The organism is Novosphingobium indicum (assembly GCF_014645195.1).
Classification (GTDB): domain Bacteria; phylum Pseudomonadota; class Alphaproteobacteria; order Sphingomonadales; family Sphingomonadaceae; genus Novosphingobium; species Novosphingobium indicum.
Map to the genome: position 1 here is coordinate 57,672 of NZ_BMLK01000001.1, position 57,671 is coordinate 115,342.

A 57,671-nucleotide genomic window follows, 5' to 3' on the forward strand; every position below is an offset into this window, starting at 1 on the left:
TGCTGACGCAGCCGGCGACGCCGCTGACAGCGCAGCCGATGCCGCTGGCGATGCCGCCACTGCCGCCGAGAAGGCCGCCAACGACGCCGCCAACGAAATGGCCGATCACACCGACGGTAATCCGGGCACCAACTGAGGAAGATAGCGCCGGGGCCCTGACGGCCCCGGCCCTTCCCGCCCTCTCATCGAGGGCAAAAAGAAAAGCGCCCCGAACCGACGTTCGGGGCGCTTTTCTTATGATCTGCCCGACGCTGCCGGAACAGGTCGCGTCAGATCAACGCGCCGCGGTGTGGTGATACGTCGGCCCTTCGGCCAGATAGCCGTGGTAGATGGTGCGGGCGATGCTGGCGATCCGCGCTTCGCGGGCGGGGCGGCTGCCCTGCCCGGTTACGTAGATGGCAACGGCAAAGACACGCCCATCGGGGGTCTCCACAATGCCGATGTCGCTCGACGTGTTGTGCAGCGAACCGGTCTTGTGCAGAAGCTGCACATCTTCGGGAAGCCCGGCGCGAATGCGGCGCTTGCCGGTAACGCAGCGGCTCATGGTATCGAGCAGGATCTTGCGGCTCGACGGCGTCAGCCACTTGCCCTGGTAGAGACCGCTCAGCAGCTTGACCATGGCCAGCGGCGTGGCGCTGTCGCGCTTGTCTATCACTTCGGCCGGATCGAGCGCGCCGTCATCGCGCACCAGCGTAGCGATGTCGCGATCGATATGCCAGCCTTCGATACCGGCGCGGCGCACCCAGTCGTTCACGGCGCCGGGACCGCCAACGACCTTGAGCAAGGCGTCTGTGGCATAGTTATTCGAGCGGGTAAGCATCAGCTCCATCAGGCGGCCCGCCGTCATGTAGGCGCCGGGGCGCACCGGAGCGACAGGCGTCGAGAACGGCGCCGAGCTGACCGGAATCAGCAACGGAAATTCGCTGGTCAGGCTCCACTTGCCCTGATCCACGCCTTCGAGAAAGGTTGCGGCAATGGCCACCTTGCTGGTGCTTGCCATGGGAAAGCGCTGATCACCCAGCACATCGATTTCCCGACCCGTGGCCAGATCGACTGCGGCGACACCGATGCGGCCCTGCGATGCCTCCGCGACGCTGGCAAGCCGCTGCCCCATCGGCGTGGAATAAGTGCGCGGCCCGCGCATCTCGGTACCGAACAGCGAGTCGAAGGTGCTCTGGACCTCGACAACCTGCTGCGTCGGCTGTGCTACGGGTGTGACTTGTTCGGCCTGGGCCTGGACGGGCGTCAGTGACGCAGCAGCCGTCATGGCCATCAGTCCGATGAAGCGCCTGGTGCCCGCACGGCACCGCGTAAAGAGGTTACCTGCCCCGGTCATGCAGTTCCATTTATAGATTCGTCCCTATTCCCGCGAGGTTAACGCGGCAGTCGTAAAACGCCAGTGGTGCGCGACGAATTGCAGGCGGCTTGCGGTAATTGCCGGGAACCGAACAATCCTGTCGCTTCGGGGACCGATTCTTAAAGTCCACTACTACACGATATAAGCCGAATCGCCGCGAATCGGCTCGCTGCCGCCGCCACGCAAAAGGGCCGGGGATCGCTCCCCGGCCCTTCGCATGTTCGTCGGATAGACGGTGCGGTCGGCTTAGAAGCCGCCCATGCCGCCCATACCACCCATGCCGCCCATGTCGGGCATTGCCGGCATGGAAGGCTTGTCGTCCGGGCTCTCGCTGATCGCCGCTTCGGTGGTGATCAGCAGGCCGGCGACCGAAGCCGCGTCCTGCAGGGCAGTGCGCACGACCTTGGTCGGGTCGATCACGCCGGCGGCGACGAGGTTCTCGTAGACGTCGGTCGCGGCGTTGAAGCCCTGCGTTTCGTCGTCTTCACGCAGCAGGTTGCCGGTGACGACAGCGCCGTCGAAGCCGGCGTTCTGTGCGATCTGGCGCGCCGGAGCCATGATCGACTGACGCACGATGTCGACACCGCGGGTCTGGTCGTCGTTCTCGCCCTTGAGGCCTTCGAGAGCCTTGGTGGCATAGAGCAGCGCGGTACCGCCGCCCGGAACGATGCCTTCTTCGACGGCAGCGCGGGTCGCGTGGAGAGCGTCGTCGACGCGGTCCTTGCGCTCCTTCACTTCGACTTCCGAAGCGCCGCCGACCTTGATCACGGCAACACCGCCAGCCAGCTTGGCCAGACGTTCCTGCAGCTTCTCGCGGTCGTAGTCGCTGGTGGTCTGCTCGATCTGCGAACGGATCTGCTCGACACGGGCCTTGATCTCGTCAGCCGAACCCGCGCCATCGACGATGGTCGTGTTGTCCTTGTCGATGGTGACCTTCTTGGCTTCGCCAAGCATGGTGAGCGTAACGCTCTCGAGCTTGATGCCGAGGTCTTCGGAGATCATTTCGCCAGCGGTCAGCGTCGCGATGTCACCCAGCATGGCCTTGCGGCGATCGCCGAAGCCCGGAGCCTTGACGGCCGCAACCTTCAGGCCGCCGCGCAGCTTGTTGACGACGAGCGTGGCCAGAGCCTCGCCCTCGATGTCCTCGGCGATGATGAGCAGCGGACGGCCCGACTGCACCACGGCTTCGAGGATCGGCAGCATCGACTGCAGGTTCGAGAGCTTCTTCTCGTGGATGAGAATGTAGGGGTTCTCGAGCTCGACCGTCATCTTGTCCGGGTTGGTGACGAAGTAGGGCGACAGATAGCCGCGGTCGAACTGCATGCCTTCAACGACATCGAGTTCGAATTCGAGGCCCTTGGCCTCTTCCACGGTGATCACGCCTTCCTTGCCGACCTTTTCCATGGCTTCGGCGATCTTCTCGCCGACTTCCTTGTCGCCATTGGCCGAGATCACGCCGACCTGGGCGATTTCGGAAGTGCCGGAAACGTCCTTCGAACGGCTCTTGAGGTTCTCGACGACCTTGGTGACGGCGAGGTCGATGCCGCGCTTGAGGTCCATCGGGTTCATGCCGGCCGCAACCGACTTCATGCCTTCGCGCACGATCGCCTGGGCCAGAACGGTGGCGGTGGTGGTGCCGTCACCGGCCGCGTCGTTGGCCTTGCTGGCCACTTCGCGGATCATCTGCGCGCCCATGTTCTCGAACTTGTCCTTGAGTTCGATTTCCTTGGCGACGGTAACGCCGTCCTTGGTGATGCGCGGAGCGCCGAAGCTCTTCTCGATCACAACGTTGCGGCCCTTGGGGCCCAGCGTGACCTTCACGGCATTGGCGAGGGTATCGACACCGGCGAGAATGCGCTCACGAGCGTCGCGCGAGAACTTTACGTCCTTGGCTGCCATTGGGTAATTCCTCTCAAAAATTCAGATGGATGGATGCGGAAAGCACGCTCAGGCGATAACGCCGAGGATGTCCGATTCCTTCATGATCAGCAGGTCTTCGCCGTCGACCTTTACTTCGGTGCCGGACCACTTGCCGAACAGCACGCGGTCACCCACCTTGACGTCGAGTGCCTGAACCTTGCCGTCGACGACGGCACCGTTACCGGCAGCGACGATCTCGCCCTCGGCGGGCTTTTCCTTGGCGCTGTCGGGGATGATGATGCCGCCGGCCGTCTTTTCTTCGGCCTCAACGCGGCGCACGAGTACACGGTCGTGCAGCGGACGGAATGCCATGGGATTCTCCCTAATATCCTACGAACACAAAAACTGGATTGGCACTCTTAGGTCGCGAGTGCCAACGGCCGCGGATATGGTCCCGCCCCCGATGGCCGTCAAGCACCGCGCCTATAAAAATTTAGCTGAGGTTCAGGTCCGCGACGAGGCGGTCCCGATGCGGGACAGTCAGGGTCACGCTCGGCTGGTAGAACCGTTCGCGGCGATGCCAGCGGGCCACCAGCAGCGCGGCCGCGACGGTGAGGCCCACGGCGAGTCCGATCCACACGCCGACACCGCCTGCAGGGGTATAGAGCCCCAGCACGACCGAGGTACCGAAGCCCGCCAGCCAGTAGCCGAACAGCGCGATCATCATCGGCACCCGCGTGTCCTGAATGCCGCGCAGCACCCCTGCGGCGACCGCCTGCAAGCCGTCGGAAAGCTGGAAGATCGCGCAGACGAACAGGTAGCTCAGCGCATAGCCGACCATGGCGGCATTGGCCGGTGCCGAGACGTCTATATAGGCGGACAGGATCAGCCGCGGCGCCACCAGCAGGGCCACCGCCGAGACGCTCATGAACATCATGCCGATCAGTATCGCCGCCCAGCCCGCATGCCCCACGCCCTCGCGATTGCCGCTGCCGTAGTGATAGCCCACGCGGATCGTCGCCGCCTGGCCGATTCCGAAAGGCACCTGAAAGGCGAAAGCACCGATCTGCAGCGCGATGGTATGCGCAGCCAGCTGCGCCTCGCCCACCCGGCCCATGACGAACGCCGCGCCGGAAAACAGCCCGCCCTCGGCAATCAGCGTTCCGGAAATCGGCAGGCCGAGCATGAGCATCTGGTTCATGCGCTGCCATTCGGTGCGCCACCAGCGGCCGAAAATGTGGAACCGGCGCAAGTTTCGGTCCCAGGCAATCGCCGCGACATAGGCGACGACCGTGCTCGATGCGGTGATGATGCTCGCCAGCGCAGCGCCGGTCAGGCCCAGCGCAGGCATACCGAAATGACCGAAAACGAGCGCATAGTCGCCGACGATGTTGACGAGGATCGAGGCCGCCGTGATCGCGGTTGCAAAGACCGGACGGCCAAGCGCCGACACGAAAGTCCGCAGCACGTTCGCCACGGCCATCGGCACCATCGCGACCGACAGCAGGGCCAGGAACGACCCGCCTTGCCGCGCCAGCTGCGGTTCCTGCCCGGTCGCGAGCATGAACTCGGTCGAGAACTGGCACAGGACGACGCCGGCGACCCCGAGCCCGACCGCCAGCCACAGCGCCATGCGCGTCGTCCGGCGCACTTCGCGCACCGAATTGCTGCGCCGGCCCAGCTCGGCCGCGATCAGCGGCGCGCAGGCGCTCGTGACGCCATTGAGGCCCATCATCAGCACGGCAATGATCGCCACGGCCAGGCTGGACGCGGCCAGCGCCTGCTGCCCGAGCCGCGCCACGAACATCACATCGGTCGCGAACACCGCCATCTGCAGCAGGTTGGCAAGCGCCAGCGGCCCCGCGAGACGCAGGGTGGCGGCCAGTTCCAGCCGGAAGGGAGAAGATTCGGACGCGGGCGTCATGGCGCGCGAGCCCTAGGCTGAACGGTAGCGACACGGAAGAGATTTCGCCCGGATCGCCGCGCATTTTCGCTGCGTGCAAGCATCTGTCCATTTTTCGTAACCGGCAATTTGCGCAGGATCAGCCGCTTTCCTTTGCCGCCCGCATATAATACGCACCGCCCTCTCTAGGAGGAAGACGCATGAATTTCAGGAATATCGTTGCCATCCTGCCCTTCACGCTGCTGGCTGCCTGCGGCGGATCGAGTTCCAGCCAGGAAGCGCCGACATCGGCCATCGAGACGGCAAGCCCTGAAGCCGCATCTTCCACCGAGGCCGCCCTGCCCGTCGAAGCGACGGAAACCGCCACCGAAGCTGCCGCCCCGGCCGCCGAGGAAACCCCGGCCCCCGTCGCCGCGGCAAGCCCCACGGCAAGCCCTGCGCCGGCTGCGGAAACGACGACGGCAGCCACGCCGGTTGCCGCCGCCAAGCCGCCGGTGGCTTTCGCCGTATGCCGCGCCTGCCACTCGGTGGAGCCCGGCAAGAACGGAGTCGGCCCGACGCTTCACGGCATTTACGGCAGCAAGGCGGGCGAAGTGCCGGGTTACAACTTCAGCCCGGCGCTGGCGAAGTCCGGCATTGTCTGGGATCGCGCCGCGCTCGACAAATGGCTGCAGGGCCCGATGAAGATGGTGCCGGGCACGAAGATGGTCATCGCCGTTCCCGATGCCGCCAAGCGCGAGGCGATCATCGACTACCTCGAAACGCTCAAGTGACCGATGCCGAAGTCAAGGCGCTGGCGGAGATCCACCAGCGCCTCGCTGCCTGCACGCAGGCCGGGGACGCGCGCAAGGCCGAGGCCTATGCGGCATGTTTCACGCAGGCCGGCGTGCTTGAATTGGTGAACGAGACGATTTCGGGGCGCGACGCCATTCTGGCATGGATGACGGCGCCCTCGGTGATCCCCGCCCCTGCCGGCGGCACCCCCGGCTTCATCAGTCACCACCTCACCACCTGCAGCGTCGATTTCACCGGCCCGGACAGCGCCACCGTGCGCACCTACTGGCTGGTGACCAGTGCGGCAGGGCTCGATCACAACGGCTTCTACGTCGACAAGCTGGAACGCCAGCATGGGCAATGGCTGATCGCCCACCGCCGCCCGCGTACCTTGTGGATCAGCCCCGCCAGCGTCCTGCACGGGAAAGGCTGACAGGAGCAGCCGACCAGGCATGAAAAAGGGGCGGCACCGGCATCGGCACCGCCCCCTTGTCCGGCGTCCCCAAGGGGCACAAGGACGCGCGGCAAAAACCTCAGACCGTTATACCGGGCGCCGGCGCGCGATGCTCGGGCTTCGCGGCAGGCTGTTCCGCCTTGGCCGGCACGACCCCGGTTTGCGGCTGAACCGCATCGCAGCCATCGGACGCCGCCTGCGTCAGCTTCGGCGCCTCACCCGACCCATCGGAGCTGTAGGACACCGTGCGGGTGCAGCCGTTGGTGTCGGTGGTCGAAGAATAGTAGGTCACGTGCATGCGCTGCGGCATGTCGCCGACCAGGGTGAGACCCGGCGCGGCCTGCGCATTTCCGTGCGCGACCGCTTGCCGCTGCATCTGCGCCGCGTGCTGGCGGAGCACGGCGGCGCGCTGCATCATCGCCTGCATATGCGCATCCATGATCGCCGAGATTCGCGCCATCCGCGCGAAGGGATCGGCCGCAACCCGCACAGCGGCGGGCAGCGCCACCGCCTCTACCGGGACGACATGCACGCGCGGCGCAACGTCACCGGTGTACTGCACCTCGACCACGGAGCCGTCGGGCGCATCGACCTGCATGCTGTGCAGTTTCGCCGAGGCGGCCTGCGCCACGCCGGCACCAAGCGCCGTCAGGGCGGCGGCGCCAATCAGATACTTGGGAGCTATACGCATTGGGGTAATCCTCCTTGTGACTCGTCCCATTGCGATCCCGGATGCTGCCCTATCGAAGCTGAACGCGCGATTACAGATCAGGCCGTTCCGGCAACCCTTCGCACGTCCTGGCCCACATACTCGTCCGCGAAGACGAGGCCCCGGTTCTCGAGCAGGTCGCGCGCCACGGCGTAGCTGCGGTCGTCGTCGACATCGATGGCCTGGCTGCCATCGGAAAGGACGACCGCCGAAAGCCGCAGTTTCAACCGGCGCGAGGCGAATTCCGCGGCGGCTGCCAGCGTGAGCATACGGCAGCGCATGAGCAGCAGGCCGAGGATGCCCGCCGCGCGCCATATCCGCGATCCGCTGCGATCGAACCCCCGATTGCCCCGGAAGACCTCGACTGCATCGATACCCGCAGGGCCGGCAATGCCGTAGATGTCGCAGGCGGCATATTCGCCATCGCGCAGCGCCAGGAAGCGGTCCGGCGCGCAGCGGTGCGCGGCCTCCACGCAGTCGCGCGGCGCGAGCGTGATCGCCGCATCGGCGCGGCCAAGAGCATCGGCAACGGCATCGATCGCCTCGATCGTGAGCAGCGCGTGGTCGGCAGTGGTGACGATCAGCGGCCCGTCCCAGCCGCTCGCGGCATCGCGCACGCTGTCGGCCAGATGTTCGCGCGCTTCGACCAGCGCGACGATGCCGCGTCCCGGCATACGCGTGAGCACGTCCCATACGGGCGCGAACGCCTCACGCTCGATGCAGATGGCGAGGCTCTCGATGCGCGGATGCGCCATGGCCGTGCGCAGGACATGCGCGATCATCGGCTGACCGGCCAGCGGTATCAGGCTGCGATGGCTTTCACCGAACCGTTCGGCCAGCGGATCGACGGCCCGCTTGGGTTGACCCGCAAGCACGATCAGGCGCAGGGCGGGCTCTTCGGCCGAGGATGAAAGACGCTGTCCCATCCCGCCTCGATTGCGTAATTTTGTGACAGCCGCGTGAAACAGACACTCGTTTCGGCGACAGGACCCCTCATCCTATGGATAACGCCAGCCCCCGCCTTGCACCGCCCGGCCCCCAACTGGCAGGTAGCGCCCCGTGAGCGCATCCATCATCATCGGCGAAACACCCCGCGGGGAGCCGATAGAGATCGACATCAAGGAACTTCTGGCGACCCGCCTGCTGGTGCAGGGCAATTCCGGGTCCGGAAAGTCGCACCTGCTTCGCCGCCTGCTCGAAGAGAGCGCCGGTATCGTCCAGCAGGTGGTGATCGATCCCGAAGGCGACTTCGTTTCGCTGGCCGAGGAATTCGGCCATGTCGTGATCGACGGCGCCGCCTATGGCGAGGCCGAGATCGTCCGCCTCGGCGCGCGCATCCGCCAGCACCGCGCCTCGGTCGTGCTCGCGCTCGACGAGCTGGAAATCGACCAGCAGATGAAGTGCGCCGCGCAGTTCCTCAACGCCCTGTTCGATGCCCCGCGCGAACAGTGGTATCCCGCGCTCGTCGTCGTCGACGAGGCGCAGATGTTCGCGCCCGCCGCTGCCGGTGAGGTCTCCGAGGAAGCCCGGCGCGTCTCGCTGGGCGCGATGACCAACCTCATGTGCCGCGGCCGCAAGCGCGGCCTTGCCGGCGTGATCGCCACGCAGCGCCTCGCCAAGCTGGCCAAGAACGTCGCCGCCGAGGCCAGCAACTTCCTGATGGGCCGCACGTTCCTCGACATCGACATGGTGCGCGCAGCGGACCTGCTGGGCATGGAGCGCCGGCAGGCCGAGCAGATCCGCGATCTGGCGCGCGGCCAGTTCCTCGGCCTCGGCCCCGCCATCGCGCGCCGCCCGGTCGCGGTGAACATCGGCGAAGTGCGCACCGGCGCCAAGTCGGTGACGCCCGGTCTCGTCCCGCTGCCCACCGCCAGCACCGAGGACATGCGCGAGCTGCTCCACGACAATCTCCACGTCGAACCCGAACGGCCCGAATTCCCGCGCCCGGCACCGCGCACCGAGGATGCCGAGACGGTCGCCCGCCGCATCGCCGCCAACGAGATGCTCGAACCGACCGGTGCGCAAGCCCGCGACCGCGAGGCCGAACGCCAGCGCGCCGAAGCTGACCCGGAAGAAAACCGCGCCGCCATGGTCGAGATCATGAACGAAATGGCGAAGGAAGAAGACTGCACCTTCCAGTCCTCGACCACGCTGTTTCAGGACTTCACCATCCGCTGCCGGATGAAGGGCATTTCGGTGCGCGGGCTCGACGCGACGATGTTCCGCCGGGGCTTTGCCGCCGCCATCGCCGGCATCGAGGACCCCGACGAGGAGCGCTGGCTGGACCTGCAGAACCTCGCCAAGCATGTGCCCGACGATGCCCTCGCGCCGTTCTACGTGATCGCTCGCGCCGCGATGGACGGCAAGCCCTGCCCCGACGACACCGAGCTTGCCCGCATCTACGGCACCAGTTCGCCGCGCCGCATCCAGCGTCTGCTCGACTATCTCGAAAAGGACGGTCTGCTTGTCGTGCGCACCGACTTTTCCGGCAAGCGCTCGGTCGGCGTACCCGATCTCGGCGTGACAACGACCGCGATCGAAGCGTAAGAAAAGCCGGTTATGGCTGACATCGTCAATCTGCGCATGGCCCGCAAGGCCAAGGCCCGCGATGCCGACAAGGCGCAGGCGCAGGCCAATCGCGCGCTGCACGGACGCACCCGGGAAGAACGCAAGGCCAGCGACGCCGAGATCGCGCGGATTGCCCGCAATGTCGACGGCGCGAAGCGGGAAGACTGATGCGCACGACCTATCTGGAAGCGACGGTGCGGCTCTATCACCTCGACTCGGGGCCCGAGGGCGGCGCGGCCAATACGCTGTTCTATGGGTCGCTTGCCGACGCGATGCAGATCGCGGCCCAGCAGAGCGAAGACGTGCAGGACGGCCTGTTCATCGCGACCGACAACGACGTGGTCGCCTATCTGGATCTGCTGGAAAGCTGAAATACGCTCGCCAACTGTAGAGTTTGACCGCGCGCGAATGTCGGGCGACAATGCGCTAGCGGTCTTTCTCCAACAGGGGGCAAGGTGATGGCGAATTCCACTGACCCAGAACTCTACCGGTTCGTACTGGAACTGGCCTTTTACCTGCTGATAGCCTTCGGTGTTCTCGTCATTGCCGTTGCGGCGGTTTACGTCGCGATGTTCATGAAGGGCAATTTTTCGGGGCAGAGTATCGCGCGCATCCTGCAGCAGACAGACGGCCCCAAGCTGGTGACCATCGTGCTGATCATTCTGTCCTCGTCGCTTCTCGGCATGCTCGGAATCATCAAGGGCGAAGCCGTCATCGCGCTGCTGAGCGGTATTGCCGGGTACGTTCTTGGCAACCAGCACGGCCGGCGGGAAACCGAAGACAAGACCCGGTCGGACTGACGCAGGCGGCTGTCGCCCATTGTGCCCGGGCGCGCCATGCCATACCGGCAGCGGCGATGAGCCGGCTCGATTCCCCTCTGCAAGCTGCCCTCGCCCGGATCGACAAGGCCGGGCAGCGCCGGACGCTGCGCGCGGCCGCGCTGGCGCCGGGCGGCCGCGTGATCCGGGACGGGCGCGAGCTGGTCGACTTCTCGAGCAACGACTACCTCTGCCTCGCGCGGCATCCGCTGCTGACAGAGCGTGCGCGCGAATGGGCGGCGCGCCACGGCACCGGCTCGGGCGCCTCGCGGCTGGTGACCGGCACAAGCGATGCGCACCTCGCGCTCGAAGCGAAGATCGCCGCGTTCAAGGGCACCGAGGCTGCGCTGATCTTCGCCACTGGCTGGCAGGCCAATGCGGCGGTGATCCCCGCCCTGCTCGCGGCCATACCCGGCGTAGCGGTCTTCACCGACCGGCTGATCCACGCGAGCATGCATGCCGGCATCGCCATGGCCGGCGTGCGCCAGCACCGCTTCCGCCACAACGACCTCGACCATCTCGAAGCGCTGCTGGCGAGCAAGGGCGCCGATGCCCCGGCGCGGCTGATCCTGACCGAAAGCGTCTTCTCGATGGACGGCGACCGCGCCGACCTGCAGCGCCTGACCGCCATCGCCGAAGCCCACGATGCCGCGCTGTTCGTCGACGAGGCGCATGCGACCGGCGTCCTCGGCCCCGAAGGCCGCGGACTGAGCGCCGAAGTACCGGGCAGGATCGATCTCGTGATGGGCACCTTCAGCAAGGCGATGGGCGGGTTCGGGGCCTATGTCGCGGGATCGCAGGTGCTCATCGACTACTTCGTCAACACCGCGAGCGGTTTCATCTTTACAACCGCGCCCCCGCCCGCCGTGCTGGGCGCCATCGACGCCGCGCTCGACCTCGTGCCGGGCATGGACGCCGAACGCGCGCACCTCGCCGCGCTGGGCGACCGGTTGCGGGAAGGGCTGGATGCTCTGGGCCTCGATCATGGCGATTCCTCCACGCAGATCGTGCCCGCCGTGATTGGTGCCGAAGAACAGGCGATGGCGCTTTCCGCGAAGCTGGAGGCCGCCGGATTCCTTGCCTCCGCCATCCGGCCGCCGACGGTTCCGCCCGGCACCAGCCGCCTGCGCCTGGCCTTGCGTGCGAGCCATTCGGCGGCTGATATTGATGCGTTTCTTGGCGTGTTGGGGGATGCTCTGTGATGGGGGGGCACGCGGAGGCGCGGAGACGCGGAGAAGAATATTTCGCGCAAAGGCGCAGAGGCGCAAAGAGGTCCGATGATGCCGCAGGCATCCATTTTCACCTCAAAACGGACGTTCAACGCTGGCTTCGAGTAGAAAAGCGGCTTCGCCGCGAGGAAAGAGCCTTTGCGCCCCTTCGGCTGACTGCTTGCAGCAGCCGCTCAGGACAGGCTTTGCGCCTTTGCGCGGACCCAATCCTCTTTTTCTCCGCGTCTCTGCGCCTCCGCGTGAGCCCCATTCCCCAGCCGGAGCCGAAACCGTGAAGCTCCTCTTCGCCCACGGCTGGGGCTTCGACCGGCACTTCTGGGACGCGCTCATCGCACTGCTGCCCGAGTGGGAGCATGCCATCGACGATCGCGGCTATTTCGGCACTCCCCATATGCCCGGGATCGACGGCCCCTGCCTTGCCGTGACGCATTCCTTTGGCACGATGCGCGTCCTCACCGATCCGCCACCGGGTCTGGTGGGCCTCGTCGCGATCAACGGGTTCGAGCGCTTTACCGCCCTGCCCGGCAAGCCCGGCGTTGCCGTGCGCGTGGTCGACCGGATGCTGCGCCGCTTCGAGAGCGATCCGCGCGCAGTTCTCGCCGAGTTTCGCAAGGCCTGCGGCAGCGATGAGCCTTTCGGTGAGATTAATCCCGAACCACTGCGTGCCGATCTGCTGCGGCTGCGCGATGCACAGGCACCCTCACCCAAGGTCCCGGTGGCGGTGCTGCAGGGCGGGCAGGACCCGATCCTTCCCGCCGACATGCGCGCCGCGGTCTTTGCCGGTAGCGACGTGCACCGTATCGATCACGAGGCCGGCGGGCATCTGTTGCCGCTCGAAAATCCGGAGCTGTGCGCGCAGGCCGTGCGCGGCGCAGTGGGCGCGCTGGCATGACCGACCGGCACGCGCAGATCGCCCGGGCCTTTGCGGGGGCCCGCGACTACGACCGCCACGCACGCATCCAGCGCGACGTCGCGCGAGGCCTCGCAGCGCGCATCGCCGCGCTCGACCTGCCCGAAAGCCCGCGCGTGCTGGAACTGGGCTGCGGCACCGGCTTTCTGACCGAGGCGCTGCTGGATAACGGCATCGGCGGCGACTGGCTTATCACCGACATTGCCCCCGCCATGGTCGAACGCTGCCGCGCGCGCCTCGGCGAATCGCCGCAGCGACGCTTTGCCGTGCTCGATGGGGAATATGGAGCGCCGGAGGGCGGTCCCTACGACCTCATCTGCTCCAGCCTCGCGCTGCAATGGTTCGACGATGCGCCTGCCGCACTGGGGCGCATGAAGGACTGGCTGGCACCGGGCGGGCATGGCCTGATCACCACGCTCGGCCCCGGCAGCTTTGCCGAGTGGCGCGCCGCCCATGCCGCCGAAGGGCTCGACGCGGGGACGCCGCCCTTCGCACCCGTCGAAGCCTTCGCCGCGATCGATCCGGAAAACCTCGTCGTCGAAAACGTGGTCGAAACCCATCCCGATGCGCGGGCCTTTCTCCACGCGCTGAAGGCCATCGGCGCGGGTACGGCGGCACCGGGCCACCGCCCGCTGCCCCCCGCCGCGCTGCGCCGCGTGATGGCCACGTTCGAGCGGTCGACATGTAAAGTTACATACGAGGTCGTGACCTGCCACGTTCACCGCGCTAGGGGGGCGTGATTTTCACTCCCGTTCGTGTCGAGCGTAGTCGAGACACGCCTGCGCGAACGGTTCTCGACTTCGCTCGAACCGAACGGAGTCGCAAAATCCGGATCGCCAGAGCATGACGCGCCAAACCCTCATCGTCACCGGAACCGATACCGGCATCGGCAAGACCGTCTTCGCCGCCGCGCTGGCGGGCGTGCTTGGCGGGCATTACTGGAAGCCGGTTCAGGCGGGCATCGAGGACGACGGCACCGATGCCGACCGCGTCGCCCGGCTTTCCGGTCTCCCGCGCGAGCGCGTGCTGCCCGAGGCCTATTGCCTCGCCACGCCCTGCTCCCCGCACCTCGCCGCCGAGATCGACGGGGTCGCGATAGACCCGGCCCGGCTCGCCCTGCCGCAGGTCGATGGCCCGCTGGTGGCCGAAGGCGCGGGCGGCGTGCTGGTGCCGATCAGCCGCAGCGAGACCTACGCCGACCAGTTCGCCCGCTGGCGCGCCCCGGTCGTACTGGTGGCGCGCACCTCGCTCGGCACTATCAACCACTCGCTGCTCTCGATCGAGGCATTGCGCGCACGCAGTGTGCCCATCCTCGGCGTGGCCTTCGTGGGTGAGCCCGTGGAGGACAGCGAGGCGACGATCTGCGCCATGGGGCAGGTGCGCCGGCTGGGCCGCCTGCCCATCCTCGACCCGCTGACGCCCGAAGGCCTGCGCAGCGCCTTTGCCGCAAACTTCAAGCTGGAGGACTTCACCGCGTGACTGCATCCGACGCTTCATCCGCGATCTGGCACCCCTTTACCCAGCACGGCCTGCGCGAACCCATCCCGCTCGTCGAGCGCGCCGAAGGGGCCCTGCTTCACACCGCCGACGGGCAGACGGTGATCGATGCGATTTCCTCGTGGTGGGTAACCACGCACGGCCACTGCCACCCCAAGATCATGGCCGCCATCGCCGATCAGGCGGACAAGCTTGACCAGATGATCTTTGCGGGCTGGACGCACCAGCCGGCCGAGGATGTCGCGGCCGGGCTGCGCGCGATCATGCCGCAGAGCCTCACGCGCGTGTTCTTCTCCGATTCCGGCTCGACCGCCGTCGAAGTCGCGCTGAAGATGGCGCTGGGATACTGGCACGCGCGCGCCGAGAAGGACGGCGGCCGCCCCCGACACCGCATTATCGTGATGGAACACAGCTATCACGGCGACACCATCGGCACGATGTCGGTCGGCGAGCGCGGCGTGTTCAACCAGGCCTACGAGCCGCTGCTGTTCGACGTGGCACGTGTTCCCTTCCCCGCATCGGGCGCCCGGCAGGAAACGCTCGATGCGCTGGAAGACCTTTGCAAGCAGCCGGATACCGCCGCCTTCATCGTCGAGCCGCTGGTGCTCGGCGCGGGCGGCATGCTGGTCTACGACGCCAAGACGCTCGCCTCGATGCACGAGATCTGCTCGCGCCACGGTGTGCTGTTCATCGCCGACGAAGTGATGACCGGCTGGGGGCGTACCGGCACGCTGCTGGCCTGCGAGCAGGCCGGGATCGAGCCCGACATCCTGTGCCTGTCCAAGGGACTGACCGGCGGCGCGGTGCCGCTGGCGGTGACCATGGCGAGCGAGCTGATCTTCGAAGCGCACTGGTCGACCGACCGCGCCAGGATGTTCTTCCATTCGTCGAGCTACACCGCCAACCCGCTCGCCTGCGCCGCGGCGGCGGCCAACCTTGCCATCTGGCGCGAGGAGCCGGTGCTCGAACGCATTGCCGACCTCGCCCACCGGCAGACCGAATGGCTGGTGAAGCTCGGCCAGTTCTGCCACTTCGAAAACCCGCGCCAGAGCGGCACGATGGCCGCGCTCGATCTCAGGACCAGTGGCGAAGGCGGCTATCTCGACACGCTCGCCCCGCGCCTCCTGGCCTTCTTCCGCGAACGCGGCCTGCTGCTGCGCCCGCTGGGCAACACGGTCTATGTCATGCCGCCCTACTGCATTACCGACGAGCAGCTCGGGCAGGTCTGGGACGCCATCGGCGAAGCGGTGATCTCGTTCTGATCAGCGCCTGAAAATTCAGGAGTTTCGGTCACCCCGCCGGAAGTGCTAGCATCACCCCGACCGCAACATCGGTTTGGGACAAGAGGGCCGCAGGCCATGCCAGCCTTGGGTAACGAGAACCGGGCCGCCAGACTGCTTTTCGCGGTACTGGCAGCTCTCGCGGCGCTGTTCAGCCTTGCAGCACCAGCCGCGGCAAAAGAAGCCGTTGTGATGCACATCGACGGTGCCATCGGCCCGGCCACCGCCTCGCACATTGCCGACGGTCTGCAGGAAGCGCGCGAGCGCAACGCCGCGCTGGTCGTTCTGGAAATGGATACGCCGGGCGGCCTCGATACCTCGATGCGCGATATCATCCAGAACATTCTCGGCATGCCGATGCCGGTGGTGACCTATGTCCATCCCAGCGGCGCGCGGGCCGCCAGCGCGGGCACCTATATTCTCTACGCCAGCCACTTCGCGGCGATGACGCCGGGCACGAACCTGGGAGCGGCCACGCCCGTCCAGATCGCTGGCCCCATGTCCGGCGGTGAGGAGAAGGAAAAGCAGGCCGCGCCCGCCGACGCCCATGAACGCAAGGCGGTGAACGATGCGGTTGCCTATATCCGGTCGCTGGCCGAACTGCGCGGGCGCAATGCCGACTGGGCCGAACAGGCCGTGCGCGAGGCATCGAGCCTTTCTGCTTCGGCAGCGCTGAAGGAAGGCGTCATCGATATCGTCGCTTCGGATCTGCCATCGCTGCTCGATCAGCTGAACGGCAAGACCGTGACGATAGACGGGCAGACCCGCTCACTGAACACCGCCGGGCTTGCTATCCATGAAATCGAGCCCGGCTGGGGCACGAAGCTGCTGGCCGCGATCACCAATCCCAATATCGCGCTGATCCTGATGATGATCGGAGTCTACGGCCTGATCTTCGAATTCCTCAATCCGGGATCGCTGGTGCCGGGCACGGTGGGCGCGATCAGCCTGGTGATCGGCCTCTATGCCCTCGCGGCGCTGCCGGTCGACATGGCCGGCCTCGCTCTCATTGCCCTGGGCATTGCCCTCATGGTGGGGGAAGCTTTCGTTCCTTCCTTTGGAATCCTGGGCATAGGCGGTACGGTGGCCTTCGTGATTGGCGCTGCGATCCTTTTCGATACCGATGTGCCGGCCTTTCAGGTCAGCTGGTCGGTGATTGCCGCGCTCGGCGTGTTCAGCGCAGGGCTTCTCGTCATCGTCGCCCGCGTGGGGCTGCGCGCCCTGCGGCACCGGGTCACGACCGGATCGGAAGAACTGATCGGCGCTACCGCGACCGTGATCGACTGGCATGAGGGCAAGGGCCATGTCTTCGTGCATTCCGAACGCTGGAATGCGCGGGGCCCGCACAACCTGACATCCGATCAAACCGTCGTCGTCGAAAAGATGACCGGTCTCGACCTCACCGTCTCGCCCCAGCGGGAAACCGAAACCTGATCGCGAAGCGGTCGCAAGGAGGACACTATGGCAATCCTGGACTACGGCTTTCTCGTGCCGCTGATATTCCTGATCCTGATCTTCCTGTGGTCATCGATCAAGATCCTGCGCGAATACGAGCGCGCCGTCATTTTCACGCTCGGGCGTTTCACCGATGTGAAAGGGCCGGGTCTCATCATCCTGATCCCCTTCGTGCAGCAGATGGTCCGCACGGACTTGCGCACCATCGTTCTCGACGTGCCGACGCAGGACGTGATCTCGCGCGACAACGTCTCGGTGAAGGTCAATGCGGTGGTCTATTTCCGCATCGTCGACCCCAAGAGCGCGATCATTCAGGTGGAGAACTACATTCAGGCGACCAGCGAACTCGCGCAGACGACGCTGCGCTCGGTGCTGGGCAAGCACGAGTTGGACGAAATGCTGTCCGAGCGCGACAAGCTCAATGTCGATATTCAGGAAATCCTCGACAAGCAGACCGACGCCTGGGGCATCAAGGTGGCCAATGTCGAGATCAAGCATGTCGACATCGACGAAACGATGGTCCGCGCCATCGCCCGCCAGGCCGAGGCCGAACGCGAACGCCGCGCCAAGGTGATCAATGCCGAGGGCGAACACCAGGCCGCAGCCCGCCTGCTCGATGCCGCACGCGTCCTCGCCGAAACGCCCGAGGCCATGCAGCTGCGCTATCTCTCGACGCTCAACGTCATCGCCAACGAAAACAACACCTCCACCATCATCTTCCCATTCCCGATGGAATTGGGCGAGTGGCTGGCGCGGAAAAAGGACTGATCCGAAACGGCAGGGCAAACTTTCCTAGCCGCTTTCTCCCTGTCACACTGCGGGCGGCAGTTCGGCTGCCCGCTCCTTGAACCGTATATTCGCCCCAGCGCCGCAAATGCCGTGCGACACGAGGTTTGCCGTGCCCCGGCGTTTGAAAAGTCGGCGTTTTCCTGAAACGCGCCATGGCCGATGTGGACGAACTTAGCGAAAATAGACGGCGCCGTTCCACGCGCTACCGCGAGTGAATCGCATCTTATCGATTAAATCGGTCAATGCGCTGCGCTGTGATCGCCTTATTCGATCAGGCCGATCGATTCATCACGCTACAAATCGTCATGCACCGCGCCTATCTCCCTTGTGTCAGTTCAACACCCAATCGAGGGAGACACTATCCATGGGTATCATCGGCAGCACCATCAAGCCTTTCAGCAACACCGCTTTCCAGGCGGGCAAGGATTTCTTCGACGTCACCGAAAAGGACATCGAAGGCAAGTGGGCCGTGTTCTTCTTCTATCCGGCCGACTTCACGTTCGTCTGCCCGACCGAGCTCGAAGATCTGGGCGAGCAGTACGACACGCTCCAGTCGATGGGCGTTGAAGTCTATGGCGTGTCGACCGACACCCACTTCAGCCACAAGGCCTGGCACGACACGTCCGACAAGATCGGCAAGCTGAAGTTCGCCTTCCTCGGCGACCAGACCCACGCCCTGTCGAACAACTTCGGCGTGCTTCGTGAAATGGGCCTTGCCGACCGCGCCACCTTCGTGGTCGATCCGGACGGCGTGATCCAGATCATGGAAATCACTTGCGAAGGCGTCGGCCGCAACGCGACCGAACTCGTCCGCAAGATCAAGGCGGCCCAGTACGTCCGCAACAACCCCGGCCAGGTCTGCCCGGCAAAGTGGGAAGAAGGCGGCGACACCCTAGCTCCCTCGCTCGACCTCGTCGGCAAGATCTGAGCCTCCCCTCGGGTCGCTCCGAGGACGGTGGCCTTCCGGCCATCGACGGCGCGACCCGGGGCTATCCCCCCTCCACGCGAAGCCCCGGGTCGCCACTCGTCCCCACCCGATTCTAGACACAGGAATTTTCGACCATGCTCGACGCCAATATGAAGCAACAGCTCTCTCAGTACCTCGGCATGCTGCGCGAGCCGATCGAGCTCGTCGCCTCACTTGGCGACGATGCGAAGTCGGCAGAAACCCGCGAGCTGCTGGAGACGATCTCCGGCCTTTCGGACAAGGTCACCGCGACGTTCGACGGTGACGACGATCGCAAGCCGAGTTTCGTGATCCGCCGCGCCTCCGACGCCAGCGTCTGGGTCCGGTTCGCCGGTGTGCCGCTCGGTCACGAATTCACTTCGCTGGTGCTCGCCCTGCTCTGGGCCGGTGGGCACCCGCCCAAGGTCGAAGACGAGGTCCTCGACCAGATCCGCAATCTGGAAGGCGAATACAACTTCGAGATGTATTTCTCGCTGTCGTGCCACAACTGCCCCGACGTGGTGCAGGCGCTGACGCTGATGGCGATGTACAACCCGCACGTGAACGCCACACTGATCGAAGGCGGCGCCTTCAAGGATGAAGTCGAAAAGCGCGGCGTCATGGCCGTCCCCGCAGTCTTCCTCGATGGCGAGATGTGGGGCTCGGGCAAGATGGACGTCGCCGAAATCCTTGGCAAGCTCGACACGGGCGCCTCGGCCAAGGCTGCCGAGAAGCTCGCTGCCAAGGAACCTTTCGAAGTGCTGGTGGTCGGCGGCGGTCCCGCCGGGGCCTCGGCCGCGATCTACACCGCGCGCAAGGGCTTCTCGACCGGCATCGCTGCAGAGCGCATGGGCGGTCAGGTGCAGGACACCATGGGCATCGAGAACTTCATCTCGGTCCCCTACACCGAAGGTCCCAAGCTGGCCGCGGCGCTGGAACAGCACGTCGGCGAGTACGAGATCGACGCGATGAACCTGCTGCGCGCCGAAAAGCTGATCCCGGCCGATAAGAAGGGCGGTTACCACGAGATCGTGTTCGACAACGGCGCCTCGCTCAAGGCCCGCTCGCTGATCCTCACGACCGGTGCGCGCTGGCGCAATCTGGGCGTGCCGGGTGAAGCCGAGTACCGCACCAAGGGCGTGGCCTACTGCCCGCACTGCGACGGCCCGCTGTTCAAGGGCAAGCATGTCGCGGTCATCGGCGGCGGCAACTCGGGCGTCGAAGCGGCGATCGACCTGGCCAACGTCGTCGGCCATGTGACGCTGATCGAGTTCGATCATCAGCTTCGCGCCGATCAGGTGCTGCAGGACAAGCTGCGGTCAATGAAGAACGTCGACATCATCGTGTCCGCGCAGACCACCGAGATCACCGGCGATGGCAGCAAGGTGAACGGCCTGACCTACAAGGACCGCCAGTCCGGTGAGGAAAAGCATGTCGAACTGGCCGGCGTTTTCGTCCAGATCGGTCTGGTGCCGAACACCGAATGGCTCAAGGACTCGGGTCTGGAACTGTCCAACCGCGGCGAGATCGTGATCGACGAAAAGGCGGCGACCAATCTGCCCGGCGTCTTCGCGGCGGGCGATGCGACCACGGTGCCCTACAAGCAGATCATCATCGCCATGGGCGAAGGCTCGAAAGCTGCCCTGTCTGCCTTCGATTACCTGATCCGCAACGAAGCGCCCGAGGAGATCGCGCAAGCCGCATGATCGGCAGCGCGCCAGACACGGCAAACACGCGCGGGCGGGAAGCGACGAGCTTCCCGCCCGTTGCTCTTGCACCCAGCGAGATCTTGCCGAAAACCGGATCGTCCCCGCGCTTTCCCGGCAAAACGGCCCAGATCCGATCGCGAAAAAAGTTATACAGGACCGTCGGGTTGAAAATTTCAAGAATGTGATGTATATAACCTCACATGACGAACAGTATATCGGAATTTCATCGCTTCGCCTATCGAGAAGACAATTTCCACGACCTCCGCGACTATTGCGAAGAAAAAGGCATATGGGTTTGCCAATCGCTTCGCAGATCTGGGCCCATGACTTTTGCTCTGGCAAGAAACGGGGACGTGGCTTCTGAACTGAGCAGCCGTTTCAGCTAGGTCGCAAACGAAGCGAACTTTTTCATAACGTTTATTAGCAATCGACCGCGCACCCGCCGCCAAGGCGCTGGTGCGCGTTTTGCGTTTGGCCATTCTATTGGCTGACCGGAATTCCACTCGACCTGTCCCCTTCCTATCGACAGACATGCTGCAGCGCGGCATAGCGAGGAAATGGACATCTTTCAGCACTACGAACAGACGATAGAATGGATCGTCAGCCAGTGCCCCGGTCCCGACAAGTTCGCACACATGAGCGCAGGCCTCACTCTTTGGCTGTTAGCTGCTCTTTCTACACGTCGGCCGCTTTCCTCGTTTTTTACGCTGTTTCCCGTCGTCATCTTCGAACTCGCCAATGAAACCATGGACCGGATGGCCCACGGGACATGGAACTGGCCGGACACGATCCGTGACATGGCCGCCACTTGGTTTTGGCCGTTCCTCTTGTGCCTCTACCTTCGCGTACTTCCTGCGCTTTCGCGCCGAGGCGAGAACCGGCGAGATCCGAACCTAGCGCCGCCTTTTGAGAACCACGTAGATGGCACCGGCGCCGCCGTGCCGCCGGTGGGCTCCGCGAATGGCGACGATGTCGGAGGCGTACTGGCTGGCGGCAAGCCAGTCTGAAATCTTGGCCCTGATGGCGCCGCGCCGCTCGCCCCGGTCCATGGCATCGACAGGACGGGGCTTTCCGGTCACGACAAGGACCACGCGGGCACCCATGGCCAGCGCCTGCCCCAGCCCGTGCATCAAGCGGCTATAGGCGGCATCGAGGTTCGCGCCGTGCAAGTCCAGACTGAAGTCGGGCACGAGCGTACCCTTCGTTATTCGGCGCTCCCAAGACCCGTCCAAGTGCGCAGGCGCGTCCGACCGCTTGGGCTGCACCGGCACGGGCTTTGGCGGCAACGGCGGCGGTATCCGGCCTTTCGCCTTTTTCCTGGGCGGCTGCGGTGCAGGGACCGTATCGCGCGCCTTGTCCGGCCCCCTGTTCTCATGGTGGGATGCCGGGCGCGGCGGATCCAGCGGCGTGACGGTTCGGGTCACCTGCGACCAGAGATCACGCTCCTCCGCAGACAGCCTGCGACCGGGACGTCTCACCGCACACCCAACCGCGCCAGAGTGCCCTTGGGAACCAGCACCAGCGCCTTGCCAGGTGCGCTCATGTCGCCGGCTATCTCCCGAGCCTGCTCGCCAGCCCCCCAGAACGTGTCGAAACGATTGGCACCCTTGATCGCGCCCCCCGTATCCTGCGCGACCCAAAGGCCATCGGCCTCACGGCGATCGAGATCCAGCCACACAGGCGCACCGAGCGGAACGAAGCGGGGATCGGCAGCGACCGAGGCATGGGGGCGAACCGGCACACTGAGCGCGCCGAGCGGGCCGTCGCCGGTCAATTCCCTGAAAAACACATAGGACTTGTTCTCATCCATGAGCGCTTTCCCTTCGGCGGGATGCTCGCGAATGTACTGCATGATACCCTGCATCGATGCCGGATACTGGCCCGGCCCATCGCCGATCAGACCCCGGTCGCGCATGACCTTGCCAATGCTGGTATAGGGCAAACCATTCTGGCCCGCATAGCCGATCCGCATGACCGCACCATCGGGGGCCTTCAATCGTCCCGAGCCCTGGACCTGCAGGAAGAAGACCTCGACCGGGTCCTGAGCCCAGGCAATCTCGTGGCCGCGGCCCATGAGAGCGCCCTGCTCGATCGCCGCGCGGTCCCAATACGCGGTGAAGCGGCCATCGGCGTCGTAACGGCCGCGCGGCATCCGGCCATCGGCGAGAGGCTTCGCATCACCCGTTTTCGCGCGCACCAGATCGGGTGGCAGGCCGTAGACCGGGACGTCGAACCCGGGCTGACGGGTCCGCACGCCGGCGATTTCCGGCTCGTAATAGCCTGTAGCGTGAGCCTTGCCATCACCGACGCGGACCGTCTCGAAGTAGCTGAAAAAGAAAAGAATGGGTGAGCCAGTGCCCCAGTTTTCGGCAGCCGTACAGGCTGGCCGCCAATCTTCGGGACGCGTGAGCGCGCTGCCATCTGTACGCGACATGACGCGCGGACAGCTTTCGCGAAACGAGGCAAGCGCGCGCGCAGCTTCGGTAGCGGTCAGCGAGAGACGGGAAAGCGCTGGTCCACGTTCGACACCGAGTGCCACGGCGGTTTCCGCCGGCGGCAACTGGGCGCCAGGCTCGGGAGGAATGACGCTTGCGCAGGAAGACAGCGAGAGAAGGAATGCGACGACTGCCGACATCCTGGCCGGCTTGCGGTCAAGCCGCCTCGGCAGTCCCCCTCGCCGCAATGCTCCAATCTCCGAAAAAGGGGGCCGGGCACCGGCCCCCGGAAAGCCCTCAGCCCTGGTCGGTCTCGTCCAGCAGCCAGTCGGGATCTGCCGAGTTCAGAGCGCGCTTGAACGTCCAGATGTCGACAGCTTCGATCGCATCGTCGAGCGAACCGGCTACCACCTGTCCCTCGGCATTGCGCGTCACGGCAGCAATGTCGGCACGGAAGCGCAGGGTGATGCGGGCCATGCCGCCGTCGACGCCCGCCGAAACCATGGCGCACTCTTCGATGCGCACCAAGCGGTTGTCGAGCGTTTCGCCAGCTTCGTTGCGGGCATCGATAGCACCGGCAAAGCTCTCGTAGACGTCGTCGTCGCACAAATGACGCAGCTCTTCCTTGTCGCCCTTCCAGAAGGCTTCAAGGACCATGCGATAGGCACCGCGCGCGCCTTCAAGAAAGGCGAAGGCGTCGAAGCGACGGTCGGCATTGGCGATTTCTGCAAGACCGCGCTCGACCGAGGGCGGAGCAAGCGGCATTTCGCGCGGGCGCAGGCCCTGCTCGGCGCGGCCACGCTCATCGCTCTTGGCATCAGGCTTGGCCTGAGCCGGGACACGCGGAGCACCCGGACGGCCCTGACGCCCTTCGAAGCGGCCCTGGATCGGCTCTTCCTCGTGCTCGGCACGACGGCCCAGCACAGAGTACAGCCGCAGCCCCAGGAATGCTGCGATCATGGCCAGGATCACTATTTCCGGTGTCACGTTCCTTTGTCCATCCTTCTTCTTGCGCGTGGCGGAAGCCCGAAGACTCACGCTGCAATGCGTCAGCTTAGCCCGAGATAGGTACAGTTTACAAATGAACAACGCGTGAGCAGGCCGATCGGGGCAATTTTCCGGCGATCCGTTGCGGTTTTGGCCGCTCAAGCGCCTCCCGAGGCAAAAATCCCGGCGCACAGGTGTTCCACGCCGGGCGAAAATGCTCTAGGCGCGCCGGCTAACACAGAATTCTTTGCGGGAAACCTTACCAATGGCCGACGAAGGCAACGTCATTTCCGATCTGAACCTGGGCAACGGCGAGGACACCGGTCCCTCGGCAGGCATCATTTCCCAGTACGTCAAGGATCTCTCGGTCGAGAACCCCAATTCGCCGCAGAGCTTCTCGTGGCAGGATCAGCCGCAGATCGACGTGCAATTCAACATCGGCGCGCGCGCGATCGACGGTGAGGTCCACGAGGTCGAACTCAAGATCACCTGCACCTCCAAGGCGGAAGCCGGCACGGCCTTCGTGGTGGACCTGAGCTACTGCGCGCTCGTGGGCATGCGCAATCTCGAGGAAGGCCAGTCGCACGCGTTCCTGTTCGCCGAAGCACCGCGCATCCTCTTCCCCTTCGCGCGCCGCGTGATCGCCGATGCCGTGCGCGATGCCGGCTTCGCGCCCCTGATGCTCGAGCCGATCGACTTCAACGGCCTCTACGTCCAGCAGCTTCAGGCCCAGCAACAGGCCGATGCCACGCAGGGCGAGCCGGTCGGCAACGCCTGACCGGCAAACGCTGACAACCGGCGCCTGACGGCCGCGGAAAGCTGAACGCATGAGCCTCGTTCGCAATGTCGGAACGATCGGGGGGCTGACCGCGCTCAGCCGCGTCTTCGGCTTCGTGCGCGACATGCTGATCGCGCGCGTGCTGGGGGCCGGAATGGCCGCCGACGCCTTCCAGCTCGCCTTCGTGCTGCCCAATACCTTCCGCCGGCTTTTCGCGGAAGGCGCCTTCTCGGTCGCGTTCGTACCGATGTACACCCGCGCTCTCGCCGGAGAAGGCGGCGAGGAAGCAGCGGACCGGTTCGCGAATGATGTTCTGGCGGTCTTCATCTGGGTGCTGCTTGGCTTTTCCGCCGTGGCCATGCTGGTGATGCCCGGAATCGTCTGGCTGCTGGCCCGCGAGTATCAGGAAATCCCCGGCAAGTACGAACTCGCCGTCACCCTCTCGCGGATCACCTTTCCCTATCTCGGGCTGGTGAGCCTGGTGGCCATGCTGTCGGGCGTGCTCAATGCCCACTCGAAGTTCGCCCCCGGCGCCTTCGTGCCGGTCCTGCTCAACATCGTCCTGATCACCGGCATCATCACCGGCTATTTCATGCGCGAAGCCGGCGGCACGGACGTGACCGTGGCCTATGTGCAGGCGATTGCGGTCGCTGCGGCGGGCGTTGCCCAGTTGCTCTACATGGGCTGGGCCACGCGCAAGGCCGGCGTGACGCTCAAGATCACCCCGCCGCGCCTAACCCCCGAAGTGAAGCGGCTGGGCATGCTGATCCTGCCCGCGACGTTCGGCGCCGGCGTCTATCAGATCAGCCAGTTCGTCGACACGTTCTTCGCGACCTCGCTTCCGCAAGGCTCGCTCACGCTGCTCAAGTACGCCGACCGGCTGAACCAGATGCCGCTCGGCATCGTCGGCATTGCCCTCGGCACCGCGATCCTGCCGATGCTCGCGCGCCACATCCAGAGCGGCGATTCGCGCGAGGCGCAGCGGCTGCAGGCCAATGCCGTGGAGATGGCAACGCTGCTGACAATTCCCGCTGCGGCTGCCCTGGCCATCTGCGCGCCTGCCTTCGTCACCGCCTTCTTCGTCGGCGGAAAGATGACCGAGGCCAACGGCACGATCATGTCCAGCATCGTCGTCGCGCTCGTTGCCGGTCTGCCCAGCTACGTTCTGGTCAAAGTGTTCCAGCCCGGCTTCTTCAGTCGCGAGGATACGCGCACCCCGGTCTGGATCGCCGCAGGCACGCTGATCGTGAACATCGGCGTCAACATCGTGATCGTGCCGATCTACGGTATCGTCGGCCTTGCCGCAGCGACGGCCTTTACCTCGACGCTTAACGTGCTGACGCTCTACACCATCCTGCAGATCCGCGGGTGGTTCCTCTTCACCGGCAAGCTGGCAGGACGGATCGCGCGGCAGATCGTCGCCACTGCAGCCATGAGCGGCGTCCTCTACATGCTGATGCCGCTGATGGCCGACCGCTATGGCGGCAATGTGTTCGAGAGGGTCTGGTCGCTCGGCCTTCTGTGCGGGGCCGGCATGGTTGTATTCTTCGGTGTCGCCTATGCCATCGGCGCGCTCGACAAGGACCTGCTCGCGCAGCTGCGCCGCCGCCGCTCCAAGCCTGCCGCCTGAGGCTTCCAAACGCCGGCGTTTGTGCTAAGGGCCGCGCCATGCAGGCATTCTTGTCCCTCGAGAATCATGGCTGGCATACCGGCCGGGCGGCTTGGCGATGGCGCTGCGCCACACGCTGACCCATCCCCTCTGCCGTACGCTCTGAGCGCGCGGCCCATGCACTTTCCGCACGTTTCATGAAGGACGCACGCATGCGTATCGTTTCCGGCATTCAGCCTACCGGCAACCTGCACCTCGGCAATTACCTCGGCGCCATTCGCAACTGGGTGAAGATGCAGGACGACATGGCTGCACAGGGCGGCCAGAGCCTCTACTTCCTCGCAGACCTTCACGCGATCTCGATGCCGCATGTTCCGGCCGAACTCACCGCCAACACCCGCGAGATGGTCGCCGCTCTGGTGGCCTGCGGCATCGACCCGGAACGCTCGATCCTGTTCAACCAAGCGCAGGTCCCGCAGCACGCCGAGCTGCAATGGCTGCTCAACGGCACTGCCCGCATGGGCTGGCTGAACCGCATGACGCAGTGGAAGGACAAGGCGGGCAAGAACCGCGAAGGCGCCTCGGTCGCGCTGTTCACCTACCCGGTGCTGCAGGCCGCCGACGTGTTGCTCTATCAGGCGACCCACGTTCCCGTGGGCGAGGACCAGAAGCAGCACCTCGAACTGGCGCGCGACATCGCGCAGAAGTTCAACAACGACTTCGCATCCGAGGAAAATCCGGTCTTCACGCTGCCCGATCCGATCATCCCGCCCGAAGCCGCGCGCATCATGAGCCTGCGCAACGGTTCGGCGAAGATGAGCAAGTCCGATCCCTCGGACATGAGCCGCATCAACCTGACCGACGATGCCGACACGATCATGCAGAAGATCAAAAAGGCCAAGACCGATCCGGAGCCGCTGCCGAGCGAGAAGGCAGGGCTGGAAGGGCGCGCTGAAGCGGCCAACCTCGCCGGTATCTATGCCGCCATGGCGGGCACTTCGGTCGAAGCGGTGCTGGCCGACTTCGGCGGCGAGGGCTTCGGCAAGTTCAAGCCGGCGCTGGGCGAGCTGCTGGTGGAAACGCTGGCACCGATCAACGATCGCTTCGTGCACTTGCGCGCGGACCACAGCGCGCTCGATGCTATCCTGAAGGCCGGTGCCGAGAAGGCCCGGACCCTCGCGATCCCGACGCTGGACAAGACTTACACCGCATTGGGACTGGTGCGCGGCTAAACGCCGAGCAGTTTGGCTCGCCGTGCTTTCCACGGCTCGGCGAGTCCGGTGACGGCACCAAGCGCTTCCAGCCCATCACGGTCCTGCTTGTGGTCGCCAGCCACCAGCAGACCGAAGGTTCGCGCAACCGTCCATTCGGGATGAGGCCGTTCGAGCAGGGCGATCATATCGCCGGCTGCGGCCTCTCCTTCTTCCAGCACCCGGTAGTACCAACCCGCCCGCCGTGCCTTCACCATGCGTGCATTGACGGGCAGCCCCCCGAATCGGTGATCGAGTTTCCAGCAGGGCTGGCGGCCCTGGCTGACCTCGACCGTGGCCGTGCCGAACCGGTAGCGATCACCGATGCAGACCGTCTCCTCGGTCATGCCGTGGGTCGCGATGTTTTCGCCGAAAGCGCCATACTGATCCAGCAGCGGATGATCGCCGATCTGTGTGCGCCAGAAGGCATAGTGATCGTGCGGGTAATGATGGATCGCCTTGTCCGGACCGCCATGCACAGTGAGGTCGGCCTGTTCGTCGCCGGCAAGCCCCAGGCGATGCACGCGGACCGGCCCGTCGACCGGCGTCTTGGCAATGCCGCTGGGCTCGTCCGGCTTGCGGAAGGCCTGCACAGGGCCGCATTGCAGGGAAAGAACAGGGGTCGGACTCGTCATTTCGGCTCTCGCTTCCTACATGCAGGGCAACCGGTCGCGTCGCAGCCGGGTGTGCACGGCGAATGAACGCAATACACGTTCCATCGCAGGCGGCCCACCATTCAACGGCTATTCATGGCGTTGTTTTTACGACAAGATCGCAAAGAACCGAAGCCATGCACCCGAGAGAACGGACGGGGCCCTTCGGGTTCGTGGAGCTTAGTATGATGACAGACCAACCGATCTCGCATTTCGGCAAGCTCCGCCTTGCCGCGGCGGCCGTGCTGCTCTTGGCCCTTGCCGCATGCGCCACCCCCTTCAAGGCCGATGTTTCGCGCTTCCAGTCGCAACTTCCGGCCCCCACGGGCCAGACGTTCGCGATCGTCGCCGACGATCCGCAGCTCGCCGGCGGTCTCGAGTTCGCGCAGTACGCCGGTCTCGTGCAGACGCAGATGGCGGATCTCGGCTACACCCCGGTGGAAGACCCGAGCAAGGCCACGCTGATCGTGCGCTTCGACTATGGTGTCGACAACGGGCGTGAACGCGTGCGCTCGACCGGTCCGAGCGGCTTCTGGGACCCGTGGTATGGATACCGGCCCTTCGGCATGTATCGTCCCTATCCCTACAGCTACTGGGGCAACCCATGGCACTATGGCTGGTACGATCCGTTCTTCGACAGCGGCCGGGGCATGGATTCCTACACCGTCTATACCAGCGGCATCTCGCTGAAGATCGACCGTGCCGCCGATGGCGAGCGGGTGTTCGAAGGCCAGGCCGAGGCCGTCTCGACCTCGAACCGCCTGCAGTACCTCGTGCCCAATCTGGTTGAAGCGATGTTTACCGGCTTCCCCGGGAACTCGGGCGAGACCGTGCGCATTACAGTGGCGCCGGAAAAGAAGTGACATGACCTGATTGGCTCCCCTCCTGCAGATGCAGTGGGAGACACCGAGGGACGGGTCCGGCGCGAATAGCGGCGGGCCCGTCCTTTGTTATGATGGAAGCATCTTCAGGCTGCGAGGAACCGGACACTTCCCTTGAACACGTTCATGGCCATCATGTCGCAGCTCTTCTGGGGCGTGACGGTGGGGGCGCTGTCCTCCAGCTTTTCCTTTCTCGCGAAAAGCGTGATCGTCGTGGCCGGACTGGGAGGGGCCGGATGGCTTGGCCTCAAGCGCAGGCGCAACCGTCGGCACGACGACGACTGATAAAACGCGATCGCGCGCCGCGGCGGCTGGCAAAAATGCCTGCCCGTGCCCTTCCTGACGTTCAGTTCCCCAGCGAGACCACGCCGCCGGTCGATCCGAACCCGCCTTCACCGCGCACGGTCTCGTCGAGCTCTTCCACCGGGAGCCAGCTGGCCCGCGTCACCGGAGCCAGCACGAGCTGCGCCACGCGGTCGCCGCGGCGAATTTCGAAAGCGGCCGTCCCGTGGTTGATGAGAATGACCTTCAGCTCGCCGCGATAGTCTGAATCGATCGTGCCCGGCGTGTTCGGCACCGTGATCCCATGCTTGAGCGCGAGACCCGAGCGCGGGCGAACCTGAATCTCGAAACCGTGCGGGATGGCTACGGCCAGCCCGGTTGCCACGGCATGGCGTGCGCCAGGGGAAATACTCACATCCTCCGCCGAGACCACGTCCATCCCGGCCGCGCCTTCGGTGGCATAGGCCGGCAAGGCCAGGCCCTCTCCGTGGGGCAGCACCTTGATCGGCACGGGAACTTCGGTGCCGGAATTGTCAGACGAGTGCATCGGTAAACCTTTCGACGAGGATGCGCGCGACATCCTCCTTGGGCATTTCGGGAAGCGAGATCACGTCATCCCCGCGAACGATGTGCACGGCATTGGCATCGCCGCCCATCACATCGCCGGAAACGTCGTTGGCGATGATCCAGTCGGCACCCTTGCGCTTGCGCTTTTCCTTGGCGTGCTGGATCACGTTTTCGGTTTCGGCCGCAAACCCGATCAGCAGCGGCGGACGGTCGGGGCGGGAAGCCACCGTGGCGAGAATGTCCGGATTCTCGGTCAGCAGCAGAGCGGGCGGCGCGGAGCCGCGCTTCTTGAGCTTTTCCTTGGCGATATCGGCCGTACGCCAGTCGGCAACGGCGGCCACCATCACCGCAATGTCCGCCGGAAGCGACCGCTTGACGGCATCGGCCATCTGCAACGCGCTTTCGACATCGATCCGGTCCACGCCCGGGGGCGTTTCCAGATGGACCGGCCCGGCGACCAGCGTCACGCAAGCCCCGGCGCGCGCCGCAGCGGCAGCAATCGCGAACCCCTGTTTGCCCGACGAGCGGTTGGCGATGTAGCGCACCGGATCGATGGGCTCCCAGGTGGGGCCGGCCGTGATCAGCACATGCTTTCCCTTGAGCGGCCCGTCTTCCGGTATGGCGTCGAAATGCTCCGGTTGGCCGGCCTCACCATGGCGCGATACGAGATGGTTGATCGCATCGGGATCCGTCGGCGGCGCACCACGCGCACTGCCCTTCTTCGAAATCAGCAACGACCCGGCGGGGCCTTCCGCAGCAGGAGAACTCTGCGTCTCAGGCGCTTCGTCGTGCCCGAACGTGATCGCCTTCTTTGCCTTCTTGAGACCGCGTGAAATCATCGAGCCGGTCAGCCCGCCGAGGCCGAGATCGTCGGCCGCGCCGTGCTCGGGTTCCGGCTCGCTGAACTGCGGTTGCCATTGCGACGGATCGGGCTGCGGCTCAGGCTCGGGAAGCCGGGCCGTCTGCGACAGGCCGGGATAGGGCGTGGGCTCGGGCTCGCTGCCGGGCAGCGGCGCCACTTCGACCGGGCCGAGCCCCAGAACCCAGGAGATACGCTGCCAGATGGCGATGGGATCGGGCAACCGGCCGGGGCCGTACTCGCCGCAGGCCATGGTCCCCTCATCGGGCTCCATCACATCGACGCCCGCCTCGCGCAGGACCTGCACGTTGCGCATGGTCGCGGCATGCTGCCACATCCGCACGTTCATCGCCGGCACCGCCATGACCGGCTTGTCGGTCGCCAGCAGCATCGTTGTCGCGAGGTCGTCGGCAATGCCCGAGGCCATCTTGGCCATGAGGTCCGCCGTTGCCGGGCAGACCACCACCAGATCAGCCTCGCGGCTGAGCTGGATATGGCCCATCTCGGCCTCGTTCCTGAGATCCCACAAGGTGGTGTAGACGGGCTTTTCGGAAAGCGCGGCGAGCGCCATCGGCGTCACGAACTTCGTGCCGGCCTCTGTCACCACGCAGGTAACCTCGCCCCCCTCCTTGCGGATGGTGCGGACGAGTTCGCAGGCCTTGTAGGCGGCAATACCGCCCCCAACGACCAGAAGGATTCTGGGTCCACTCATGGACCGGGCTTGTGCAACAGCGGGCATGGACACGCAATTAATTTGAGGGCGGCGCGGGCGCCCTCGCGCGCGAAAGGGCAGCGGCGGCCAATTGCGACAGCGCCCGGGGTGCAAAAACGATACCGGCGAACATGGCGGGCGCGATCATCGCCCCCCAGTAGAAGTTGTCCCAGCGCCCGGCGAGCATGAAGGCAAGGCCGTATCCGGCGCTCAGCAGGAAACCGAAGAGGCCGGCCCTGCCCTTGAAGCCAAGCCAGCCGAACGTCATCAGAACGACTGCGGGACCCGCAAGGAAATGCGGCAGCCAGCGCAGGTTGCTGGCCTGCACGACGTTTCCAAGCCAGCCCGAAAGGCCGCGTACGACCAGCCAGGGTGCCGAATGCGGATCGCTGGGCAGCACATCGCGCGACACGAGCGAGAGGTGCACCGACAGCGCGGCGAAGAACACGGTCACCAGCGCAGCCCATGCGGCAGCCTCGCGCCAGTTGCGATACCAGAGCGCCGTCGCGGCCATCAGCAGCACGAACGGCAGTGCATGTTCGCGGATCGCGAGAGCCAGCGCCGCAGCGCAGAAGGCCGCGCTCCATTTCCCGCCGCGGCCGTTCGCACCGATACGATGCAGGCCGAAGGAGAGGGCGATCAGTCCGCCCGCCCATAGCTCGTGCAGCGGAAAGTAATGGCGATTGAGGCCGAGCGACGCGCCGACGAACACCGTCGCCGTCGCCAGGCGGCGCAGGCGCGGCGACACACCTTCCTCGCCGAACCGCCGCCACCAGGCGGCGACAATACCCAGCATCAGGGCGAGCGCGGCAACGATCTGGCCGGGGGTGCCCAGCCAGGCATCGAGATAGGCCAGCGTCGGCAGCCGCACCGCAAGGCCGGGGTTGACCGGATAGTCGCGTGCACGCTGCAAGGGGACGATGAAGTCGTAGTAGTTCTCGCCCTTGCCGAGACGGTCGATCGCCTCTTCGTAGAGGGCGATGTCCTCATCGTAGGGTTCGTCCGCTGCGCCTGCCTTGCCGGCAGTGGCCATGGGCCCTTCGACCGGGCCGAGCCACGGCGAACGGCTGCTTGGCTTGGAGACCGGGACGAGCGCGGAGGCCAGAAGCAGCGCCGCCAATCCAGCCAGCGCAATGCGCGCTAGCAGAGGCGACCAGCCAGCGAAACGGTTGGCGTTCACAGCGCCAGCGAGGACGCGCTTGTCCTCCGCTAGCTCAGGAAACTCCAGTACGTGAACGCCCATGCGACAGCACCCCCCAGGATTGCCGACGCACCATAGCCCACCCAGGGGTTACTTTGACGTTTACGCGGCCCGCCAAGACCCAAAATGAGATCGATCTCGGGAAGCGGCGCCTGCTCGGGCGCGCCGCCCTTGGGCGGGTACTTTTCCTCGAGCCGGCGAACCAGTGCCGGCAGGCGCGCAAGTGTCCCCAGATCCTCGCGCAGCCGGTCGACGATCACCGCTTCCGGGCCGAGTTCGTCGCGGATCCAACCCTTCACGAACGGCGCGGAAACGTCCCACATGTTGATGTCGGGGTCGAGCGCGGTGGCCAGACCCTCGACCATGACCATGGTCTTCTGCAGCAGCAGCAGATGCGGCTGCACCTGCATGTCGAAATCGCGGGTGATGGCAAACAGCCCGTCGAGCATCTGCCCGACCGACAACTCGCTCACCGGCTTGCCGCGCATCGGCTCGCCCACTGCGCGCAGGGCGGAAGCGAAATCCTCGACCGAGTGGTAGGAGGGCACGTACTGCGCCTCGAAGTGGATTTCAGCCACGCGGCGATAGTTGCCGGTCGTCAGGCCGTAGAGGATTTCCGCCAGCCAGAGCCGGGCCTGCCGGTTGATCCGCCCCATGATGCCGAAGTCGATGGCGACGATGGTGCTGTCGGCGCGCACGAACAGGTTGCCCTGGTGCATGTCGGCATGGAAGAAACCGCAGGAAATCGCCTGCGTGAGGAAGGTCAACACCAGCTTGCTGGCAAGCGCGGGCAGATCGTGCCCGGCGGCGCGCAGGCCGTCGATATCGCTCATCTTGACGCCGTCGATCCATTCGACGGTCATCACCGAGCCATTGGTACGGTCCCAGTCGATCTCGGGGATCGCATAGCCCTCGATCCCCTTCATCATCTCGGCCAGTTCGGAGGCGGAGGCCGCCTCGCGCCGCAGATCGAGCTCCCGAAGGGTCCAGCGCTTGAGATTGGCGATGACGGCGCGCGGACGAAGGCGCGATGCTTCGCCGCCCAGCGCTTCGAGATGAGCCGCAGCCCATTCATAGGTTTCCACGTCGCGAGTGAACTGCTCGCGGATGCGCGGGCGCAGCACTTTCACCGCCACGGTGCGGCCATCGGTCGTCACGGCGCGATGCACCTGCGCGATCGAGGCGGCGCCGATCGGCTGCTCCTCGATGCTGGAGAACAGCGCTTCGAGCGGTCGTTCGAACGTAGTCTCGATCTGCATGCGAATGGCCGAGAACGCCACCGGCGGCAGACTGTCCTGCAACGTCAGCAGATTGCGTGCGGGGCCCTCGCCAACCAGATCCGGACGGGTCGCCAGAGCCTGTCCCAGCTTGATCGCGGCCGGGCCGATCTCCTGAAACGCTCCGGCATAGTCCGGCTCATCGCCCTGCCGGGCCCCGAACCGCGCGAAACGGCACAACCGCTTGACCGGAGCGGGTGCATTGCGGTCGTTCTCGATGCCGCGCAGGGCGCCGTGCCGTGCCAGCACGCGGCCCCATTTCCAGAGCCGGGCGATGTGAGTAATCGGTCGCGTCACAGTGGCTGCTCAGACCTTCCAGCCCGAGTGGATCGCCACGAGCCCGCCCATGATCGGCTCAACCTTGGTGTGCTTGAACCCCGCATTGCGGATCATCGCCTCGAATTCGGGCATGGGCGGAAAGCGGCGGATCGATTCGATGAGATAGCGATAGGATTCGGCATCGCCAGCGACCATCTGCCCGATCTTCGGCACCAGCTTGTGCGAATAACTGTCGTAGACTTCCTTGAAGCCCGGCCATTCGGTGGTCGAGAATTCGAGGCAGAAGAAACGGCCACCGTACTTGAGAACGCGGAACGCCTCGGCGAGCGCCTTGTCGATATGGGTCACGTTCCGGATACCGAAGGCGATGGTGTAGGCATCGAAGAACCGGTCTGGGAAAGCCAGCTCCTCGGCGTTCTGGCGCGACCACACGAGACCGTCGAAACCGCGCTCCATCGCCCGTTCGATGCCCACGTCGAGCATGTCCTGATTGATGTCCGAGACGGTGATGCTCGCCCCGTGCTCGGCCATGCGAAAGGCGATGTCGCCGGTACCGCCCGCCATGTCGAGGATCTGCTCGCCCTCGCGCGGCTTCACCCGGCGCACGAACTTGTCCTTCCACAAACGGTGCATGCCAGCGGACATGGCATCGTTCATGACGTCGTACTTGCGCGCAACGGAAGAAAAGACCGCACCGACCCGGTGCTCCTTCTCCTCGGCGCTGACTTCTTCGTAGCCGAAGGAAACAGTATCGCTCATACCCCGCGCTTTAGGCGGATTTGCGCCGGGCGCAAAGGGAGATGCGGCAATCCGTCCGCGACGGGGCGATAGCGTGCGAAACTTGTCTGCCGCCCTGCCGCCTCCTAAGCCATCCTCATGGAAGCCAAGCGTGAACCCAGACGGCGCGATCCCGCCAAAACGCAGGCCCGGATACTCGATGCCGCTTTTGCGCTGTTCTCCTCGCAGGGCTACGCGAAGACCGGCATGCGCGAAGTAGCCGAAAAGGCCGAAGTCGCGACATCGCTGGTCGTGCGCTACTTCGGCACCAAGGCCGCGCTGTTCGAGCAGGCGCTGGTTCGCGCGCTCTATGCCCAGGGCTTTTTCGTCCGCGACAAGGACGCCTTCGGCGAGGAAATGGCGCGGCTCGTCATCAAGGACGAGGAGGCGCGCATTCCGGCGATGATGGTGCTGGCGATTGCCGATCCCGAATCGCGCGATATCGCCCGCAAGGTGACCGAACAGGTCGTTCTGAAGTCGCTTGCCGACTGGCTGGGGCCGCCCGATGCGCAGACGCGCGCGCTGCATATGCTCACACTGATGAACGGCTTCACCATCCAGACCCGCCACCTGCGATCGGGCGATATACCGCCGGAAACCGTGCGCTGGTTTGCGCAATCGCTGCAGGCGATCGTCGATCAGGGACGTGCCGAAATCCCCTAGCAATCGGCTTGCACGGAACCTTACCCTCGTGATAATTGGTACAGGTGTACACTTACGGACCGCGAGAGGTCCGGAGCACCGCCTGAGGGAGAGGCACGGTCATGGCAACGCGACACATCGATTACGGCAGTGAAGAGGCCCGGCCGCTTCCGGTGGAGGCCGAGGACGGCGATCGGATCGAGCACAAGCGCACTTATTGCAAGGTCTGCATGACGAACTGCGGCCTCATCGCCGAAGTCGCCAACGATGAGAAGATTCTCAAGGTCAAAGCCGACCCGGATCACCCGATCACGCAGGGCTACAGCTGCCCGAAGGGCCGGGCCACCGGGCAGATCCATCACCTCGACCATGCCATCACCAAGCCGATGATGCGCAAGGACGGCGAACTGGTCGAAGTGTCGTGGGATGAAGCGCTCGACGATATCGGCAAGCGCCTGCGCGCGGTGATCGACAAGCACGGCCCGGACTCGGTGGGCATGTACTTCGGCAGCGGGCTGGGCCTCGATTCCGCCGGCTACTCGATGGAAGAGGCCTTCTACAAAGCGCTCGGCACACCGCCCAAGTTCACCCCGCTGACCAACGACACCACCGCCAAGGTGATGATCGCCGGGGCCATGGCCAGCTTCTACGGCATCAATCCCAAGACCGACTACGACAACTGCCAGATGGTGCTCTATGTCGGCACCAATCCGATGGTGAGCCACGCGCACAATACCGGCATGTTCAAGCCGGGGAACTGGCTCAAGGCGATCAACAAGCGTGGGGGCGAAGTCTGGGTGATCGACCCGGTGCGCACCGAAACCGCCAACTTCGCGAAGGGCCATATCGCTGCCTACCCCGGTCGCGACTATGCCGTATTGGCCTGGATCGTGCGCGAGATCCTGGCGGGCGGTCCCTTGAATCCGCAGCAGCCGGTCAAGAACCTGGACCGGCTGCGCTCGCTTCTCGCAGACTATGACCGGGCCAAGGCCGCCGAGATCGCCGGTGTGCCCGAAGAGCAGCTGCAGGAACTGCTGGACGCCATTCGCCGCCGCAAGATCCTGGCGATCGAAACCGGCACCGGCACCGGCATGTCCCCCGGCGGCAACCTCACCGTCTGGTTCGCCTGGCTGATCGCGATTCTGACAGGGTCGATGAACGTGAAGGGCGGCCTGTGGATCCACCCCGGCGCTCTGTTTCCCTTCGACCAGTTCGTCGATCACCTGCCGCTGCTGGATAGCGCCTTCACGCCCGGCTCGCACGTGCGCCCCGATGTGAAGGGTATCCTCAACGACTGGCCCTGCGCCGTCCTGCCGCAGGAAATCGAGCAGGGCTACATGCACGCCCTGTTCAATTTCGGCGGCCACCTGTTCCGCTCCTTCCCCGATGTGAAGGCGCTGCAGGAAGCGCTGCCCAAGCTCGATCTGCTGGTCAGTACCGAGATCACGCACAATGAGCTGAGCCCCTACTGCACACACATCCTGCCGACCAAGAGCACGGTGGAGCGCAACGAATTCACGCGTTGGGACACGCTCAACTGGAGCGTCAATCTCCAGTACGCTCCGGCGCTCGTCAAACCGATGGGCGAGCGGCGCTCGGCCTGGTGGGTGATCTCGCAATTCATGCGCCGCGCCGATCTGCCGGTGCCGAACCATGTGCCGCAGGAGCACAGCGACGAGAACGACGAACTGATGCAGGCCTCGCTGCTCGCCACGGCTCGCTGCTCGTGGGAAGAGCTCAAGGAGAAGCGCGTCGTCGAATTCCCGATGGACCTGCCCGCCGCCTGGGTGGAGCGGCTGTTCGAACGCAACGGCGGGTGGGAACTGGTGCCGGACGAGTTGGAACAGCAATGGCTGCAGTTCCGCGCGGCAGATGAAGCCGGGCTCGGCAAGCCCAAGCCGCTGGTTTTCACCTCGCGCCGCCAGCGCCGAAAATTCAACGGCCAGATCGGCTTTCTGGGGGAGATCGCCGACTGCCTGATTCACCCCGATACCGCGGCCGCTCATGGCATCGAAGACGGCCAGAAAGTGCGCGTATCCAACAAGTCGGGCGAGATATTCGTCACCGCCAAGTTCGATCCGACAATGCGGGCGGGCGTCTGCTCGATCCCGCACGGGCACCGCGACGCGAACGTCAACAACCTGACCTGCACGCACGACATGGATCCGCTGGGCGGCATGGCGCACTACAGCGCCGTGCCGATCTCCATCGAACCGGCCTGAGCGACCTTCTCCCCTTGGTGCGCCTTAGGGTTTCCTTAGTGAGACGTCCTGTAGCGTAACGCCGGCGCCTATTGTTTGGGCGTGAAGCAGGGTCGGGTCATTGAGTCTAGCGTCTGGCATTGCCGAAAAATCCCGGCGACACCGGCTTCTGGTGCCGATCGCCGCGATGACGTTCGGCACGCTGGTACTACTCGTCCTGCTCGCCTCTTTCCTGATCGTTTGCTTCGACTGGACCGCCTCGCTGCGTGAGCGTCACATGGTCGAACAGGGGTTTCAGCGCCTGCTCGAACAGTACCAGGAAAACATCGTCCCGCAGGCCGACTGGGATGTGGCCGTCGAGAAGCTGGATCACGAATTCGACCCCAAGTTTGCCGATGACAACTTCGGCATCCAGCTGTTCACTTTCTACGGCTTCACACACACTTTCTTCGTCGATGGTCAGGGCAAGGTTCTCTACGCATCCGTGCGTGGCGAGCAAGCCGACAAGAAAACCTTCCGGCCTTTTGCCGCCACGGTTGCGGAACTGCTGAAACCGATCCGCAAGGCGGAAACGGCAAGACCTCCCATAACCCCCGACCCCGACACCCAAGGCACGGTGACCAGGCCGATCCAGTCCCACGCGATGGTCCGGATCCACGACACCGTGTACATCCTGATCGCGACGCTGGTTCAGCCCGATCTGGGACTCGTCCTGCCAAAAGGGCAGAGCGCGCCCGTCGCGATTACAGCCATGCCAATCGATCGGGCCATGCTGCAAACCTTCGCGTCGCGGTATCTGGTCGACGACCTCCAGGTCGTCGATGCGGGAACGACCGCCATCGGCATGACCCATCTGCTGCTACACTCCCCATCCGGCAAGGAAATCGCCGCGCTCGCCTGGACACCGCGGCGTCCCGGCATCCTGCTGCTCGAACAGCTGCTCCTCCCGATGCTGGGCGCTCTGGTTCTGCTGGCTCTGGCCGGGTGGGTCCTCGTCAGACGCAGCGGCGTCATTGTCGACGAACTGATCATGAACGAGAAGCAGGCCAAGCACCTTGCTTATCACGACCAGCTCACGCACGTGCCCAACCGCACGATGCTGTTCGAACGCCTGCCGGAAATGCTGAACGCCGTTGGGCAGGACTTTGCCATGCTGGCGGTTCTCTGCGTCGATCTGGACCGCTTCAAGGAAGTGAACGACACGCTGGGTCACGAAGCCGGAGACCTGCTGCTCAAGGCCCTCGCCGACCGCCTGCGGGCCACTTGCGAGACGGCTCCGGAGGCGCTGGTCGCACGGTTGGGCGGCGACGAGTTCGTGCTCGTCTGCCCGGTGCAAAACGAACAGGAAGCCAAAGAGCTGGCCGAGCGCTGCCTCGGGCTGATCATGAAGCCGATGACCTGCGATTATGGCCAGATCGATGTCGGTTGTTCGATCGGCGTCGCCCTGATCGGCGAAGGTCAGGCCGATCCCTCGGTCGTGCTGCGCCACGCGGACATGGCGCTTTACGAAGCCAAGGCTGAAGGCAAGGGACAAGTGCGCTTCTTCGAGCCCGCCATGGCCGAAGCCATGAGAATGCGCCGTACTCTGGAAGACAGCCTGCGCGTCTCGCTACGTACAGACGACTTCCGTATGGTCTATCAACCCCAGGTCGACGTCGACGGAAATGTCGCGGCCGTTGAAGCACTGCTGCGCTGGAATCATCCGGAACTCGGCGAGATATCGCCTGCGGTATTCATTCCACTGGCGGAAGAAACCGGGCTTATCATGGCGATCGGCGAGTTCGTCATGCGCAAGGTCTTCGAGGAAACCGCGCAGTGGCATCACATACGTGTCGCGATCAACGTATCCGCCGTGCAAATGCGCACGCCAGGCTTCGCGACGCAGGTCATGCAGCTTGCCGCGAGGGCGGGTATCAAACCATCTCGCTACGAGATCGAACTGACCGAAACCGCTCTTCTCGGCGACGGTCCGGCCACGAACGAGAACTTCGATGTCCTGCGCAAGCTCGGCTTCTCGATCGTCCTCGACGATTTCGGCACCGGCTACTCCAGCCTCAGCCTGCTGCACCGTTTCCGCGTCGACAAGATCAAGATCGATCACAGTTTCGTGGCCGGGCTGACCTCCAGCGGCGAAGTGAATGCGCTGGTCGGCGCGATCGTCAAGCTGGCGCGCTCTTTCGACCTCGGGGTTATCGCCGAAGGCGTGGAAACCGACGAGCAACGCCATCATTTAACCCTGGTGGGCTGCACCGAATTCCAGGGTTTCCTCACCGGACGCCCGATGCCTGCCAGCGATATCGCAAGCCTGTTCGCACCCTCCGGCACCCTGCTCCGGCAGGCATGACAGGTTCTCAGCTCTCGCGGGCGAGCACGGCGTTGCTGTAGGCCGGGTCCCCCGTCACTTCCCGTCCCAGCCATTCGGGCAGTTCGATCCGCTCATCGGCGGTGCCCAGTTCGATTTCCGCAATAACGAGCCCCTCGTGGGCGCCGCCGAAGACATCCACTTCCCAGGTTCGTCCATTTTGCGCCGGGACGAGATGCCGCGTTTTCTCGACGATCCGGCCGCTCCGCAATTCGAGCATCGCCAGCGCCTCTTCCACTGGAATTGCGTATTCGAATTCCGCGCGGGAAAGCGCCGGCCCCTTGCCGTCGGGCGCAGCCTTGACCGTCAACCGGGCACTGCTCTCGTCCACGACACGCACGCGAACGCTCGCCTTACCGTTCTTCGACAGATAGGCCTGACGGATCTTCCGGGCTCCGGAGACCTCGGCCCGCCAAGCATCTCCCGCCACAAGGAACTTGCGTTCGATTTCGACTGCCATGACGCTTGGGCCTCCACGCTTTTCCGGTTCAGGACCCGGCGCCGGTACGCCAGATATGCCAAAGCGCGTGCCAGTGCTCGGACACGGCATCGGGCTCCTGGGCAAGCAACCGGTCGACCAGAGGCGCCATCTTCTCCTCAAGCCGGCCGCGCTTTTCCATGGCGTGCGTCAACAATGCTCCGGCAGGTTCAGCGAGTCCGGCCTCCGCAGGCAGACCGGCAAGGTGCTCCTCGAAAACGCTGATGTCGTGGTGCAGGCCCAGCAGATCGGCCGCACGGCTCAGTTCGGACGCGCGCGGCTTCATCACGGCCGGCCAGACCGGTTTGAACAGGCGGGTGTGATACCAGTGATACTTCATGCGCTTGCGCAGGTCATGGAAGCGCAGAGCCGTGGGCTTGCGCCGCACCTTGCCGGCCGCCTTTTCCGCCTGCTTCAGGATCTTTGCCAGACCCGGCCCCAGCGCGGACCAGCCATCCTCGTCGACTGTCCATGATGCAACGCGCCGTCGCGCCTTCTGCAGGCGATCGCGCGCCTCGTCGAGCTGCTCCGAAGCGGCATCGCCCTGCTCCACATCGGCCAGTTGCTGCGAGAAGTACTCGCGTACCGACAAGGCCATGGCCAGATCGCCGTCCAGCTCGGTATCGCGGGTCAACATGTCGAACGTATCGAGCAGCACGCGGGCATCGCGCGTTCCGGCGAGTAGACCGGCAATCTCGCGATACTCGCCGTTCTCGCGAGCATACCCGGAAAACGACGGCCGGATCAGCCGCACCAGCGCGCGGATCTTCTTGCACGCCTTGCGCACCTCGTGGCGCGCGGTGTCTCGATCGCTGCTGTCGATCGCATGGAGCGCGCCATCGATCTGCTCGCGCGCGATACGGCGGACCGCCCGCTGCACGGTGCGGTCGCTTGCTTTGAACTTGTAGGCCATCGCTGCCTCAAAACGTCATCGTGCCGTACCGGCAAGTGCAGACAGGGGTTTGTCACAAAAGTGCAATCGCATGCAAAGCCGATTTGAGATTCATAGAAAAAGGGCGGCCCCAGCGGAGCCGCCCTTTCCCTTTTTCGTCTCGAAAGAACCGAGAAGAAGATTACTTGAGCTCGACGGTGCCGCCGGCTGCTTCGATCTTCGCCTTGATTTCCTCGGCTTCCGCCTTGTTGACGCCTTCCTTGACGGCCTTCGGAGCACCTTCAACGAGGCCCTTGGCTTCGGCGAGACCCAGGCCGGTGATGGCGCGGACTTCCTTGATGACCTGGATCTTCTTGCCACCGTCGCCGGTGAGGATCACGTCGAATTCGGTCTGCTCTTCAGCAGCGGCACCAGCGTCGGCACCACCAGCGGCGGGGCCGGCAACGGCGACGGCGGCAGCGGCGGAAACGCCCCATGCCTCTTCGAGGGCCTTGGCGAGGTCAGCCGCCTCAAGGACGGTCAGCTGCGACAGTTCTTCAACAAGCTTGGCGATATCGGCCATTGTACTTCACTCCTGATCTGTGGTCCCGCCGGGGCCTCATGCCGCACGGACGGGATAAATCGTTTCGAAACGTGTTACCGAGGCTTGGCTCAGGCAGCGTCCTTGGCGGCGTAGGCGCCGAAGACACGGGCCAGCTTGGCCGCCGGAGCGGTCGAGAGCTGGGCGATCTTCGTGGCCGGAGCCTGGACGAGACCAATGAGCTTGGCACGCAGTTCGTCGAGCGAGGGCATCGAAGCGAGAGCCTTGACACCGTCGGCGTTCAGAACCTGCGAGCCCATTGCGCCGCCGACGATTTCGATCTTGTCGGTCGTCTTGGCGAATTCGACAACGGCCTTGGCGGCTGCGACGGGGTCCACCGAAGTGGCAATGGCCGTCGGGCCGGTCAGGAAGTCGCCGATACCGACATAGTCGGTGTCCGCAATGGCAAGCTTGGCAAGACGGTTCTTCGCAACCTTGTAGGACGCGCCGGCTTCACGAACCTTCGTGCGCAGTTCGGTGGACTGGGCCACCGTCATGCCGAGGTTGCGGGTGATGACCACCACGCCGACCTCGTTGAACGTTGCGTTGAGCTGGGCGACCGCATCGGCTTTCTGCGAACGATCCATGCCTTACTCCTTCACATGTGGCCGAACCGGGTTGCCCCGGACGGCCGGCTACGTTTGTCCACGGCGCCAGAAGCACCATGGGCGAGTCCGTTCGATGGGGAAGGAGTATCGCGCCTGAAGCGCGATGGCGGCGCCACGCTCAAAAGGAGCGAGGGCCTGTAAATTTCCTGTTCCCCGTCTAGGCTGCAAATTAAGAGGGAAGCCCTCAGCAGCGGTCTCGGACGGATGATCGGCAGGCAGAACCCGCCGGTCGGGGCGGGCCAATGACGCAAATGCCTGCGAGAGTCAAGAACAGGTTGGGATGCCAAGCCCGCCGCGGCCTTATCTGGCGCGGCGATGGAGTGGCTCTCGACACCCCTCCGCACATTGCGCGTTAATACGTATATCGAGCACACCAGTTCTTAACCCGCCCATGCAAGCCTGCTTGTTCTAGCGGGGGGTATGAGCAGCCTGGAGGCAGTTCGTATGCGCTTGAACGATTACAGACCCGTTCCCTTCGCCATTGGCGGCGTGGCCCATACCAAGCCTGCGCGCACGATAGACGCGCCATCATCAGCAAAGCGATATGGTCCCGAGGACGAGAACGGCTTCAAGCCGATGTTCTTCGGGCACCAGCAGCCGGACAACGAGGCCGAGGCGCAATTGCGGCTCGACTGGGAACAGGCGGCTGCCCAGATGATCGCCAAAGTCTACTCGCAGGAAGACGACCAGAGAAAAGGGGCCCTGGTCGACCTTTCGGTCTGACCAGAGCCCCTCGCGCATATCTCGTCCGTGAGGGAAACCGTCAGTCGGTACTCACGGTCCGATAGGTCAGGAGGTCGCCGGGCTGGCATTCCAGTTCGCGGCAGATGGCCTCGAGCGTGGAAAAGCGGATGGCCTTGGCCTTGCCGGTCTTGAGGATCGAGAGGTTGGCCAGAGTGATGCCGATGCGTTCGGCCAGTTCGGTCAGCGTCATGCGCCTTTCATGCAGCAGGTCGTCGAGTCTCACCACGATCTGAACTCCTTCGTTCGGGGTTTCTTTTTCAGCGGCGGCCATCACACGGTCCCTTCGACTTCGGTCTGCAGCCGGCTTCCGTGACGGAAGACGCGGGCCAGAACGAAGAGAACGAGGGCAAAGGCCAGGACGTTGCCACCACCGAGATCGACCGAGATGTCGAAGCCTGCGATGTTGCCGCCGACCGGCACGTCAAGCCGGCGCGCAAGCCACCCGATCACGCCCAGCTCGACCACGCGCCAGCCAAGACGCTCGATGCGGCCGGCGTTGGCCGGATCGAAGGCGTTGCGCTCGGCCACCGTGGCGACAATGTTCAGGACATTACCGATACCGCCGGCGATCACCGAAAGCGCCACAAGCGCGAAGATCAGCGAGCTCACCTGATCCCAGGCGGGGTCCGAGAACGGCAGGCCCATCGGCGAAGCCGTCGTCATCGTGAGGACCAGCGCTGCGAGGGCTGCTGCCATGGTCAGCGCGATGCCGACGAGAGCAATTACGAGGACCACCACAGCGACCACGAGAAGCGGGTCCTGCAGACTACGGCGCCAGGTTTCGCCGGAGGGCATCTGCTTGCGGAACATGTTCAGTCCAAGGTCCATCACACAGTCCCTTCGAGTTCTTCGCGCATCTCTGCGCCCTTGCGGAAGACACGGGCGAGAATGAACAGGATGAGTACGAGCAGCAGTCCGTTGCCATCGACGCCGTTTGAGTGGACTTCGGCGTCTACGCCTGTGCCTTCGGTCACATTGTGAATCCAGATCACAAGGCCCGTGATCGGCAGGCTGACAAGCTGCACGGCAAGCGTAAGCCAGGCCATCCGCGTCAGGCGCTTCGCATTGACCGGTACGAAGGGATCGCCCACGCCGACGGTATCGACGATCTGTTTGAGAAGCTGGAATATCCGGAACAGGATGCCGAGCAGCGTCGCTGCCAGCAGCAGGACTGCGGCAATCGCCATGATGAACTGCGGAAAATCCAGGTTCGGCGCTTCTTTCGAGAGGTGCTCGATCACGGTGTCCTGCCCGATGAACAGAGCAGGCACCGCGATCAGGCAGGCCAGCGCCGCCAGAGCCATCACGCCCATCAGGAACCAGAGGATGGCTTTGGCTATGGCGAGAAGCGGATCGCGCGTAATCGAAGTCATCTTGCGTCGCCCCCCGATCACATCAGCGCCGGGACGTAGGTCCCGGACGCCGAGACCACGATCACGTTCTGCGAAGCCGGCGTGGCAGCACTGGCATGGGCAGAAGACGAAACCGTCGGCAACCAGAGGGTTGCGGCCAATACGAGTGCCATGATGGCAGCGACAGGGCGATTGCTTCCCCGGGTATCTTGAGTGGTCACTTCACGTTCTCCGATATGCGTCATATCGAAATTCAATAAGAGCGATTCGCCTTATTGTCAAACAATAATATCGAACAACAATATGCTCCTCGTTGATATACGAGAAGGCCTCCCGCGAGGCGTCGGCTCCGCACTGCAAAGAGAGGAAAGGCGCACTGGTTCAGTGCGCAAAAGGACTGCCGGTCAGGACAGGCGCCTGGCGCGTCCTCCCAGGTCCCGCGCCTCCCAGAGTTTCAGGAACACCGTCAGGACATGGAGGCAATTGCGCCCCGGCTCGACCGCCAGCACCTCCGGATCCTGCGGTCCGGAAGCCTCGAAGACACCCGGCAGACGGAACTCGATGATTTCCGGAAAGGCCAGCACCCGCGCAACACCCATGGCCGCGATATGCATCATGAGATGCTGTTCCAGTGCCGCAGCCGTGACCGCAGGCCCACCGCCCGACCGGTACTCCTCCACAAAGAGGCCGAGCAGATCGTCGAGGTGACGGTCCCAGATATCATGATGGGCGGCGGACAATCCGCCCCATAAGGCTGCCCCGAGCGTGATCTGGCCGACGCGGCCCCAGTCGATCAGCCCGCAATGGAGCGCCTCGCCTTCGCGCCAGAAGAAGGCATTGTCGATATGGGCATTCCAGTGGTTGAGTGCGATCATGTCGGAATTGCCGGTCAGAAAAGCCTGGATCGCCCTTTCGTTTTCACGGACCTGCAGGGCCTCCCGACAGAAACGCGCCATGAATTCGGCCGATCGCACCCGCTCCGGAAAATGCTGCGGCGCCCGCTCGACGAAAGCGCGGCAACTCGACAGCTCGCCCTCCAGCTCTGCGGCCGTCTGCCGGATCGGATCGGCGCTGCCGGTTGCCGGGTCCCATGGAAACAGCGTCTCGATATCCGAAGACAGGCGCCCTGCCTTGTGTGCGGCGGCCAAGCGGGCGAGCGCCGTGACGGTGGCCCTATAATACGGCAGTGGATCGGCCAGCGCCTCGAAGTCGAGCGTCTTGGGGCGGTGCGGTTCGATACGTCGCCCACCGGCCTCCGCACCGAAAGCGATGCGTTCGGTAATGACGATGCCGGTCCCCGTTGCCTGCTCGTAGTCGGCGAAATAGGGCTCGGCGACGTCCACCGGAAAGTCCGGCTGCCGGGCGAGCGCCATGAAAGGTACCTCGCTCGCCATTTCATAGCGCCCCGGATGGTCGCGGCGGCGGTCGGTAAAATCGCGCGAGAACTTCACGAACAACGCCGTGCGCAGATCCGGACCGGGCCGGGCATATTCGACATCGAGGAGAAATTTGGCACCGGTGCTGCCGCCCGCGCAGCGCTCCAGCCTGACGATGCGCTCGACGGCATTGTCGGCAGGCAGCGATCCGAAGCGGCGGAACGCAGCCGTGAGCCAAGGTGCGCCGTCCTTGCGCAGCGCCTCGCCATGCGCGGGAATCATGATGCCGGTGGCGTCGCCCAGCGTTCGGTCTAGATCCACAGGTTCGGGTACGGGGTTGGGTGTGGTCATGATCCTGTCTTAAGGCATGAACCGCGGGTTTGACACGTCGCGGGTGCGATCCTATAACCCCCTTTCGCTCGGCGCTTCGAGCAAGGCGGGTCCATGCGCGGGGACACGCCCGGGAAGGAAGCGAACCGGGTTTCCATCTGACGCCAGGCTGCAGGCCGCAATGACACCCTTTTCAAGGGTTTCTTGCACGCCGAGCGGCCTTTTCGCGTTTCCGATGGTCCGTTCAGAAGCGGAAAAACGTCCTCGCAAGACGAAATATTTTCGGGCCGAATCAAAACGAATCGGCCCCTCTAGAGAAGCGAAGAGGCAAAGACCCACATGGCGACCAAGCCCCTCGATACCACCGGACGCTCCGTCAAGAAGCGCATCCGCAAGATCTTCGGCGACATCCACGAAGTCGTCCAGATGCCCAACCTCATCGAAGTTCAGCGCGAAAGCTACGAGCAGTTCCTGCGCTCCGACCCGGCGACCGGTTATGTCTCGGGCCTGGAAAAGACGCTGCGTTCGGTGTTCCCCGTCCGTGACTTCGCAGGCACCAGCGAACTGGATTTCGTCCATTACGAACTGGAAGACCCGAAGTACGACGTGACCGAGTGCCGCCAGCGCGGCATCACCTACGCGGCTCCGATGAAGGTCACGCTGCGCCTCATCGTGTTCGAGGTCGACGCCGAGACCGAAACCCGCTCGGTCCTCGATATCAAGGAGCAGGACGTCTACATGGGCGACATGCCGCTCATGACCGAAAACGGCACCTTCTTCATCAACGGCACCGAGCGCGTGATCGTTTCGCAGATGCACCGTTCGCCGGGCGTGCTGTTCGACCATGACCGCGGCAAGACGCACTCCTCGGGCAAGTTCCTCTTCGCTGCCCGCGTGATTCCGTACCGCGGTTCCTGGCTCGACTTCGAATTCGACGCCAAGGACATCGTCAACGTGCGTATCGACCGTAAGCGCAAGCTGCCGGTCACCTCGCTGCTTTATGCCCTCGGCCTCGACAGCGAGCAGATCCTTGACCACTTCTACGAAACCGTCACCTGGAAGCGTGGTGAAGGCGGCTGGCGCCTGCCCTACTCGCCCGAAGCGTGGCGCGGCCTGAAGCCGACCTTCGACATCGTCGATGCCAAGTCGGGCGAAGTCGTGTTCGGCGCCGGTCACAAGATCAGCCCGCGCGCTGCCAACAAGGCGCAGAAGGACGGTCTCGAGGAGCTCCTCATCCCGACCGAGGAAATCTTCGGCCGCTATGTCGCCGAAGACATGATCGACGAGTCGACCGGCCGTATCTACATCGAGGCCGGCGACGAAGTGACGCCGGAAAACCTCGAGGCGCTCGATGCCGCCGGTATCGACCAGCTCAACCTGCTCGACATCGACGACGTCAACACCGGCCCGTGGATGCGCAACACCATGAAGGCCGACAAGGCCGAGAACCGCGAGATGGGCCTCGAGGCGATCTACAAGGTCATGCGCCCGGGCGAGCCGCCGACGAAGGAAACCGCCGAAGCCCTCTTCGAAGGCCTGTTCTTCGATGGCGATCGCTATGACCTTTCCGCTGTCGGCCGCGTCAAGCTCAACATGCGTCTCAGCCTCGATGCCGAGGACACCGTTACCACGCTGCGCACCGAGGACATCCTCGCCGTGGTCAAGGAACTGGTGAACCTCAAGGACGGCAAGGGCGAGATCGACGACATCGACAACCTCGGCAACCGCCGTGTGCGTTCGGTGGGCGAGCTGCTGGAAAACCAGTACCGCGTCGGCCTGCTGCGCATGGAGCGCGCCGTCAAGGAACGCATGAGTTCGGTCGACGTCTCGACCGTGATGCCGAACGACCTCATCAACGCCAAGCCCGCCGTGGCCGCCGTTCGCGAGTTCTTCGGTTCCAGCCAGCTCTCGCAGTTCATGGACCAGACCAACCCGCTGTCGGAAGTCACCCACAAGCGCCGCGTTTCGGCGCTTGGCCCGGGCGGTCTGACCCGTGAGCGCGCCGGTTTCGAAGTCCGCGACGTTCACCCGACCCACTATGGCCGCATCTGCCCGATTGAAACGCCGGAAGGCCCGAACATCGGTCTGATCAACTCGCTCTCGACCTTCGCCCGCGTCAACAAGTACGGCTTCATCGAAACGCCGTACCGCAAGGTGATCGACGGCAAGGTGACCGGCGAGGTGATCTACCTCTCGGCCATGGAAGAGCAGAAGCACACCGTCGCCCAGGCATCGGCCATGCTCACCGATGACGGCACGTTCGTCGAGGATCTCATCTCGGCTCGTCAGAACGGCGAGTTCATCATGAGCCCGTCCGACCAGATCACGCTGATGGACGTTTCGCCCAAGCAGCTCGTCTCGGTCGCGGCCTCGCTCATTCCGTTCCTGGAAAACGACGACGCCAACCGCGCTCTGATGGGCTCGAACATGCAGCGTCAGGCCGTGCCGCTCGTGAAGGCGGACGCTCCGTTCGTCGGCACCGGCATGGAAGAGACCGTGGCGCGCGATTCGGGCGCTGCTATCTCGGCCCTGCGCGGCGGTATCGTCGACCAGGTCGACGCGACCCGTATCGTCATCCGCGCCTCGGGCGACATCGAGCCTGGCAAGTCGGGCGTCGACATCTACCGTTTGCAGAAGTTCGAACGTTCGAACCAGTCGACCTGCATCAACCAGCGGCCGCTGGTGAAGGTCGGCGACTGGGTCAAGGCCGGCGACACCATTGCCGACGGCCCCTCGACCGAACTGGGCGAACTCGCGCTGGGCCGCAACACCCTCGTCGCGTTCATGCCCTGGAACGGCTACAACTACGAGGACTCCATCCTCATCTCCGAGCGGATCGTGAAGGACGACGTCTTCACTTCGATCCACATCGACGATTTCGAGGTCATGGCCCGCGACACCAAGCTGGGCCCGGAAGACATCACCCGCGACATTCCCAATGTCGGCGAGGAAGCCCTGCGCAACCTCGACGAAGCGGGTATCGTCTACATCGGCGCCGAAGTGCACCCGGGTGACATCCTCGTCGGCAAGATCACGCCGAAGGGCGAAAGCCCGATGACGCCGGAAGAAAAGCTTCTGCGCGCCATCTTCGGCGAAAAGGCCAGCGACGTGCGCGACACCTCGCTTCGCCTGCCGCCGGGCGTTTCGGGCACCATCGTCGACGTGCGCGTGTTCAACCGTCACGGCATCGAGATCGACGACCGTACCCGCGCGATCCAGAACGAGGAAATTGAACGCCTCGCCAAGGACCGCGAGGACGAGCGCGCCATTCTCAACCGCGCAACCTACAACCGCCTGCAGGAAATGCTGGTCGGCCAGGTTGCCGCTTCCGCGCCCAAGGGTGTGAAGAAGGGTGGCGAGATCACCGACGAGATCCTTGCCGAAGTCGAGAAGCACGAATGGTGGAAGTTCGCGGTTGCGGACGACCACATGCAGTCGCAGCTCGAAGCGGTGAAGGCGCAGTACGACGAGACCGTCAAGGCGATCCAGGAGAAGTTCGAGGATCGCAAGGAGAAGCTGGAGCGCGGCGACGAGCTGGCTCCGGGCGTGCTCAAGATGGTCAAGGTCTTCGTGGCCGTGAAGCGCAAGCTGCAGCCGGGCGACAAGATGGCCGGCCGTCACGGTAACAAGGGCGTCATCTCGCGCATCCTGCCGCAGGAAGACATGCCGTTCCTCGAGGACGGTACGCCTGTAGACATCGTGCTCAACCCGCTGGGCGTGCCTTCGCGCATGAACGTCGGGCAGATCTTCGAGACCCATCTGGGCTGGGCCGCGCGCGGTCTGGGCCAGCAGGTCAAACAGGCTCTGGAAGACTGGCGCCACGCCAATCCGGACCCGGAAACGGCCGCGCCGCCAGAAGCGGTGCGCGAACGCCTCAAGACGATCTACGGCGCGCACTATGCCGACGACATCGACAGCCGCGACACCGCGTCGCTGCTCGAACTCGCCGGCAACGTCACCAAGGGCGTCCCGATGGGCACTCCGGTGTTCGACGGCGCGGTGGAATCCGACGTCGCGGACATGCTGGAGCTGGCCGGTCTCGACAAGTCGGGTCAGTCCACCCTGTTCGACGGCCGCACCGGCGAGCCGTTCGACCGCAAGGTGACCGTGGGCATCATCTACATGCTGAAGCTGCACCACCTCGTCGACGACAAGATCCACGCCCGTTCGATCGGCCCCTACTCGCTCGTCACCCAGCAGCCGCTGGGCGGTAAGGCGCAGTTCGGCGGTCAGCGCTTCGGTGAGATGGAGGTCTGGGCTCTCCAGGCCTACGGCGCCGCATACACCTTGCAGGAAATGCTGACGGTGAAGTCCGACGACGTCGTCGGCCGCACCAAGGTCTACGAAGCGATCGTCAAGGGCGACGACACCTTCGAGGCCGGCATTCCCGAGAGCTTCAACGTTCTCGTCAAGGAAATGCGCTCGCTGGGCCTCAACGTCGAGCTCAAGAGCCTCGACGATGGCGAAGACGGCGACATGCTGCCCCAGGCTGCGGAGTAACAGGGAGCGGGCGGTCCGCCGCAACGCGGCCGCCCTCCCTTTCCGCTCCGACGAATTCACCCTTCAATGGGAATTGAACTATGAACGACCTGACCAAGTTCACCAACCAGATGGCGAAGCCCGAGACTTTCGATCAGATCCAGATCGGTCTCGCCTCGCCCGAGCGTATCCGCTCCTGGTCCTTCGGCGAGATCAAGAAGCCGGAAACCATCAACTACCGCACGTTCAAGCCCGAACGTGACGGTCTGTTCTGCGCGCGCATCTTCGGCCCGGTGAAGGACTACGAGTGCCTTTGCGGCAAGTACAAGCGCATGAAGTACAAGGGCGTCGTCTGCGAGAAGTGCGGCGTCGAAGTCACCGTCACCAAGGTGCGCCGCGAGCGCATGGGCCACATCGAGCTGGCCGCGCCGGTGGCGCACATCTGGTTCCTCAAGTCGCTGCCTTCGCGCATCGGCCTGCTGCTCGACATGCAGCTGAAGCTGCTTGAGCGCGTCCTCTACTTCGAGAGCTACATCGTCACCGAGCCGGGCCTGACCCCGCTCGAGAAGTACCAGCTGCTGACCGAGGACGAACTGCTCGACGCGCAGGACGAGTACGGCGAGGACGCCTTCTCGGCCGGCATCGGCGCCGAGGCCGTCAAGCACATGCTGATGAACCTCGACCTCGAACAGGAGCGTGCCGACCTGTTGCAGGAGCTCGAGACGACCAAGTCGGAACTCAAGCCCAAGAAGATCATCAAGCGCCTCAAGGTCGTCGAATCGTTCATCGATTCGGGCAACCGTCCCGAGTGGATGATCCTCGAAGTCGTGCCGGTCATTCCGCCCGAACTGCGCCCGCTGGTGCCGCTGGACGGCGGCCGCTTCGCGACGTCGGACCTCAACGACCTCTACCGCCGCGTCATCAACCGCAACAACCGCCTGAAGCGCTTGATCGAGCTGCGCGCGCCGGACATCATCGTCCGCAACGAAAAGCGCATGCTGCAGGAGGCTGTTGACGCGCTGTTCGACAACGGTCGCCGCGGCCGCGTCATCACCGGCGCCAACAAGCGTCCGCTCAAGTCGCTGTCCGACATGCTCAAGGGCAAGCAGGGCCGCTTCCGTCAGAACCTGCTCGGCAAGCGCGTCGACTACTCGGGCCGTTCGGTGATCGTGACCGGTCCGGAGCTCAAGCTGCACCAGTGCGGCCTGCCCAAGAAGATGGCGCTCGAGCTGTTCAAGCCGTTCATCTACGCCCGCCTCGATGCCAAGGGTCTCTCGATGACCCTGAAGCAGGCCAAGAAGTGGGTCGAGAAGGAACGCAAGGAAGTCTGGGACATCCTCGACGAAGTCATTCGCGAGCACCCGGTCATGCTGAACCGCGCCCCGACGCTTCACCGCCTCGGCATTCAGGCGTTCGAGCCGGTTCTCATCGAGGGCAAGGCGATCCAGCTGCACCCGCTCGTCTGCTCGGCCTTCAACGCCGACTTCGACGGTGATCAGATGGCCGTCCACGTTCCGCTTTCGCTGGAAGCCCAGCTCGAAGCGCGCGTGCTGATGATGTCGACCAACAACATCCTCTCGCCCGCGAACGGCAAGCCGATCATCGTTCCTTCGCAGGACATGGTTCTCGGCCTCTACTACCTGTCGATGGAACGCCAGGAGAAGACCCCCGAGTTCATCGAGGACGCAAGCGGCGAGAAGATCGAGAAGCTGCCGCGCTTCGCCGACATAGCCGAGGTCCACCAGGCCCTCGAAACCAAGGCGGTGACGCTGCACAGCAAGATCATCACCCGCGTCCCGCAGACCGACGAGGAGGGCAACGAGTACCTCCGCCGCGTCGTGACGACCCCGGGCCGAATGCTCATCGGCGAATGCCTGCCGAAGAGCCACACCGTTCCGTTCGACGTCATCAACCGCCTTCTCACCAAGAAGGAAATCGGCGACGTCATCGACCAAGTCTATCGCCACACCGGCCAGAAGGACACGGTGCTGTTCGCAGACGCCATCATGTCGCTCGGCTTCCGCCACGCGTTCAAGGCCGGCATCTCCTTCGGCAAGGATGACATGATCATTCCGGACTCGAAGGTGGCAATGGTCGCCGAGACCAAGGAACTGGTTGCCGACTACGAGCAGCAGTATCAGGACGGCCTGATCACCCAGCAGGAAAAGTACAACAAGGTGATCGACGCCTGGAGCCGTTGCGGCGACCAGGTCGCGAACGCCATGATGGACGAGATTAAGGCTCAGCCGATCGATCCGGAAACCGGTCGCGAGGCGCAGATCAACTCGATCTACATGATGAGCCACTCCGGCGCCCGTGGTAGCCCGGCCCAGATGAAGCAGCTGGCCGGTATGCGCGGCCTGATGGCCAAGCCGTCGGGCGAGATCATCGAAACGCCGATCATCTCGAACTTCAAGGAAGGCCTGACCGTTCTTGAATACTTCAACTCGACCCACGGCGCCCGTAAGGGTCTGGCCGACACCGCGCTCAAGACTGCGAACTCCGGTTACCTGACCCGCCGTCTGGTCGACGTGTCGCAGGACTGCGTCGTCGTCGTCGAGGACTGCGGTACCGAGCGTGCGCTGGAAATGCGCGCGATCGTTCAGGGCGGTTCGGTCATCGCCTCGCTCGCCGAGCGTATCCTGGGCCGTACCCTGGCCGAGGACATCGCCGACAAGGAAGGCAACGTAGTGGCTGCCAATGGCCAGCTGCTCGATGAGCCGGCCGTGGCTGCAATCGAGGCCACCGGCACGCAGGCGGCCCGGATTCGCTCTCCCCTGGTCTGCGAAGCGGAACAGGGCGTGTGCGCCAAATGCTACGGTCGTGACCTTGCTCGCGGCACGCCGGTCAACATCGGTGAAGCTGTCGGCGTCATCGCCGCGCAGTCCATCGGCGAACCGGGCACGCAGCTCACCATGCGTACCTTCCACATCGGCGGCGCCGCGCAGCTCAACGAAACCAGCCACCTGGAATCGATCTGCGACGGTACGGTTCACTACCGCGACATCCCGACGATCGTCGACAAGCGCGGTCGCCGTCTGTCGCTCGCCCGCAACGGCGAGGTCGTGATCATGGATACCGAAGGACGCGAGCGCGCCATGCACCGCGTGCCTTACGGCACCATGCTGCTCCACACCGATGGGGCGACGGTGAAGGAAGGCGAACGTCTGGCCGAGTGGGACCCGTTCACCCTGCCGATCATCACCGAAACCTCGGGTGTGGTGAAGTATCAGGACCTGATCGACGGTCGCACGCTGACCGAACAGGCCGATGAAGCGACCGGCATGACCAGCCGCGTCGTGACCGAGGACCGTTCGTCCAGCCGCTCGAAGAAGAAGGAAGACCTGCGTCCGCGCCTGACCCTGCTCGACGACCAGTCGGGCGAGGCCGCGCGCTACATGATGGCACCGGGTACGACCCTCTCGGTGGAAGACGGCCAGACCGTCGAGGCCGGCGACATTCTCGCCCGTGCTTCGCGCGAAGCCGCCAAGACCCGCGACATCACCGGCGGTCTGCCGCGTGTTGCCGAGCTGTTCGAGGCCCGCAAGCCGAAGGACAACTCGATCATCGCCAAGGTCTCGGGCCGCATCGAGTTCGTTCGCGACTACAAGGCCAAGCGCAAGATCGCGATCATTCCGGAAGAGGGCGATCCGGTCGAGTACCTGATCCCCAAGAGCCGCGTGATCGACGTGCAGGAAGGCGACTTCGTCAAGAAGGGCGACAACCTGATCTCGGGCAGCCCCGATCCGCACGACATTCTCGAAGTCCTCGGTGTCGAGGCGCTGGCGGAATACCTCGTCGCGGAAATCCAGGAAGTCTACCGCTTGCAGGGCGTTAAGATCAACGACAAGCACATCGAGGTGATCGTTCGCCAGATGCTGCAGAAGGTCGAGATCACCGATGGCGGCGACACCACGCTGCTGGCCGGCGAGCAGGTCGACTACGAGGAAATGAACGAGTACAACAGCAAGCTGAAGGCTGGCCAGAAGCCCGCCGAAGGCAAGCCGGTTCTGCTCGGCATCACCAAGGCCTCGCTGCAGACCCGTTCGTTCATCTCGGCCGCTTCGTTCCAGGAAACCACCCGCGTGCTCACGCAGGCGGCGGTCGAAGGAAAGAAGGACTCGCTGATCGGTCTGAAGGAAAACGTCATCGTCGGCCGCCTCATCCCGGCAGGTACCGGCGCGGGCATGAACCGCGTGCGTGTTGCCGCTTCCGGCCGCGACGCCGCTTTGCGCGCCTCCTATCGCAAGATGCAGGAAGCGCTCATTGCCGCAAACTCGGCGGAAGAAGAGCATGCAGCCGAACTGCAGCGCGATCCACTCGACGATCTTGGCGACGATCCGCTGGCGGCAGTCGAGGGTGAAACCCACGGCACCGATGCCGATGCCGGCGAATACCTGAACAAGGGCGAAGGGGAAGGCGAGGCCTGAGCCTCCCTTCCTTCCGCCTGACAGGCAAACGGAGCCCCGCCGGTGCGAACCGGCGGGGTTTCTTCGTTTTGAAACAACGGCCTTGCACCGAAAACTGAGGCCGATAGGCTATCCCTCTGTATCCGTTCAGAGGGTCTCCCCATGAAATCTGTACGCGCGGCCATGGCCGTCCTTCTCGTCACCATGACCGCTTCGGCGGCCTATGTTCCCGCCGCCGTCGCCGCGCCGCCGGGCCCGGTCGATCCACGCGATCCCGCCGATCCCTTCATCTGGCTGGAAGACCTCGACGGCCAGCGGTCTATGGACTGGGTAAAGGCGCAAAACGCCACCACTGAAGAGCGGCTCGAAGCCAGCCCGCACTACAAGACTTTCTATGAAGACGCGCTGGCCCTGCTGGGGGCCAAGGACCGTATCCCCGCGCCGCGCTTCCTCAATGGCGAGATCTACAACTTCTGGCAGGACGAGGCCCACTTGCGCGGGATCTGGCGCAAGACCTCGCTGGAGGACTATCGCAAGGCCGATCCACAGTGGCAGACCGTCCTCGACATCGATGCGCTGGGCAAGGCCGAAGACAAGAGCTGGGTGTTCAAGGGCGCCAAGTGCCTCGAGCCTGATCAGCAGCGGTGCCTGATCTCGCTTTCCGACGGCGGCGAAGACGCTGTCGAAGTCCGCGAGTTCGACCTTGCTGCCGGCTCCTTCGTAGAGGGCGGCTTCCGGCTTCCCCGCGCCAAACAGGACGTCGTCTGGCAGGATGCCGATCACCTGCTCGTCGCGACTGAATGGACGCCGGGCGACATGACCGAATCCGGCTATGCCTATATCGTCAAGCGCGTGACGCGCGGCCAGCCGCTATCCGAAGCCGTGGAAATCTACCGCGGCGAGAAAAGCGATGTCGGCACAACTCCATCGGTGCTGCACGATGCGCAGGGCCATTCGCTGGCGCTGATCGTCCGCAACGTCGACTTCTTCCATTCGCAGACTTTCATTGTCGGCGCAGATGGCGTGCAAAAGCTGACAATGCCGGAAAAGGTCTCGGTAGCCGAGCTTGTCAATGGCCAGGTCGTGTTCCGTCTCGACGAAGCCTGGGGCGATCTGCCCGCGGGATCGGTCGCTTCAGAACCGCTTGCGGATGTGCTGGCCCATCCCGAGGCCATGACCCCGCGACTGGTCTGGAAGCCGGGACCACGCGAAGCGCTCAAGGTCGTCGACGGCATCGAGGCGCCCCACGATCGTCTGCTGCTGTCCACGCTCGACAACGTCAACGGACGCGTGCTGGCGTTTGCGCCTCAAGCGGACGGAAGCTGGCAGCAAGCGGCGCTGCCGCTACCCGACAAGATGCGGCTCGATTTCGGTTCGGCCGATACCACGACCGACCGTGTCTTCGTGACCGCCGAAGGTTTCACCACACCCGACACGCTCTATCTGGCCGATGCCAGGGATGGCGAGGTGCAGGCGGTCAAGACCCTGCCGGCAAAGTTCGACGCCAGCAATCTCGTCGTCGAACAGCGCGAGGCGACCTCCACCGACGGCACCAAGATCCCGTACTTCCTGGTGCACCGCAAGGATATCCCGTTCGACGGGTCCACACCGGTTCTGCTCAATGCCTATGGCGGTTTCCAGATCAGCGAGACGCCGTTCTATTCGGGCACCATCGGCAAGCTCTGGATGGAACGCGGTGGCGCCTTCGCACTGGCCAACATCCGGGGTGGGGGCGAATTCGGCCCCGCCTGGCACGAGGCCGCGCTCAAGACGAAGCGGCAGATCGCCTACGATGACTTCGCGGCCGTCGCGCGTGACATGATTGCCGCCCGGATCACCTCGCCGCGCCATCTCGGCATTCTCGGCGGGTCGAATGGCGGACTGCTGATGGGCGTAGAGATGACGGAATTTCCCGAGCTCTATAACGCCGTGGTCATCCAGGTGCCGCTGCTCGACATGATCCGCATCAGCAAGATCGCGGCGGGGGCGAGCTGGCAGGGCGAATACGGGGATGTCACCAAGAACGACGATGCCCGCGCCTTCTGGCTCAAGACCTCGCCCTATCATGCGCTGCGCAAAGACGGGAAATATCCCGAGCCCTATATCTTCACCACGACCAAGGACGACCGCGTCGGCCCGCAGCACGCCCGCAAGTTCGCGGCGCGCATGGACGAGTTCGGCCTGCCCTACTACTTCTACGAGAATACCGAGGGCGGGCATGGTTCGGGCGCCGACGTGCGCCAATCGGCCAAGACCACCGCGCTGTGGCTGACCTATCTCACCGAAAAGCTGATGAACTGAGCACAGGTCGGACGGCCATCGACAAACGTCGTTTGCTGTCCGACCGGCTGCATGGCCTTGCAGCAGCGACGGGGCTAGATGAGCGCACCCCCCGCTCTCGCAAGGCTATGGA

Annotated in this window: 52 protein-coding genes (1 of these 52 only partly in view); 28 read left to right on the forward strand and 24 right to left on the reverse strand. The window is 64.4% G+C overall.

Going from position 1 to position 57,671, the window contains the following annotated elements; translation table 11 throughout:
• Positions 1–136, forward strand: partial view of a hypothetical protein gene (locus IEX64_RS00240; protein ID WP_188817063.1) — the final stretch only. The gene continues 188 nt to the left of window position 1, outside the view; only the last 136 of its 324 coding nucleotides appear in the window; the start codon falls outside the window, past its left edge; the stop codon is at positions 134–136.
• A gap of 138 nt (positions 137–274) precedes the next feature.
• Here the strand turns inward: IEX64_RS00240 and bla are convergent, their stop codons facing one another.
• From bla to IEX64_RS00260, 4 genes are all read right to left on the reverse strand, one after another.
• Positions 275–1,336, reverse strand: coding sequence for a class A beta-lactamase (gene bla, locus IEX64_RS00245; protein WP_188817065.1), 1,062 nt, complete (start codon positions 1,334–1,336; stop codon positions 275–277).
• Between the two features lie 267 nt (positions 1,337–1,603).
• Positions 1,604–3,256, reverse strand: a complete 1,653-nt coding sequence (gene groL / locus IEX64_RS00250) for a chaperonin GroEL (RefSeq protein ID WP_188817067.1) — start codon at positions 3,254–3,256, stop codon at positions 1,604–1,606.
• 48 nt (positions 3,257–3,304) lie between these two features.
• Entirely contained in the window at positions 3,305–3,589 is a 285-nt protein-coding gene (locus IEX64_RS00255; protein ID WP_039288438.1) for a co-chaperone GroES, read from the reverse strand.
• 121 nt (positions 3,590–3,710) lie between these two features.
• On the reverse strand, positions 3,711–5,141 hold the full coding sequence (locus IEX64_RS00260; protein WP_188817069.1) for an MATE family efflux transporter: 1,431 nt from the start codon (positions 5,139–5,141) through the stop codon (positions 3,711–3,713).
• Positions 5,142–5,320: 179 nt separating this feature from the next.
• On the opposite strand from IEX64_RS00260, the gene IEX64_RS00265 reads away from it, so the two are divergent.
• On the forward strand, positions 5,321–5,893 hold the full coding sequence (locus IEX64_RS00265) for a c-type cytochrome (RefSeq protein WP_188817071.1): 573 nt from the start codon (positions 5,321–5,323) through the stop codon (positions 5,891–5,893).
• A complete protein-coding gene (locus tag IEX64_RS00270; RefSeq protein ID WP_188817074.1) occupies positions 5,890–6,327 on the forward strand; it encodes a nuclear transport factor 2 family protein in 438 nt (145 codons plus the stop codon). Before IEX64_RS00265 ends, IEX64_RS00270 begins: the two co-directional genes overlap by 4 nt.
• A 100-nt stretch (positions 6,328–6,427) precedes the next feature.
• On the opposite strand, the gene IEX64_RS00275 is transcribed toward IEX64_RS00270, so the two are convergent.
• Positions 6,428–7,039 (reverse strand): hypothetical protein, encoded by a 612-nt coding sequence (locus IEX64_RS00275; protein WP_188817076.1) that lies wholly within the window; start codon positions 7,037–7,039, stop codon positions 6,428–6,430.
• A gap of 77 nt (positions 7,040–7,116) precedes the next feature.
• Positions 7,117–7,983: an NTP transferase domain-containing protein gene (locus IEX64_RS00280; protein ID WP_188817078.1), complete on the reverse strand. Its 867-nt coding sequence runs from the start codon at positions 7,981–7,983 to the stop codon at positions 7,117–7,119.
• Positions 7,984–8,116: 133 nt separating this feature from the next.
• Here IEX64_RS00280 and IEX64_RS00285 point away from each other — a divergent pair, with 133 nt between their 5' ends.
• From IEX64_RS00285 to ahpF, 13 genes are all read left to right on the forward strand, one after another.
• Positions 8,117–9,604 carry a helicase HerA domain-containing protein gene (locus IEX64_RS00285; RefSeq protein WP_188817080.1) on the forward strand — a complete coding sequence of 496 codons (1,488 nt, stop codon included), beginning with the start codon at positions 8,117–8,119 and terminating at the stop codon, positions 9,602–9,604.
• Between the two features lie 12 nt (positions 9,605–9,616).
• Entirely contained in the window at positions 9,617–9,793 is a 177-nt protein-coding gene (locus IEX64_RS00290; RefSeq protein ID WP_188817081.1) for a DUF4169 family protein, read from the forward strand.
• Positions 9,793–9,996 carry a hypothetical protein gene (locus IEX64_RS00295; RefSeq protein ID WP_188817082.1) on the forward strand — a complete coding sequence of 68 codons (204 nt, stop codon included), beginning with the start codon at positions 9,793–9,795 and terminating at the stop codon, positions 9,994–9,996. The genes IEX64_RS00290 and IEX64_RS00295 overlap by 1 nt, the downstream gene beginning before the upstream one ends.
• A gap of 87 nt (positions 9,997–10,083) precedes the next feature.
• A complete protein-coding gene (locus IEX64_RS00300; protein WP_188817083.1) occupies positions 10,084–10,425 on the forward strand; it encodes a hypothetical protein in 342 nt (113 codons plus the stop codon).
• 56 nt (positions 10,426–10,481) lie between these two features.
• Complete coding sequence (bioF, locus tag IEX64_RS00305) at positions 10,482–11,645, forward strand: 8-amino-7-oxononanoate synthase (RefSeq protein WP_188817086.1); 1,164 nt, start codon at positions 10,482–10,484, stop codon at positions 11,643–11,645.
• 298 nt (positions 11,646–11,943) lie between these two features.
• Positions 11,944–12,564 carry an alpha/beta fold hydrolase gene (locus IEX64_RS00310; protein WP_188817087.1) on the forward strand — a complete coding sequence of 207 codons (621 nt, stop codon included), beginning with the start codon at positions 11,944–11,946 and terminating at the stop codon, positions 12,562–12,564.
• Positions 12,561–13,322, forward strand: coding sequence for a methyltransferase (locus tag IEX64_RS00315; RefSeq protein WP_188817091.1), 762 nt, complete (start codon positions 12,561–12,563; stop codon positions 13,320–13,322). Before IEX64_RS00310 ends, IEX64_RS00315 begins: the two co-directional genes overlap by 4 nt.
• A 103-nt stretch (positions 13,323–13,425) precedes the next feature.
• Positions 13,426–14,061, forward strand: a complete 636-nt coding sequence (gene bioD / locus IEX64_RS00320) for a dethiobiotin synthase (RefSeq protein WP_188817093.1) — start codon at positions 13,426–13,428, stop codon at positions 14,059–14,061.
• On the forward strand, positions 14,058–15,341 hold the full coding sequence (locus IEX64_RS00325) for an adenosylmethionine--8-amino-7-oxononanoate transaminase (protein ID WP_188817096.1): 1,284 nt from the start codon (positions 14,058–14,060) through the stop codon (positions 15,339–15,341). Before bioD ends, IEX64_RS00325 begins: the two co-directional genes overlap by 4 nt.
• Positions 15,342–15,437: 96 nt before the next feature.
• A complete protein-coding gene (locus IEX64_RS00330) occupies positions 15,438–16,793 on the forward strand; it encodes an NfeD family protein (protein WP_188817098.1) in 1,356 nt (451 codons plus the stop codon).
• Between the two features lie 27 nt (positions 16,794–16,820).
• Positions 16,821–17,582 (forward strand): slipin family protein, encoded by a 762-nt coding sequence (locus IEX64_RS00335; RefSeq protein ID WP_188817101.1) that lies wholly within the window; start codon positions 16,821–16,823, stop codon positions 17,580–17,582.
• Positions 17,583–17,967: 385 nt separating this feature from the next.
• Complete coding sequence (gene ahpC, locus IEX64_RS00340; RefSeq protein ID WP_188817103.1) at positions 17,968–18,531, forward strand: alkyl hydroperoxide reductase subunit C; 564 nt, start codon at positions 17,968–17,970, stop codon at positions 18,529–18,531.
• A 134-nt stretch (positions 18,532–18,665) separates the two neighbouring features.
• Positions 18,666–20,255, forward strand: coding sequence for an alkyl hydroperoxide reductase subunit F (gene ahpF, locus IEX64_RS00345; protein ID WP_188817105.1), 1,590 nt, complete (start codon positions 18,666–18,668; stop codon positions 20,253–20,255).
• An 896-nt stretch (positions 20,256–21,151) separates the two neighbouring features.
• On the opposite strand, the gene IEX64_RS00350 is transcribed toward ahpF, so the two are convergent.
• The 3 genes from IEX64_RS00350 to IEX64_RS00360 form a co-directional block, all read right to left on the reverse strand.
• Positions 21,152–21,736 carry a Smr/MutS family protein gene (locus IEX64_RS00350; RefSeq protein WP_188817107.1) on the reverse strand — a complete coding sequence of 195 codons (585 nt, stop codon included), beginning with the start codon at positions 21,734–21,736 and terminating at the stop codon, positions 21,152–21,154.
• Positions 21,733–22,893 carry a murein transglycosylase A gene (gene mltA / locus IEX64_RS00355; protein ID WP_188817109.1) on the reverse strand — a complete coding sequence of 387 codons (1,161 nt, stop codon included), beginning with the start codon at positions 22,891–22,893 and terminating at the stop codon, positions 21,733–21,735. Before mltA ends, IEX64_RS00350 begins: the two co-directional genes overlap by 4 nt.
• Before the next feature lie 97 nt (positions 22,894–22,990).
• Complete coding sequence (locus IEX64_RS00360) at positions 22,991–23,680, reverse strand: Tim44/TimA family putative adaptor protein (protein ID WP_188817112.1); 690 nt, start codon at positions 23,678–23,680, stop codon at positions 22,991–22,993.
• 265 nt (positions 23,681–23,945) lie between these two features.
• Here IEX64_RS00360 and secB point away from each other — a divergent pair, with 265 nt between their 5' ends.
• The 3 genes from secB to trpS all read left to right on the forward strand — a co-directional run bounded on the left by secB (position 23,946) and on the right by trpS (position 27,299).
• Entirely contained in the window at positions 23,946–24,458 is a 513-nt protein-coding gene (gene secB, locus IEX64_RS00365) for a protein-export chaperone SecB (RefSeq protein ID WP_188817114.1), read from the forward strand.
• A gap of 49 nt (positions 24,459–24,507) precedes the next feature.
• Complete coding sequence (murJ, locus tag IEX64_RS00370) at positions 24,508–26,088, forward strand: murein biosynthesis integral membrane protein MurJ (protein ID WP_188817116.1); 1,581 nt, start codon at positions 24,508–24,510, stop codon at positions 26,086–26,088.
• 191 nt (positions 26,089–26,279) lie between these two features.
• Complete coding sequence (gene trpS, locus IEX64_RS00375; protein WP_188817118.1) at positions 26,280–27,299, forward strand: tryptophan--tRNA ligase; 1,020 nt, start codon at positions 26,280–26,282, stop codon at positions 27,297–27,299.
• Here the strand turns inward: trpS and IEX64_RS00380 are convergent.
• On the reverse strand, positions 27,296–27,952 hold the full coding sequence (locus IEX64_RS00380) for an MOSC domain-containing protein (protein WP_188817120.1): 657 nt from the start codon (positions 27,950–27,952) through the stop codon (positions 27,296–27,298). The genes trpS and IEX64_RS00380 overlap by 4 nt on opposite strands.
• A 206-nt stretch (positions 27,953–28,158) precedes the next feature.
• Between IEX64_RS00380 and IEX64_RS00385 the strand changes: the two genes are divergently transcribed.
• Both IEX64_RS00385 and IEX64_RS00390 read left to right on the forward strand, forming a co-directional pair.
• Complete coding sequence (locus IEX64_RS00385; RefSeq protein ID WP_188817586.1) at positions 28,159–28,833, forward strand: DUF4136 domain-containing protein; 675 nt, start codon at positions 28,159–28,161, stop codon at positions 28,831–28,833.
• A 132-nt stretch (positions 28,834–28,965) separates the two neighbouring features.
• Entirely contained in the window at positions 28,966–29,136 is a 171-nt protein-coding gene (locus IEX64_RS00390; protein WP_188817122.1) for a hypothetical protein, read from the forward strand.
• 61 nt (positions 29,137–29,197) lie between these two features.
• Here IEX64_RS00390 and dut read toward each other — a convergent pair whose 3' ends face one another.
• Genes dut through IEX64_RS00415 form a run of 5 tightly spaced genes read right to left on the reverse strand, consistent with a single transcriptional unit; the run spans position 29,198 to position 34,787 of the window.
• The gene (dut, locus tag IEX64_RS00395) at positions 29,198–29,680 is read right to left on the reverse strand and encodes a dUTP diphosphatase (protein ID WP_188817124.1); all 483 of its coding nucleotides are present in this window, start codon (positions 29,678–29,680) and stop codon (positions 29,198–29,200) included.
• The gene (locus IEX64_RS00400; protein WP_188817126.1) at positions 29,667–31,271 is read right to left on the reverse strand and encodes a phosphopantothenoylcysteine decarboxylase domain-containing protein; all 1,605 of its coding nucleotides are present in this window, start codon (positions 31,269–31,271) and stop codon (positions 29,667–29,669) included. The genes dut and IEX64_RS00400 overlap by 14 nt, the downstream gene beginning before the upstream one ends.
• Positions 31,272–31,308: 37 nt before the next feature.
• Positions 31,309–32,514, reverse strand: a complete 1,206-nt coding sequence (locus tag IEX64_RS00405; RefSeq protein WP_229709985.1) for a hypothetical protein — start codon at positions 32,512–32,514, stop codon at positions 31,309–31,311.
• Positions 32,481–34,046, reverse strand: a complete 1,566-nt coding sequence (ubiB, locus tag IEX64_RS00410; protein ID WP_188817128.1) for a 2-polyprenylphenol 6-hydroxylase — start codon at positions 34,044–34,046, stop codon at positions 32,481–32,483. The genes IEX64_RS00405 and ubiB overlap by 34 nt, the downstream gene beginning before the upstream one ends.
• A gap of 9 nt (positions 34,047–34,055) precedes the next feature.
• Positions 34,056–34,787, reverse strand: a complete 732-nt coding sequence (locus tag IEX64_RS00415; protein WP_188817131.1) for a class I SAM-dependent methyltransferase — start codon at positions 34,785–34,787, stop codon at positions 34,056–34,058.
• Positions 34,788–34,904: 117 nt separating this feature from the next.
• Here IEX64_RS00415 and IEX64_RS00420 point away from each other — a divergent pair, with 117 nt between their 5' ends.
• The 3 genes from IEX64_RS00420 (at position 34,905) to IEX64_RS00430 (ending at position 39,992) form a co-directional block, all read left to right on the forward strand.
• A complete protein-coding gene (locus IEX64_RS00420) occupies positions 34,905–35,468 on the forward strand; it encodes a TetR/AcrR family transcriptional regulator (protein ID WP_188817133.1) in 564 nt (187 codons plus the stop codon).
• A 101-nt stretch (positions 35,469–35,569) separates the two neighbouring features.
• A complete protein-coding gene (locus IEX64_RS00425) occupies positions 35,570–37,669 on the forward strand; it encodes a molybdopterin-containing oxidoreductase family protein (protein ID WP_188817135.1) in 2,100 nt (699 codons plus the stop codon).
• Positions 37,670–37,769: 100 nt separating this feature from the next.
• The gene (locus tag IEX64_RS00430) at positions 37,770–39,992 is read left to right on the forward strand and encodes a bifunctional diguanylate cyclase/phosphodiesterase (RefSeq protein WP_188817137.1); all 2,223 of its coding nucleotides are present in this window, start codon (positions 37,770–37,772) and stop codon (positions 39,990–39,992) included.
• A gap of 7 nt (positions 39,993–39,999) precedes the next feature.
• Here the strand turns inward: IEX64_RS00430 and IEX64_RS00435 are convergent, their stop codons facing one another.
• The 4 genes from IEX64_RS00435 to rplJ form a co-directional block, all read right to left on the reverse strand.
• Positions 40,000–40,470, reverse strand: coding sequence for a CYTH domain-containing protein (locus IEX64_RS00435; protein WP_188817139.1), 471 nt, complete (start codon positions 40,468–40,470; stop codon positions 40,000–40,002).
• Positions 40,471–40,498: 28 nt separating this feature from the next.
• Entirely contained in the window at positions 40,499–41,401 is a 903-nt protein-coding gene (locus IEX64_RS00440) for a CHAD domain-containing protein (protein WP_188817142.1), read from the reverse strand.
• 160 nt (positions 41,402–41,561) lie between these two features.
• Entirely contained in the window at positions 41,562–41,942 is a 381-nt protein-coding gene (rplL, locus tag IEX64_RS00445) for a 50S ribosomal protein L7/L12 (protein WP_188817144.1), read from the reverse strand.
• Between the two features lie 89 nt (positions 41,943–42,031).
• On the reverse strand, positions 42,032–42,547 hold the full coding sequence (gene rplJ / locus IEX64_RS00450; RefSeq protein WP_188817146.1) for a 50S ribosomal protein L10: 516 nt from the start codon (positions 42,545–42,547) through the stop codon (positions 42,032–42,034).
• 465 nt (positions 42,548–43,012) lie between these two features.
• Here rplJ and IEX64_RS00455 point away from each other — a divergent pair, with 465 nt between their 5' ends.
• Complete coding sequence (locus IEX64_RS00455; RefSeq protein WP_188817148.1) at positions 43,013–43,291, forward strand: hypothetical protein; 279 nt, start codon at positions 43,013–43,015, stop codon at positions 43,289–43,291.
• A 40-nt stretch (positions 43,292–43,331) separates the two neighbouring features.
• On the opposite strand, the gene IEX64_RS00460 is transcribed toward IEX64_RS00455, so the two are convergent.
• The 5 genes from IEX64_RS00460 to IEX64_RS00480 all read right to left on the reverse strand — a co-directional run bounded on the left by IEX64_RS00460 (position 43,332) and on the right by IEX64_RS00480 (position 46,391).
• Positions 43,332–43,583 (reverse strand): helix-turn-helix domain-containing protein, encoded by a 252-nt coding sequence (locus IEX64_RS00460; protein ID WP_188817149.1) that lies wholly within the window; start codon positions 43,581–43,583, stop codon positions 43,332–43,334.
• Positions 43,583–44,140: a DUF2975 domain-containing protein gene (locus IEX64_RS00465; protein WP_188817151.1), complete on the reverse strand. Its 558-nt coding sequence runs from the start codon at positions 44,138–44,140 to the stop codon at positions 43,583–43,585. Before IEX64_RS00465 ends, IEX64_RS00460 begins: the two co-directional genes overlap by 1 nt.
• Entirely contained in the window at positions 44,140–44,685 is a 546-nt protein-coding gene (locus tag IEX64_RS00470) for a DUF2975 domain-containing protein (protein ID WP_188817154.1), read from the reverse strand. Before IEX64_RS00470 ends, IEX64_RS00465 begins: the two co-directional genes overlap by 1 nt.
• A 17-nt stretch (positions 44,686–44,702) precedes the next feature.
• Positions 44,703–44,885, reverse strand: a complete 183-nt coding sequence (locus IEX64_RS00475; protein WP_188817156.1) for a hypothetical protein — start codon at positions 44,883–44,885, stop codon at positions 44,703–44,705.
• Between the two features lie 183 nt (positions 44,886–45,068).
• A complete protein-coding gene (locus IEX64_RS00480) occupies positions 45,069–46,391 on the reverse strand; it encodes a hypothetical protein (protein ID WP_188817158.1) in 1,323 nt (440 codons plus the stop codon).
• 318 nt (positions 46,392–46,709) lie between these two features.
• Between IEX64_RS00480 and rpoB the strand changes: the two genes are divergently transcribed.
• The 3 genes from rpoB (at position 46,710) to IEX64_RS00495 (ending at position 57,559) form a co-directional block, all read left to right on the forward strand.
• A complete protein-coding gene (gene rpoB / locus IEX64_RS00485; protein ID WP_188817160.1) occupies positions 46,710–50,870 on the forward strand; it encodes a DNA-directed RNA polymerase subunit beta in 4,161 nt (1,386 codons plus the stop codon).
• A gap of 80 nt (positions 50,871–50,950) precedes the next feature.
• Positions 50,951–55,279 carry a DNA-directed RNA polymerase subunit beta' gene (gene rpoC / locus IEX64_RS00490; RefSeq protein ID WP_188817162.1) on the forward strand — a complete coding sequence of 1,443 codons (4,329 nt, stop codon included), beginning with the start codon at positions 50,951–50,953 and terminating at the stop codon, positions 55,277–55,279.
• Between the two features lie 141 nt (positions 55,280–55,420).
• Positions 55,421–57,559 carry a prolyl oligopeptidase family serine peptidase gene (locus tag IEX64_RS00495; RefSeq protein WP_188817165.1) on the forward strand — a complete coding sequence of 713 codons (2,139 nt, stop codon included), beginning with the start codon at positions 55,421–55,423 and terminating at the stop codon, positions 57,557–57,559.
• The last annotated feature ends 112 nt before the right edge of the window (positions 57,560–57,671 follow it).

Bases quoted from the DNA above. Each gene is read 5' to 3' on its own strand.
- IEX64_RS00290 (WP_188817081.1), top strand. From the start codon at position 9,617: ATGGCTGACATCGTCAATCTGCGCATGGCCCGCAAGGCCAAGGCCCGC.
- rplJ (WP_188817146.1), bottom strand. From the start codon at position 42,547: ATGGATCGTTCGCAGAAAGCCGATGCGGTCGCCCAGCTCAACGCAACG.
- dut (WP_188817124.1), bottom strand. From the start codon at position 29,680: ATGCACTCGTCTGACAATTCCGGCACCGAAGTTCCCGTGCCGATCAAG.
- IEX64_RS00315 (WP_188817091.1), top strand. From the start codon at position 12,561: ATGACCGACCGGCACGCGCAGATCGCCCGGGCCTTTGCGGGGGCCCGC.
- rpoB (WP_188817160.1), top strand. From the start codon at position 46,710: ATGGCGACCAAGCCCCTCGATACCACCGGACGCTCCGTCAAGAAGCGC.
- IEX64_RS00280 (WP_188817078.1), bottom strand. From the start codon at position 7,983: ATGGGACAGCGTCTTTCATCCTCGGCCGAAGAGCCCGCCCTGCGCCTG.
- IEX64_RS00440 (WP_188817142.1), bottom strand. From the start codon at position 41,401: ATGGCCTACAAGTTCAAAGCAAGCGACCGCACCGTGCAGCGGGCGGTC.
- groL (WP_188817067.1), bottom strand. From the start codon at position 3,256: ATGGCAGCCAAGGACGTAAAGTTCTCGCGCGACGCTCGTGAGCGCATT.
- IEX64_RS00295 (WP_188817082.1), top strand. From the start codon at position 9,793: ATGCGCACGACCTATCTGGAAGCGACGGTGCGGCTCTATCACCTCGAC.
- trpS (WP_188817118.1), top strand. From the start codon at position 26,280: ATGCGTATCGTTTCCGGCATTCAGCCTACCGGCAACCTGCACCTCGGC.
- IEX64_RS00480 (WP_188817158.1), bottom strand. From the start codon at position 46,391: ATGACCACACCCAACCCCGTACCCGAACCTGTGGATCTAGACCGAACG.
- IEX64_RS00415 (WP_188817131.1), bottom strand. From the start codon at position 34,787: ATGAGCGATACTGTTTCCTTCGGCTACGAAGAAGTCAGCGCCGAGGAG.
- IEX64_RS00330 (WP_188817098.1), top strand. From the start codon at position 15,438: ATGCCAGCCTTGGGTAACGAGAACCGGGCCGCCAGACTGCTTTTCGCG.
- IEX64_RS00260 (WP_188817069.1), bottom strand. From the start codon at position 5,141: ATGACGCCCGCGTCCGAATCTTCTCCCTTCCGGCTGGAACTGGCCGCC.
- IEX64_RS00380 (WP_188817120.1), bottom strand. From the start codon at position 27,952: ATGACGAGTCCGACCCCTGTTCTTTCCCTGCAATGCGGCCCTGTGCAG.
- IEX64_RS00495 (WP_188817165.1), top strand. From the start codon at position 55,421: ATGAAATCTGTACGCGCGGCCATGGCCGTCCTTCTCGTCACCATGACC.
- IEX64_RS00300 (WP_188817083.1), top strand. From the start codon at position 10,084: ATGGCGAATTCCACTGACCCAGAACTCTACCGGTTCGTACTGGAACTG.
- rplL (WP_188817144.1), bottom strand. From the start codon at position 41,942: ATGGCCGATATCGCCAAGCTTGTTGAAGAACTGTCGCAGCTGACCGTC.
- IEX64_RS00435 (WP_188817139.1), bottom strand. From the start codon at position 40,470: ATGGCAGTCGAAATCGAACGCAAGTTCCTTGTGGCGGGAGATGCTTGG.
- IEX64_RS00405 (WP_229709985.1), bottom strand. From the start codon at position 32,514: ATGGGCGTTCACGTACTGGAGTTTCCTGAGCTAGCGGAGGACAAGCGC.
- ahpF (WP_188817105.1), top strand. From the start codon at position 18,666: ATGCTCGACGCCAATATGAAGCAACAGCTCTCTCAGTACCTCGGCATG.
- IEX64_RS00255 (WP_039288438.1), bottom strand. From the start codon at position 3,589: ATGGCATTCCGTCCGCTGCACGACCGTGTACTCGTGCGCCGCGTTGAG.
- mltA (WP_188817109.1), bottom strand. From the start codon at position 22,893: ATGTCGGCAGTCGTCGCATTCCTTCTCTCGCTGTCTTCCTGCGCAAGC.
- bioF (WP_188817086.1), top strand. From the start codon at position 10,482: ATGAGCCGGCTCGATTCCCCTCTGCAAGCTGCCCTCGCCCGGATCGAC.
- IEX64_RS00455 (WP_188817148.1), top strand. From the start codon at position 43,013: ATGCGCTTGAACGATTACAGACCCGTTCCCTTCGCCATTGGCGGCGTG.
- IEX64_RS00465 (WP_188817151.1), bottom strand. From the start codon at position 44,140: ATGGACCTTGGACTGAACATGTTCCGCAAGCAGATGCCCTCCGGCGAA.
- IEX64_RS00265 (WP_188817071.1), top strand. From the start codon at position 5,321: ATGAATTTCAGGAATATCGTTGCCATCCTGCCCTTCACGCTGCTGGCT.
- IEX64_RS00385 (WP_188817586.1), top strand. From the start codon at position 28,159: ATGACAGACCAACCGATCTCGCATTTCGGCAAGCTCCGCCTTGCCGCG.
- secB (WP_188817114.1), top strand. From the start codon at position 23,946: ATGGCCGACGAAGGCAACGTCATTTCCGATCTGAACCTGGGCAACGGC.
- rpoC (WP_188817162.1), top strand. From the start codon at position 50,951: ATGAACGACCTGACCAAGTTCACCAACCAGATGGCGAAGCCCGAGACT.
- IEX64_RS00275 (WP_188817076.1), bottom strand. From the start codon at position 7,039: ATGCGTATAGCTCCCAAGTATCTGATTGGCGCCGCCGCCCTGACGGCG.
- IEX64_RS00335 (WP_188817101.1), top strand. From the start codon at position 16,821: ATGGCAATCCTGGACTACGGCTTTCTCGTGCCGCTGATATTCCTGATC.
- bioD (WP_188817093.1), top strand. From the start codon at position 13,426: ATGACGCGCCAAACCCTCATCGTCACCGGAACCGATACCGGCATCGGC.
- IEX64_RS00400 (WP_188817126.1), bottom strand. From the start codon at position 31,271: ATGAGTGGACCCAGAATCCTTCTGGTCGTTGGGGGCGGTATTGCCGCC.
- IEX64_RS00460 (WP_188817149.1), bottom strand. From the start codon at position 43,583: ATGGCCGCCGCTGAAAAAGAAACCCCGAACGAAGGAGTTCAGATCGTG.
- murJ (WP_188817116.1), top strand. From the start codon at position 24,508: ATGAGCCTCGTTCGCAATGTCGGAACGATCGGGGGGCTGACCGCGCTC.
- IEX64_RS00420 (WP_188817133.1), top strand. From the start codon at position 34,905: ATGGAAGCCAAGCGTGAACCCAGACGGCGCGATCCCGCCAAAACGCAG.
- ahpC (WP_188817103.1), top strand. From the start codon at position 17,968: ATGGGTATCATCGGCAGCACCATCAAGCCTTTCAGCAACACCGCTTTC.
- bla (WP_188817065.1), bottom strand. From the start codon at position 1,336: ATGACCGGGGCAGGTAACCTCTTTACGCGGTGCCGTGCGGGCACCAGG.
- IEX64_RS00470 (WP_188817154.1), bottom strand. From the start codon at position 44,685: ATGACTTCGATTACGCGCGATCCGCTTCTCGCCATAGCCAAAGCCATC.
- IEX64_RS00425 (WP_188817135.1), top strand. From the start codon at position 35,570: ATGGCAACGCGACACATCGATTACGGCAGTGAAGAGGCCCGGCCGCTT.